The sequence below is a fragment of the Paenibacillus sp. LjRoot153 genome, from assembly GCF_964253085.1.
GTDB lineage: Bacteria > Bacillota > Bacilli > Paenibacillales > NBRC-103111 > Paenibacillus_E.
The window spans coordinates 565,858-623,528 of sequence record NZ_CAXUQH020000001.1 but is presented as its reverse complement, the minus strand read 5'-3'; the positions used below and the strand labels follow the sequence as shown (position 1 = coordinate 623,528).

The 57,671-nt window shown below is 45.2% G+C and carries 49 protein-coding genes (2 of these 49 only partly in view); 11 read left to right on the top strand and 38 right to left on the bottom strand.

Going from position 1 to position 57,671, the window contains the following annotated elements:
- Together sigZ and ACSQ8P_RS02890 are read left to right on the top strand one after the other, a co-directional pair.
- Nucleotides 1-370: the 3' portion of an RNA polymerase sigma factor SigZ gene (gene sigZ / locus ACSQ8P_RS02895; RefSeq protein WP_436233822.1), read on the top strand. It extends 203 nt beyond the left edge of the window; only the last 370 of its 573 coding nucleotides appear in the window; its start codon lies beyond the left edge, outside the window; the stop codon is at nt 368-370.
- An 85-nt stretch (nt 371-455) separates the two neighbouring features.
- Nucleotides 456-626 carry a hypothetical protein gene (locus ACSQ8P_RS02890; protein WP_436233821.1) on the top strand — a complete coding sequence of 57 codons (171 nt, stop codon included), beginning with the start codon at nt 456-458 and terminating at the stop codon, nt 624-626.
- A 128-nt stretch (nt 627-754) separates the two neighbouring features.
- On the opposite strand, the gene ACSQ8P_RS02885 is transcribed toward ACSQ8P_RS02890, so the two are convergent.
- Nucleotides 755-1,750 (bottom strand): DGQHR domain-containing protein, encoded by a 996-nt coding sequence (locus ACSQ8P_RS02885; protein ID WP_436233820.1) that lies wholly within the window; start codon nt 1,748-1,750, stop codon nt 755-757.
- Between the two features lie 135 nt (nt 1,751-1,885).
- On the opposite strand from ACSQ8P_RS02885, the gene ACSQ8P_RS02880 reads away from it, so the two are divergent.
- Nucleotides 1,886-2,221, top strand: a complete 336-nt coding sequence (locus ACSQ8P_RS02880; protein ID WP_436233819.1) for a helix-turn-helix domain-containing protein — start codon at nt 1,886-1,888, stop codon at nt 2,219-2,221.
- Between the two features lie 154 nt (nt 2,222-2,375).
- Here ACSQ8P_RS02880 and bcp read toward each other — a convergent pair whose 3' ends face one another.
- From bcp to ACSQ8P_RS02825, 11 genes are all read right to left on the bottom strand, one after another.
- A complete protein-coding gene (gene bcp / locus ACSQ8P_RS02875) occupies nt 2,376-2,861 on the bottom strand; it encodes a thioredoxin-dependent thiol peroxidase (RefSeq protein ID WP_436233818.1) in 486 nt (161 codons plus the stop codon).
- Nucleotides 2,861-3,472, bottom strand: a complete 612-nt coding sequence (locus tag ACSQ8P_RS02870) for a hypothetical protein (RefSeq protein WP_436233817.1) — start codon at nt 3,470-3,472, stop codon at nt 2,861-2,863. The genes bcp and ACSQ8P_RS02870 overlap by 1 nt, the downstream gene beginning before the upstream one ends.
- Nucleotides 3,459-5,105 (bottom strand): integrase, encoded by a 1,647-nt coding sequence (locus ACSQ8P_RS02865; RefSeq protein ID WP_436233816.1) that lies wholly within the window; start codon nt 5,103-5,105, stop codon nt 3,459-3,461. The genes ACSQ8P_RS02870 and ACSQ8P_RS02865 overlap by 14 nt, the downstream gene beginning before the upstream one ends.
- On the bottom strand, nt 5,095-7,401 hold the full coding sequence (locus ACSQ8P_RS02860; RefSeq protein ID WP_436233815.1) for a hypothetical protein: 2,307 nt from the start codon (nt 7,399-7,401) through the stop codon (nt 5,095-5,097). The genes ACSQ8P_RS02865 and ACSQ8P_RS02860 overlap by 11 nt, the downstream gene beginning before the upstream one ends.
- A 17-nt stretch (nt 7,402-7,418) precedes the next feature.
- Nucleotides 7,419-8,672 carry a hypothetical protein gene (locus ACSQ8P_RS02855; RefSeq protein ID WP_436233814.1) on the bottom strand — a complete coding sequence of 418 codons (1,254 nt, stop codon included), beginning with the start codon at nt 8,670-8,672 and terminating at the stop codon, nt 7,419-7,421.
- 171 nt (nt 8,673-8,843) lie between these two features.
- Entirely contained in the window at nt 8,844-9,092 is a 249-nt protein-coding gene (locus tag ACSQ8P_RS02850) for a peroxiredoxin (protein WP_436233813.1), read from the bottom strand.
- A gap of 145 nt (nt 9,093-9,237) precedes the next feature.
- Nucleotides 9,238-10,140, bottom strand: coding sequence for an RNA polymerase sigma-70 factor (locus tag ACSQ8P_RS02845; protein WP_436233812.1), 903 nt, complete (start codon nt 10,138-10,140; stop codon nt 9,238-9,240).
- Between the two features lie 37 nt (nt 10,141-10,177).
- Nucleotides 10,178-11,455, bottom strand: a complete 1,278-nt coding sequence (locus tag ACSQ8P_RS02840) for a phytoene desaturase family protein (RefSeq protein ID WP_436233811.1) — start codon at nt 11,453-11,455, stop codon at nt 10,178-10,180.
- 1,301 nt (nt 11,456-12,756) lie between these two features.
- Nucleotides 12,757-13,737: a 2,3-diaminopropionate biosynthesis protein SbnB gene (locus ACSQ8P_RS02835; protein ID WP_436233810.1), complete on the bottom strand. Its 981-nt coding sequence runs from the start codon at nt 13,735-13,737 to the stop codon at nt 12,757-12,759.
- 17 nt (nt 13,738-13,754) lie between these two features.
- Nucleotides 13,755-14,720 carry a 2,3-diaminopropionate biosynthesis protein SbnA gene (sbnA, locus tag ACSQ8P_RS02830; protein ID WP_436233809.1) on the bottom strand — a complete coding sequence of 322 codons (966 nt, stop codon included), beginning with the start codon at nt 14,718-14,720 and terminating at the stop codon, nt 13,755-13,757.
- A 14-nt stretch (nt 14,721-14,734) separates the two neighbouring features.
- Nucleotides 14,735-15,928, bottom strand: a complete 1,194-nt coding sequence (locus tag ACSQ8P_RS02825) for an AMP-binding protein (RefSeq protein ID WP_436233808.1) — start codon at nt 15,926-15,928, stop codon at nt 14,735-14,737.
- Between the two features lie 200 nt (nt 15,929-16,128).
- Here ACSQ8P_RS02825 and ACSQ8P_RS02820 point away from each other — a divergent pair, with 200 nt between their 5' ends.
- A complete protein-coding gene (locus ACSQ8P_RS02820) occupies nt 16,129-17,019 on the top strand; it encodes a YheC/YheD family protein (RefSeq protein ID WP_436233807.1) in 891 nt (296 codons plus the stop codon).
- A gap of 87 nt (nt 17,020-17,106) precedes the next feature.
- On the opposite strand, the gene ACSQ8P_RS02815 is transcribed toward ACSQ8P_RS02820, so the two are convergent.
- Genes ACSQ8P_RS02815 through ACSQ8P_RS02805 form a run of 3 tightly spaced genes read right to left on the bottom strand, consistent with a single transcriptional unit; the run spans nt 17,107 to nt 19,735 of the window.
- Complete coding sequence (locus tag ACSQ8P_RS02815; protein WP_171629444.1) at nt 17,107-17,892, bottom strand: ABC transporter permease; 786 nt, start codon at nt 17,890-17,892, stop codon at nt 17,107-17,109.
- 3 nt (nt 17,893-17,895) lie between these two features.
- Nucleotides 17,896-18,690 (bottom strand): ABC transporter permease, encoded by a 795-nt coding sequence (locus ACSQ8P_RS02810; protein ID WP_236288229.1) that lies wholly within the window; start codon nt 18,688-18,690, stop codon nt 17,896-17,898.
- The gene (locus tag ACSQ8P_RS02805; protein ID WP_436233806.1) at nt 18,683-19,735 is read right to left on the bottom strand and encodes an ABC transporter ATP-binding protein; all 1,053 of its coding nucleotides are present in this window, start codon (nt 19,733-19,735) and stop codon (nt 18,683-18,685) included. Before ACSQ8P_RS02805 ends, ACSQ8P_RS02810 begins: the two co-directional genes overlap by 8 nt.
- A gap of 232 nt (nt 19,736-19,967) precedes the next feature.
- On the opposite strand from ACSQ8P_RS02805, the gene ACSQ8P_RS02800 reads away from it, so the two are divergent.
- The 4 genes from ACSQ8P_RS02800 (at nt 19,968) to ACSQ8P_RS02785 (ending at nt 27,902) form a co-directional block, all read left to right on the top strand.
- Entirely contained in the window at nt 19,968-21,011 is a 1,044-nt protein-coding gene (locus ACSQ8P_RS02800; RefSeq protein ID WP_436233805.1) for an LCP family protein, read from the top strand.
- A gap of 212 nt (nt 21,012-21,223) precedes the next feature.
- Nucleotides 21,224-22,570 carry a glutamate-1-semialdehyde 2,1-aminomutase gene (locus ACSQ8P_RS02795; protein WP_436233804.1) on the top strand — a complete coding sequence of 449 codons (1,347 nt, stop codon included), beginning with the start codon at nt 21,224-21,226 and terminating at the stop codon, nt 22,568-22,570.
- Between the two features lie 517 nt (nt 22,571-23,087).
- Nucleotides 23,088-27,629 (top strand): glutamate synthase-related protein, encoded by a 4,542-nt coding sequence (locus ACSQ8P_RS02790; protein WP_436233803.1) that lies wholly within the window; start codon nt 23,088-23,090, stop codon nt 27,627-27,629.
- Nucleotides 27,630-27,776: 147 nt separating this feature from the next.
- Nucleotides 27,777-27,902: a DUF6254 family protein gene (locus tag ACSQ8P_RS02785; protein WP_235549887.1), complete on the top strand. Its 126-nt coding sequence runs from the start codon at nt 27,777-27,779 to the stop codon at nt 27,900-27,902.
- Between the two features lie 105 nt (nt 27,903-28,007).
- Here the strand turns inward: ACSQ8P_RS02785 and ACSQ8P_RS02780 are convergent, their stop codons facing one another.
- The 16 genes from ACSQ8P_RS02780 to ACSQ8P_RS02705 form a co-directional block, all read right to left on the bottom strand.
- Nucleotides 28,008-29,225 (bottom strand): response regulator transcription factor, encoded by a 1,218-nt coding sequence (locus ACSQ8P_RS02780; protein ID WP_436233802.1) that lies wholly within the window; start codon nt 29,223-29,225, stop codon nt 28,008-28,010.
- A complete protein-coding gene (locus ACSQ8P_RS02775; protein WP_436239442.1) occupies nt 29,222-31,084 on the bottom strand; it encodes a cache domain-containing sensor histidine kinase in 1,863 nt (620 codons plus the stop codon). Before ACSQ8P_RS02775 ends, ACSQ8P_RS02780 begins: the two co-directional genes overlap by 4 nt.
- Nucleotides 31,085-31,115: 31 nt before the next feature.
- The gene (locus ACSQ8P_RS02770; RefSeq protein ID WP_436233801.1) at nt 31,116-32,132 is read right to left on the bottom strand and encodes a substrate-binding domain-containing protein; all 1,017 of its coding nucleotides are present in this window, start codon (nt 32,130-32,132) and stop codon (nt 31,116-31,118) included.
- A 268-nt stretch (nt 32,133-32,400) separates the two neighbouring features.
- Nucleotides 32,401-33,564, bottom strand: coding sequence for a multiple monosaccharide ABC transporter permease (gene mmsB / locus ACSQ8P_RS02765; RefSeq protein WP_436233800.1), 1,164 nt, complete (start codon nt 33,562-33,564; stop codon nt 32,401-32,403).
- Nucleotides 33,548-35,098 (bottom strand): multiple monosaccharide ABC transporter ATP-binding protein, encoded by a 1,551-nt coding sequence (mmsA, locus tag ACSQ8P_RS02760; protein ID WP_436233799.1) that lies wholly within the window; start codon nt 35,096-35,098, stop codon nt 33,548-33,550. Before mmsA ends, mmsB begins: the two co-directional genes overlap by 17 nt.
- Before the next feature lie 90 nt (nt 35,099-35,188).
- Nucleotides 35,189-36,322: a multiple monosaccharide ABC transporter substrate-binding protein gene (chvE, locus tag ACSQ8P_RS02755; protein WP_436233798.1), complete on the bottom strand. Its 1,134-nt coding sequence runs from the start codon at nt 36,320-36,322 to the stop codon at nt 35,189-35,191.
- 234 nt (nt 36,323-36,556) lie between these two features.
- On the bottom strand, nt 36,557-37,423 hold the full coding sequence (locus ACSQ8P_RS02750) for a DinB family protein (RefSeq protein WP_436233797.1): 867 nt from the start codon (nt 37,421-37,423) through the stop codon (nt 36,557-36,559).
- Between the two features lie 69 nt (nt 37,424-37,492).
- The gene (locus tag ACSQ8P_RS02745; protein ID WP_436233796.1) at nt 37,493-38,155 is read right to left on the bottom strand and encodes a bifunctional 2-keto-4-hydroxyglutarate aldolase/2-keto-3-deoxy-6-phosphogluconate aldolase; all 663 of its coding nucleotides are present in this window, start codon (nt 38,153-38,155) and stop codon (nt 37,493-37,495) included.
- Nucleotides 38,156-38,217: 62 nt separating this feature from the next.
- Entirely contained in the window at nt 38,218-39,183 is a 966-nt protein-coding gene (locus ACSQ8P_RS02740; RefSeq protein ID WP_436233795.1) for a sugar kinase, read from the bottom strand.
- A gap of 200 nt (nt 39,184-39,383) precedes the next feature.
- Nucleotides 39,384-40,244 (bottom strand): inositol monophosphatase family protein, encoded by an 861-nt coding sequence (locus tag ACSQ8P_RS02735; protein ID WP_436233794.1) that lies wholly within the window; start codon nt 40,242-40,244, stop codon nt 39,384-39,386.
- Between the two features lie 192 nt (nt 40,245-40,436).
- Nucleotides 40,437-41,207 carry an enoyl-ACP reductase FabI gene (gene fabI, locus ACSQ8P_RS02730; RefSeq protein WP_028555353.1) on the bottom strand — a complete coding sequence of 257 codons (771 nt, stop codon included), beginning with the start codon at nt 41,205-41,207 and terminating at the stop codon, nt 40,437-40,439.
- 92 nt (nt 41,208-41,299) lie between these two features.
- A complete protein-coding gene (gene uvsE / locus ACSQ8P_RS02725; RefSeq protein ID WP_436233793.1) occupies nt 41,300-42,289 on the bottom strand; it encodes a UV DNA damage repair endonuclease UvsE in 990 nt (329 codons plus the stop codon).
- Nucleotides 42,290-42,463: 174 nt separating this feature from the next.
- Complete coding sequence (locus ACSQ8P_RS02720) at nt 42,464-42,898, bottom strand: hypothetical protein (protein WP_436233792.1); 435 nt, start codon at nt 42,896-42,898, stop codon at nt 42,464-42,466.
- 205 nt (nt 42,899-43,103) lie between these two features.
- Nucleotides 43,104-43,421, bottom strand: coding sequence for a hypothetical protein (locus ACSQ8P_RS02715; protein ID WP_436233791.1), 318 nt, complete (start codon nt 43,419-43,421; stop codon nt 43,104-43,106).
- Nucleotides 43,422-43,428: 7 nt separating this feature from the next.
- On the bottom strand, nt 43,429-44,571 hold the full coding sequence (locus tag ACSQ8P_RS02710) for a D-alanine--D-alanine ligase (protein ID WP_436233790.1): 1,143 nt from the start codon (nt 44,569-44,571) through the stop codon (nt 43,429-43,431).
- A 40-nt stretch (nt 44,572-44,611) separates the two neighbouring features.
- Nucleotides 44,612-45,634 (bottom strand): amidase domain-containing protein, encoded by a 1,023-nt coding sequence (locus tag ACSQ8P_RS02705; RefSeq protein WP_436233789.1) that lies wholly within the window; start codon nt 45,632-45,634, stop codon nt 44,612-44,614.
- Nucleotides 45,635-45,870: 236 nt separating this feature from the next.
- On the opposite strand from ACSQ8P_RS02705, the gene acnA reads away from it, so the two are divergent.
- Nucleotides 45,871-48,588, top strand: a complete 2,718-nt coding sequence (gene acnA / locus ACSQ8P_RS02700) for an aconitate hydratase AcnA (RefSeq protein WP_436233788.1) — start codon at nt 45,871-45,873, stop codon at nt 48,586-48,588.
- A gap of 251 nt (nt 48,589-48,839) precedes the next feature.
- On the top strand, nt 48,840-49,508 hold the full coding sequence (gene sleB, locus ACSQ8P_RS02695; protein ID WP_436233787.1) for a spore cortex-lytic enzyme: 669 nt from the start codon (nt 48,840-48,842) through the stop codon (nt 49,506-49,508).
- A gap of 112 nt (nt 49,509-49,620) precedes the next feature.
- On the opposite strand, the gene ACSQ8P_RS02690 is transcribed toward sleB, so the two are convergent.
- The 3 genes from ACSQ8P_RS02690 to ACSQ8P_RS02680 all read right to left on the bottom strand — a co-directional run bounded on the left by ACSQ8P_RS02690 (nt 49,621) and on the right by ACSQ8P_RS02680 (nt 52,644).
- Entirely contained in the window at nt 49,621-50,538 is a 918-nt protein-coding gene (locus ACSQ8P_RS02690) for a hypothetical protein (protein WP_436233786.1), read from the bottom strand.
- 123 nt (nt 50,539-50,661) lie between these two features.
- Nucleotides 50,662-51,558, bottom strand: coding sequence for a cation diffusion facilitator family transporter (locus ACSQ8P_RS02685; RefSeq protein ID WP_436233785.1), 897 nt, complete (start codon nt 51,556-51,558; stop codon nt 50,662-50,664).
- A 342-nt stretch (nt 51,559-51,900) separates the two neighbouring features.
- Nucleotides 51,901-52,644: an IclR family transcriptional regulator gene (locus ACSQ8P_RS02680; RefSeq protein WP_436233784.1), complete on the bottom strand. Its 744-nt coding sequence runs from the start codon at nt 52,642-52,644 to the stop codon at nt 51,901-51,903.
- Between the two features lie 297 nt (nt 52,645-52,941).
- On the opposite strand from ACSQ8P_RS02680, the gene ACSQ8P_RS02675 reads away from it, so the two are divergent.
- Complete coding sequence (locus ACSQ8P_RS02675) at nt 52,942-53,970, top strand: alpha/beta hydrolase (RefSeq protein ID WP_436233783.1); 1,029 nt, start codon at nt 52,942-52,944, stop codon at nt 53,968-53,970.
- A 541-nt stretch (nt 53,971-54,511) separates the two neighbouring features.
- Here the strand turns inward: ACSQ8P_RS02675 and ACSQ8P_RS02670 are convergent.
- The 4 genes from ACSQ8P_RS02670 to ACSQ8P_RS02655 form a co-directional block, all read right to left on the bottom strand.
- Nucleotides 54,512-55,837, bottom strand: coding sequence for a deoxyguanosinetriphosphate triphosphohydrolase family protein (locus tag ACSQ8P_RS02670; RefSeq protein WP_436233782.1), 1,326 nt, complete (start codon nt 55,835-55,837; stop codon nt 54,512-54,514).
- Nucleotides 55,838-56,098: 261 nt separating this feature from the next.
- Nucleotides 56,099-56,686, bottom strand: a complete 588-nt coding sequence (gene folE, locus ACSQ8P_RS02665; RefSeq protein ID WP_436233781.1) for a GTP cyclohydrolase I FolE — start codon at nt 56,684-56,686, stop codon at nt 56,099-56,101.
- 25 nt (nt 56,687-56,711) lie between these two features.
- Nucleotides 56,712-56,933, bottom strand: a complete 222-nt coding sequence (locus ACSQ8P_RS02660; RefSeq protein WP_028555371.1) for a YneF family protein — start codon at nt 56,931-56,933, stop codon at nt 56,712-56,714.
- Between the two features lie 78 nt (nt 56,934-57,011).
- Nucleotides 57,012-57,671, bottom strand: the 3' portion of a protein-coding gene (locus tag ACSQ8P_RS02655) for an HD-GYP domain-containing protein (protein WP_436233780.1). Its footprint extends 372 nt past the window's final position; the window shows 660 of its 1,032 coding nt (coding positions 373-1,032); its start codon lies beyond the right edge, outside the window; it ends in the stop codon at nt 57,012-57,014.

The following is a 57,671-nucleotide window of genomic DNA, read 5'->3' as shown; positions in this document are numbered from 1 at the left end:
CAGAAAAGAGAAACTCCAACTGAAGGTTGAATTGCCAACAGATTTACCTTTAGAGGATACAGAGGATCTAAATGAGGCTATTAAGGAAATAGCCTCTTGTATCAGACCAATGGTTCAGCAACTCTCCGATAATTATAAGCATGCTCTTGAACTAACCGAATTAGGTAACTACACTCAAAAACAACTAAGTGAGCAACTAGGTATTTCTTTTTCCGGTGCAAAATCTAGAGTACAGCGCGGCAGGGAGAAGCTAAAAGAGCTCTTGCTTAGTTGTTGCAATTTTGAATTTGACCGGTTAGGTAATATCATTGACTACACGACTCGAAATTCTAACCAAACGAAATGCAGCACATCCGATTGTTGCAATTAGGGAACCTAGAGTATATTGCGTCCTTACGTGTTATCGTGCGTCTACAGATATGTAACACACTTTAATCAATAGGGAGGAAAAGAATATGAGTAAAAAAAATAATATCAATGATCAAGGCTGTTGTGGGGGACCTGCACCAACTGAAACAAATGCGTGTTGTGTAGAAGATGCAAATGCAAAAGCCAATGGACAGGATGGTTGTGGATGCGCATCAGATTCTGCGATAACAAAGACTGCTCCTAGTTCTTGTTGTTAGCAACCTCCACTCTTTATGTTTATACACAAAGCGCCCTCCTGCATCTTAGCTGGGGCGCTTTTGTTGTTCGCTTCTTTTAATTTAGATAAAATAACCCGAAATTAAGGCCTCTTCACTAATCCTCTTAGTTATTCCGATAACATCTGTGAAACCAATTCTGCCGCTAATGTTCGAGATCCACTTATACCTTTAATATACTTAAATGGACCATAACTGGACCAATCTATAGCTTTAAGCTTCTTTACATAACTCGCCATACGTTTATAATCAATTTGGTTCTTTTCTTCAGAAACACACTTTGCAAAAATAACAGCCCCTGCCATTGCAAGGGCATTTAAGCAAACGATATGAGTAATTCTATACTCCTTATAATCCAACCATTCCATATTAAAATGTTCTTTAAAAGCATTAAAGTACACCAAAACAATCATGAGTTTCTCATCCTTAGATAAACTTGCTACATGGTTAGCCTTGAGAATAAATTCTAATATTTTATACAAATTCTGTAAGGTAACGTGCCGGCCTGAACTTCTTTTACCGGTAATGGTCCCAATGTAATGAAAAGGACTATCACTTCGAACGATGAGTTCGGTAGCTATCCAACTGAAATCATCAGAGTATCTACGTAGGTATCTACTTAAAGAAATACCGATTCCTTTAGCCTTTGTATTTATTGTATCAAATAATTGAATTTCCTCATCCTCATCGAGGAAATGAAACGCCAGGAAGGGGACATTGATTTCTGAATTGGTATCCTGTGCATAACGTTTGATTCCACCTAATCTATGTTGTCCATCCATTAGTGAAGCCTTTTCCTTGCAAATTAACCTACCATAGGATGGCCTGCTTTTATCATAAGTCGTAAACTCCCACTTCGATTCTGCATTTAACAAAATCGGAGTAAATAAGGCATTGTCTCCTTTTGAAAGATACATCGCAAAATCATTACATCTTTTAATATCAACAGGACGTTGATATCCTTTGCCTGAAGGATGATCATATGGCTTCACATAAGTGAGTTGTAACGCAGATGTCGTAGATAAGTTACCCAGGTAAGCAACTTTCCCTCGCATTTTATATTGAATTACGTTTTCTATAACGTGATGTCTTGTCAAATTGCTCATGGTGTTATTCTCCTTATAGGTTAGTATATCCCTATTTTAGGTTATATAACACCTATTTTCAAATGGAATTAAGTAGTATATTATACTTCATACTTTCTATAGACTTACCTACTCTGTTAATAGAGAGGTGAGTATATGTCGAAGTTCTTTGCTATTGTTGGAAAAAAAGTTAGATTCTACAGAAAAGCTGCAAAATTATCTCAGGAGGAACTTGGGGCTCTCCTAAACATTGATCAATCCTATTTAGGTAAAATAGAACGAGGAGAAATAAATATAACGCTTGAAACGATACAAAAAATATCGGAAGTCTTGAATATATATCCCCATCAATTATTTGAGGTAGTGGAAGAAAAAACAAATAAAGAAAAAAGTGAAATCCTTAATAAAATAGATCTACTCTTGGTTAATCTAAAAATAGATGAGTTGAAAACTATTTACAGAATTATTAAGGATATTTTGTTGTTTAAATAAGTCATGAATATTCATCTTATTTATATTCTCACGCTAATCATTTGAGGAGCTTGTGTGCGAGAAATTACCAGAGGCAATTGCTTCATTAGGTTATAAGGAGAATTGTTCAACAAGACTTAAAAAAAGCGAAACTTTGCACAGAGATAGGATTACATTAAGAATAGTTTGAATTTGAATGTGTAGTTAGAATATATGTCAGAACATTAGATATATGGTTAGCAACTTTAACCTTACGCCATTCTTTAATTAGTTTACCTTCCTTATCAATTAAAAAACTCGATCGTTCAATACCCATAAATTGTTTGCCATACATACTTTTTTGTTTCCAAACGCCATATAGTTCGGACACAGAATGATCTTCGTCCGATAAAAGAATGAAAGGAATGCTGTATTTTTCTTTAAATTTTGCATGTCTTTTTACTGGATCTGTGCTTATTCCAATAATAACTGTATTTAAGTCTGTAAACTCTTCGTGTCGATCACGAAAATCGCACGCTTGAGTTGTACAAGCTGGTGTAAGGTCTTTTGGGTAAAAATAAAGAACGACATTTTTGCCTATATAATCAGTAAGCCTTACTTTCATTCCATAACTGTCAGCTAGACTGAAATCAGGTGCAAACTCCCCCACTACAGTGGCCATTAAATAGTGTCCTCCTCTTCTTGGTCCTCATCGTCAAATAACTCAGCAAAATGAGTTGCGAGGTCTGTACTAAGACTTTTATTCTTATTTTTATTTATAGAGATTACATTATTTAAGCCCTCTTCTTCTTGGAAGGCATTATAAGTACTTTTCACTGCAGTTTTATAATATAGATCCTTATAGTATTTTGATTCTTTCTTCAGCTCCTTATTCTTCCTTTGCTGGTCTAAAATCTCTTTCGTTAAGTGCTCAACTTTCTGGTTGAGCTCGAAATATTGTTTTGCTTGCTCGTACAAAGAATCTAAAGTTTCCTGAAAATGTTGTAAATCCCGAATCATAGCCGTCTTATTATTCCAATTTTTTTCAACCAATTCAACTATATTAGGCATTGGTAATGTATTCTTACCAGAGCCAGTTACTTTAATGGGTTCATTTAATTCATTCAGTACAGATTGCATTCTTCTTAGCCAAACATGTCGTTTAATCCCCGTATCTTTTTCCAACTGTGAGGGATTGACCTTCCTTCCTTGATGCTTGGTTGCATATTTTACTAGTATATCTTTAAGATCATTATCTGAGTATTTTATAGGTCTACCTCTATTTTGACTCATTCTCAAATTCCCCCAATAATATAGAATCTACCATTGCTTTCTGATCCATAAGTCTCCTTAACTCATTTGCGCTTCCTGAAAGTTGCTCTTGTTTGTGAATAGGGTATTCTAAGGTTTTCAAGCTGTATTCCATTTGACTGCTGATCGAAATCATGAATTGAACTTGTTCACGTACCCTCCTCGATAACACTTCCGAAAAGTCCTTTAACCATAAATAACCTTCTTGCTTATTTTCAGTGGAAAATAAATAATGTTCACAAAGACGGCAATCACCAACTTTACACCGAGAAGGATGGTCCGTACAATAACCAAAATCCACTTCATATAACTGCTTATAATCAGACTTATTAAAGACCTTTGATCTGATAATGATTTCTTTGTCCAAAGAGAGTTTCGCAAATGACTTTTTGCTCTTATAGTAGGATTGAGCTAATATTTGAACAGCAGATTCTGCGAAATGATCTAAATGAGCGTGATAGTGCATCTGTACAGAAAGTGTTTTGTGTCCCCCCATTCGGGCGATACTTAACATGTTAAACCCCTGAAGCATCATATTACAAAAAGCGAAATGCCTATTATCACCCGCCGTTAATTGATCACTTACCTCATAACCATATCGACCTTTAATAACTTCCAAATAAAATTTTCGAATGGTCTTATGAAATCGTATGCTATCAATTGCTCTTTTCTTGGTAAGTTTGGAAGTAGTAAAATCGCAAAAGCTTCTATATATGTCATATGATAATAAAAGATTGGGATTACCCACATTCATATAGGACTCGCTCAAATCACGATATTTTCTTATTATCTCATACAACTCATAATTGATTTGTAATGTATCCGTCACTGCAATCTCTTCGCTTTTGCGAGGTGATTGTTTAGCCCTTGGAAGGACTAACCAGTAGGTGTCCTCTTCATGCCTAATACAATCCCTGGTTAAGCCATAAAACTCAACAGGCCTCATTGGAATTATCTTCGTTAGATTCCACCAAAAATAAACAAGTGAGAACTTAACACTATCCTCTAGCGTGCACTCTGAAAAATACCGCATAATCAGTTCGTCAAACATCAGTACATCGTGAAACGGCGGTAAATCACGAGTGTTACTTTTGGAATTAGCAAATTGAGTAGCTATCTCTGTATAAATCTCACTTTCATTAAGTGGGTAAAACTTTAAGAACTCTATAATGGCATAACACATTTTAGCCCGTTTTCTGTGTCCAAGTTCAGAAATATATTCCTCTAGCACATTGGCTTTATCTTTGCTAAACCCAAAAGACTGTATTATTGCTAATTTCAAGTAATTGATGTTGGTTTGTATGTTTATAATGTTAATGTTGTTAGTGATTTTTTGAAGGGCATAACATTTAAGCGATAAGTTTATTTTTTCATAGACTTCTAAATCAAAATTAATAATAGCTCTATTTCCGGAATCAGTCACATTTAAAATCCAGCGACACTCTTCAAAACTACAATCAACAATGATCTTTTTTTGCAGCAGGCCTTGAAATATATTTTTGTATGTATCAATCCTCATTTCGCTAAAAACAACCTTTTTAACTGCTTCTAAACTATAATGATCGGAGAGGTGTCGCAAGGTCTCCCTACTGACCAGTGCATCTTTATTTGTCACTCTTTAATTCCCCCATAGCTTTGAATCTTTCATCGACTGTAAACAGTTCTCGTTTTAATTGTCTTAAATCAATAAACGTCCCCACATATTCTTTGCCAAATTGTTGCACAGCCTGTTTAAGAAGCTCTAGAACTAATATTAAAATATTATAGTCCCTAACAATTACCCCATTGTATTTAGTGTTTCTAATAGAACTTACCAATTTCCATATTTCCTCCTTAATGGAGAAAAGTAAATAATTTTTAGGAATAATATTTTCACAAGAAAGACAGGAAGCTGCCTTTGGTTGACTACATTGAGGATGAATGACACACTGAGAATGTGGCATCTTTGCCGGCATCTCTCCTCGACTGATCTTATACAATAATCGCTCCAATTCTTCCATTGGCAAATTTGCAATCCTTAACGCCAATGATTCTTTCTCTTGTTGTCTCTTCACCATGAAATTCGATATATTTTCGAGTTGTATTGGGGTAAAGTCACCTTTTAATGCCACTATTGACTGAGTTCTCTCTTCTAAACTTTGATTGTTAGTGGGATCTAGATATGTTTGAATAATAAAATTATATAACCAGCCAAAATGACCTCTATTAACAAGATTTAAGCTTACTCTATTTATACTTCCATCATTATTTGTAGATTCTATGTAAGTTTTCGTCGAATCTATTTCTGTATGTCCGCGTAGTCTCTGGGAGAGTTCGTATGCAATATCTGAGTGTTTTTTTCCTTCAACTACACTATAAAAAAAGTAGGTCAGCAAACTTTTGTTCATTTTCCTGCTCTTAAAGCTCAATAAATCTTCTCGCTCTCCAAAAAAAAGACGAAGATGCATATCTCTGTCCACTTTTGTCCCATTGGAAGTATCGTACAATCGAAGCAATGTATTATCGTTATTTTTACGTCGATGCATCTCTGCTATAGCTAATGCTGTTGCAGTTGGCACTATCATATCACCGTGAACAAGGAAGTGCCCCAATGCTCCTGTTTTAGATATTGTCATTTTTTCAATTCTATTAAATACATGATTAATTAAAATCTGCGCCTGTTCCTCAGATAATGGACTAAAATCGTCAAAACTGTGCATTCCAATGACTTCTATTGGAATATGTGGCAGCTTTGTAAGAATATCAGTATGTCTCCATGCGTCTATTAAATGCATTATTATATAAACCCACGTGACACAATATTTTCTTTTCTCAATCGCTGCCTGAATATGTTGCTCAATATCATCTTTTACATATAGATAAAACGAATAGAATTCCTTAGGGGAATAAATTTCTTGCTCACTGGTTTTCGTTTTCACTATAGTGTATGTGTTTTTAAACAAACAATTTTCGCTACCTTGACAATACGTAAGAAAATGCGCAATAACTTCTATATCTGATGACAATAAAAGTTTATTTTTTAATATAAGTTCAACTTCTTTATCAGTATGATGAATAAGTTCCTTGGTTAATGGCAAAAGGAACAATTCAGCTATCTTCAAATATTTAAAAATAAAAACTTTCATTTTTTCATATGATTGTTTACGAGAATTAAAATTGATAATGGCATATTCCTCAAACATAAAAAAAGATTTTTGCAAATATATAGGGATCGCCATTTTTTTATATTTATATAAAAAAATATCTTGTGGCCTAGTCAAAATCCGAAAATTCTCATAGTCTTCAATGGATTCTATAGGTATGTAATATAGAGTCTTATATATCACATGTTCAAGAGATCCATTTTTAATGAGACTTTTAATTTGATTAGATGTACTCGATAGTCGGCTCCCCGTTTCTTCTATTGTTAAGTACCTATCCCGATCTAAAATAGTACTTTGATATCGCTCATACTCTTCCTCAGTTGTATACCATTTTTTTTGATGTTTAATATCAGGGACAATCTTATTTTTCACAATTAATTGATTAATATATCTAACACTTGTACCAAGCCTCTTTGCCATATCTGCATTGGTCAACATTGTTTCGAGTCTTTTTAATAAGATTTTATATCTATTAAGATCTTCTCTCGAAATCAAGGTCTTTCCCGCGGTGCCTTTCATACCAATAATTTCTTTATTCCTTACCAAATAGTACACTTGTCTTGTCGGCATGCCTAACGTAGTCGCCGCCTCTTCCATGCTGATATAATTCAATCCTGCTGCTTTTACCAATTCTTCTTCAGAAAATACTAATGATGATTTATTCTTCACTGCACTAGGAATTTTATTTTCTTTAATGAGCTTTAAGATTGAATACTTTGAAAGCCCATATCTAATACATGCCTCTTTCACACTAATTTCATTACTCATAAGCAACTCCTGTTAACTTAATTAATAATTAGTTTGGGTAGATAACCTGTATATAAATTATTCATTCTATCTTCAAGATTTTCTTTCATACGAAGAGTATTACCTTGATAAACCATCGAAGAAGATAGGTTCTCATCACCTCTGGGAAGTGCGATATCATAAGGATTCTGCGCTTCCTCGGCAAGTAGGTTTGTGAAGATACCACGGCCAATATGAGTGGACCATTTATACTCCCTTAGCTTTAGAGCGGCTATCTTATCACTTGGGTCTTTTGATAAAGAGAGTGCATCTAAGAAATGTTCCTTTGCTTTTTCAAAAAAGTAACGATACCCTCGTCCAGACATTGCTTTACCATCTCTGTTCACGAATAATGCGTTACTCCCATCGTTAGCTTTATACTGTTCAAGATGATACTTATATAACGTTGGAAGCCAATCACTAATAGGAAACACGATTTGAGTTCTTTCCTTCTTAACTCCCGCAGCCCCAGAGCTATCGATCAGATCTGCTCTTAGAATTTTCTTTCGAAGATTGATAACTAGCCCCTCCGCACCATACGAACCAATGGATGAAACGTCACTTCGTACCACATTAACTTGTTCACCTTGCCTTATTCCCCCGAACATTTGAAGATAGACCCCTAGTGCTATCGGGTTAGCGACTTGTACCACTGTCTCTAAGAAAGGTAGTATGTATTTTTCAGGTATCATGTGTGCAATATGCTGTGTTCCTTTGCTAGGTTTAATAACCCCCGTAAAAGGTGGGATAATATATTTCTTATTTGGTGTTTGAGGTATACGTTTCATTTCAAACTCTTGTTCTGTTACATATTTTAATAGCTCTTTCTTAGAGAGATAATGGTATAAATGTGTAAGTGTCCTCTCTGCACTGTCTACAGTTATCCTTGACTTCCCTTGCTTAGTAAGATGATTTAAAAATGCAGATGCATGTATTAACTTTAATTCCTCAAGTGACTTCAACCTCATCCGCCCTCCTTGAGTAATTACCCAATTTAAAAAGCTAGACAGATTATTCGCATGAGTTTTTTGAGTATTGTATTCCTTGTACTTCCATTTTTCAAAAACAAATTGAGTTATTGGATGTATGATTTCTCTTTTATTTTTCGAATTGCATAATGCTACAACCGCATGTTGCCTTATGTATGGTTTACTATCACGTACCTTCATGAATAGTTCAACTTTGACACTTCTAACCCTAAAATATATGTCATTGTTATTACCAACAATATGAACTACTTTTTTTTGCCCCATAATCACTACTTCCTCCATATATATGCACAATATAATAGATTTAATTTTATCAATATATCCAGTTTTCGACAAGTTTTTTTGCATTCAAATTAAGAACATTGTAGAAAACCAAAAAAAAGAAGGAATCCTTATTTATAAAGGGTTCCTTCTCTGCTTTATGCACACATTTATTTATGTACTATTTTCGGTAGATAAACTGATGCCAATCACTTCTACACCTAACTCCGCGAATTTTCCGTTGTAGTCTCGAAAGTCACAGGATTGCTGGGTACAGGTTGGTGTATTATCTTGCGGGTAAAAATAAATAACAACTTTACGTCCTTTATAATCGGCTAAAGAAACTTTCTCTCCGCTCGAGGCAGGCAGCGAAAAGGCTGGCGCCTTACGCTTGGTTACTGCCGTTTCACTTCCTTTTTTCAATACGACTCTCTCCTCTTTCTCGTCTTACTAGGTAAATCTTGACTTCATCCCATTATGCGACATTCACCGGATGACATCAAACGAAAAAAGCTGCTACGAATCGCAATGACTCATGAGCAGCTTTCTATGATGGGAGGTTAAGACCTCATGGTTTCGTTTGCCTCGTATCGATGTGCTTCAATTTATCAGGATTCATGACGAGATAGAATGCTTTGATCTGCCCATCCTCTAATTGGAAAGTCATCACATTATGGGGCTGATCATTCACATACGCAACAATACCTAGTTGTTCGTTCACAGTCGTTAAGGTAGAGCGATAGCCCTCGGGTAATTTGGCTAAAACCCCAGACAAGAACATAGCAATTCGCTCTGCCCCCATGATAGGGTTAGTCGCTGCTTTCACCTTACCTCCGCCATCGGAGTACAGAATGGCATCGGATTTCACGATGGATAACAGTTGAGCGATATTCCCCGACACTAACGCATGTACGAATTGTTCCACGATTGCTGTCGTTTGTTTCGTTTCCCCAGTCCGCTCTGGCGGGAGGCTTATCGCATTCTTCGCTCGACGAAAAATTTGACGGCAATTCGTGCTGCTTTTGCCCACAATCTCTGCTATTTCATCGTATTCATACTGCAGGACCTCGCGAAGCAGGAATACCGCCCGCTCCACCCAGGACAGCTGCTGCAGGAGCAACAGGTATGCGGTGGATAGCGATTCTTTGTGCGTATACGCGAGATCTGGTGCGATCTGATGATCTGCGCTCGTCGTCATCAGTGGCTCCGGCAGCCAAGGCCCGACGTAGACCTCTCGTTTTTTGCTGGCAGAGCGCAGGCTATCGATGCAGCGGTTGGTCACGATTTTGCATAGATAAGCCTTAGGATTATGAACATGGTCCAGATTCGTCTCATTGGCATACAGAAATGCCTCCTGCACCACATCCTCCGCATCCATTACACTTCCTAGCATGCGATACGCTAGTGAAAACATTAACGGTCTATAGCTCAGATAGATCTGCTCGGAAGCTCCTGCTCCTGTGATCTCCATCTTGTCACACCTCCCGATTTACTGTTATAGGACAATTCTATGCGAACTGAGGCATTTTTAAAATAGCTTGAGCCGCACGTCTAGCACTTGCAGCTGAGGCATCCGCGAGCATTTCGCCATGACTTGCCCAGTCACCCGCTACATAGAGTCCTCGAATGTCTCCAACGGCTGGACCTGTTTGCAGATTGGATTTACCTACATGTAAAGTGTCATGGACGACCGTCATGTTCGGCAGAAACTGTTTTGTTACGACTTCTTTTTCCCACCCTGGATGTAGGGTATTCATGGCAGCAGTGAGGGCTTCCTCATCATCTTTCGGATTACTTTCCCCAGGCCCGTTATATTTGACCATATGCACGACTAGTGTGCCGTCCTCACTAAGCTTGGCATTTAACGTATGATGCGAGAAAAAGATCGGTTGGTCCAACGCAATCGCCACATCTCGACCTGGAACGGAGAGCCTTTTCAAGGCTAAGTCTAGGCAAGCAGCCTTCGAAGGGCGCGCTTCGTCCTTCCACTGTTTCAATATCGTGCGATCTGCATTCGGGACTAGCTTGTAGGTCTCCGATGGAGACGCGGTGCTGATGACATGCGATACTTCTACCATTTCTTCATCAGCAAGTTTGATACCCTTCACCTGACCATTCGCATGTACAATTTCTTTCACGTCGGAACCACTTATGATGTGGACACCTGCATGAATCGCTTTCTGATGAAGCTGATCAATGATCGTTTGCCAGCCTCCGTGGATGTAAAGAACTCCTTTTAATGAGCGCTGTACCTGCCCTAGTACCGGGCCAGCAAGCTGATTATCTGGATCATACGTGTAGGATGCCGTTCGGCACAAAGAGTAAAAAATATGACGAACCATCGGATCCGCAATCTCTTGCTCCGCCCACTGTCTGAGCGGTTCGTTTCCAACCTTGCTCGCGTCCATTTGTGTTAACCGTATGACGAGTCGCAGAAGTCCCAGTTTCCCGGACCACGAAAGCAGCTTAGATGTAAGCATGCTTAGCGGTGTTGCCGGCATCGGCACTACCCCTTGGTTCCACAATGCATTGACCTTCGCAGAAGGTGGACCTCCCTCGATGCGAACACCAAGCTCTTGCAAAATTCGAAAAGCATCTCCTGCACGGTATAACGCATGTCCTCCAAGGTTGAAAAGTACACCATTTTTCTTATTCGTCATTGCTCTGCCACCCATTCGTCCCGAACGTTCCAACAGCACAACGCTTCTGCCACCTTTGGCTACCTCAAGTGCAGCAATGAATCCAGCTAAGCCTCCGCCAATGACGGCTGTATCGTATTTTGTCATGTTCATCATCCTCCAGTTTCGCTTTATATCTATAAGGCGAATTAGGAGTGTTTTTTGTGACAAAAGAAGAGAGGATTATGTGAATGTTGGGTTCAGTCGTGGAATTGATGTGGCTTAAGTGAGGAATTAAGGTACTGAGATGGCTTGTTCTGCTGGCGGGCACGGGTGGAAGTGGGAGAGGTGACTTGTTCTGATATCGGCACGGGTTAAGGTGGTTAAAGTAGCTTGTCCACGTGTTTAGCTGTATAACATACAGTTAATTCTCGCGGATTCGATGGTTTTCCAGCATTAGCTGTAAAAACTCCAGTTAATTTAATGAAGATTTAAAGAAACGGGACAATAGTTGAAAATTAACTGTAGGAAATCCAGTTAACCCCTCAGAAACGTGAAATACAGTTCGAATAGATGTAGAAAATCCAGTTAGTTAGATAAGTAACACCTAAGACTAACGTGGTTGGGGTTAGGGTTGCGTGCAGCACTCCAACTAAATAATAATCCACAGGCGATTTTTTGTGGATAACTCAGTCTGTGGATATGTTAATACCTGTCGATTGAGTTATGCACAACAGGGACTTTAGGCCCTGTGGACTTGTGGGTAACTCTGTGGATAGATGTGTATAAGACTAAAAAGTGGCTGCTTTTGTTTCGGCGACAACCTCTGAGACGCCCCCTGTTTACTTTTGTAACCATTCCACTCAGCGCTGCAGTTGCGCTCCTCTGTTCATCCAACTCACTACAAACTAATTTCCAATTGCACCGCTGTTGAGCTACAGCTATACTTACTCACAATTGCAGTTACATCTATATTTACACATTCAACCACGCGCACTCGTATCCGCACTTACAGCTAAACTTACTCACACCAACATTAACATTCACATTCAACATTCACATTCACATTTACATTTACGCACCTTCACACACTAGCACCTACACCCGCACCATCCATTCACAGTAGCACCTGATCCAAACTTACCGATGCTGATGTCGATACCCAAAGCTATGCCTATACTTTTGCTTTTGCTTTTGCTTTTGTTTCTACCTCTACCTCTACCTCTACCTATCCCCCACCATCTGCAGCACTCCCCCAATGTAACGGAACGTCATTCCGCTATTCGAGCGAATATCTGCCAATTTCAATATTTACGGAACGAGGATCCGCTATTTCATAGAATTGCGCACACAAAGCTTCAATTCCAGCGAAATAGCGCCCTCACGTTCCGTTTCGTTTGAAGAATGGCTGTTCTAGGCGAGATAGCGGAACCTCATTCCGCATCTCCAGCAATATTAGCTCCCCGTGGCTATTTATATTTACTGCCCTCTAGCATAACTCCCTTCCGCAGCCTCAACGCTTCCCTCCAATAGTAACCTGCAATGGCAATATCGAAGATACCTAGGCCCATCGGATTGAAATACACAGGTTCATCTGCTTCCACACGAGCTAGCTGGTCGCGAAGCACTACATCGGCTAATGTGTGTACATCCCTTTCCTGTAAGTTATACAGGAGATGCAGCTGCTCGATATCCGTCTGCTCACGACATACCTCGCGCCAATCATCCACAATGATCGCTTTCACACCAGCAACACTTTCCGGTTTATAATCTCGTAGCGAGACATTGAGAAGAAGCGCCCCCCGAGGTGGGGCTTCATCAATGTATCTCTCCGCCGACACTGTGCATGTCATAATGACATTAGCTTCGCGATAGCCAGTGCGCCAATCACTAATAATCTGTGTCTTGCTCTGAATGGCAGCAGGAATCGTTTCCAAGCCCACACCATTCAGATCATAAATCCGAACCTCTTCAATCCATTCGCCAAATAAAGCGACACACATATCTAGATGCAGCCGGCCAATGGGTCCCCACCCGATTAAGTGAAAGCGCAAACGATCAGGCTGTCTGGCTTTCACAAATTGACTCAACATCACACCGCTAACTGCTGCGGTCCGAAGACCATTTAACAGACCGCTGTGGATAAATGCTATTGGCTCACCCGTCGAGGGTTTATTCAGAATCAGCGTATTATGGGCCCGGGGAAGTCCCAAAAGACGATTGTTTGGAAAACTCGCAATCCATTTGATGCCCGATATATCGATGTTACCACCTACATAGGCAGGCATCGCAATAATCCGGTTTTTCGGATCACGAAAACGTAAGTATGGCTTCAAAGGGTGAGCACAATCCCCGCTATCTTGTATCGCAACAACATCCTGAATGATGTTGGTTAGTTTCGTCCAATCGATTCCGATTTCTCGGATATGGTCATCCTGTAAGTACAGCATCCCGCAAGTCTCCCATGCTAGTTACTCGGTGTATACCCTATTTCACGCCCTACCCATTCATCGCTATACACCGTATTCAAATACCGTTCACCACGGTCCGGCAAAATCGCCGCAACAACGGCTCCTGAGGGAATCATTCCGCTCATTCGTCGTATTGCCGAAATAACGCCTCCGGAAGAAGCACCCGCTAGTATGGCTTCTTCACGCACTAAGGCACGACAGCCCTCCACACACTCCTTGTCGGATACGTAAATAACCTTATCCGCAACATCATGCCGGTGTAAGCCTGGTGTGATACCTGCGCCTAGTCCAGGGAATTTTCTCGAACCTTTTTCCCCGCCAAAAATAACACTGCCTTCGGCATCTACCGCCACGATCTGTGTCGACCATCCGCGACTGCGAATGTACTCCATGCAGCCTCGAATCGTTCCACATGAGCTGACGCCGCAAAATAAATAGTCAACCGCACCTAACTGCTCGCCAATTTCCCGCATCGTTGTCTCGCTATGAGCCAACGCATTGTCTGGACTTCCATACTGATTCGTCCAGTAGGCATTCGGGATTTGACTCACCAGCTCCGCTACTCGCTTAATGCGAGCTGGTAGAAACTCCCCCGTCGCCTCATCCGGTACGGAAACGAGGTCGATTTCCCCGTGGAAGCTGCGGATGATTTGCAAATGCTGCTGCGTCGTACGAGGATCAACAACACAGATGAATCGCAGCCCGAGATATCGACAGAGCTGAGCCAGACTGATCGCGAGGTTGCCTGAGCTAGACTCCACGATGACACTCTCGCTCGTAACCTCACCACGGCGGATCGCCTCCCGCAGCATGAACAATGCTGGCCGATCCTTCGCGCTGCCGCCAGGGTTCATCCACTCCATTTTGCCATAAACCTCAAAGGGTTGATCCTTAAACAAACGCGACAGCCGAATCAGGGGCGTATGTCCGATCGCACGGACAATTCCTCCTTCAAGCTCCATTCGCTTCCCCTCCTTTACGTGTAAAAAATCTTTTTATTTTTCACGGAGGTGCGGTTTTGTGAATCCTCAAAGGTGCCCCCGATAACTTGGATTCCATCCAAAAGTTTAGCCTTAATCATCATGCCGATAGCTGGAATCCAGCTCTCCACATCCGTACGAATACTGTTCAGAACAGCTGGTGTTGCCAGCGCACTGTAGACATAGACCGTTAATGCATTGCCACTCACCTGTACACGCACGCTTGCTTCACGCAGATGACGATAGACGACATCCTCGATGTCATAGATACTGATTTTCTCCCCGTGCTTCAGGTCGGGTCCAATGCGCTTTACAATACTCTGAAAGCTCTGCGTGGGAACGCCGTCCACATCAATAACTTTCAAATCACGTACGACATCGTAAGTGACATAGCGCAGCGCTGGGAAGGAGTCCCTTACGGTTGAGGTGAGGACCAACACTTGCTCTAGCTCATCTGGCAGCGGCTCCATATCGGCATCTAACAGCTCCGCTTTGACACCCTCTGCCATGATGCCCTCTGCAAACAAATACCTACCATGATCGTGTGAAAAGTAGGCAATGGTCCCAATCTCGATAGATCCGTACGTATCGGTGACCTGCGTTTCAGCTATCCCCAGTCTTTCGGCTATGCGTTGTCTCCAGCCTGGCGAAGCAATCTCCCCAACTAGAATGACATGCTGGATGCCATAGTGGGCAGGATCCTCCGACGCCTGCAAAATCCGATCCAAAATGGACGGCATCGTATACAGCACTTCAGGTCTAAAGCTTTGAAGCCGTTCAATATGCTGCTCGATCGGAAGTCGAAAGGATACCGATTCCACCGCCATTCCGAGCTCGCGAAATACCTCGACGGCCGTTGCCTCCGCATGCCCTGTACCCATGTCTGCCATCGCAGTTCGGTAACAAGTGCCTTTCAGAATGGTTCGGAAAACGTCCAGTTTAATTCGCAGATAAGCTTCTTCGTCGGATCGGGAATAAAAAATGGTCTTACGCCGCTTCGAACTCGTACCTGATGTTTGATAACGATTCATTTCCTCATGTTGTAGAAACGGGTTGGTATCCGTGTAGTAATGCGATTCCAACATTCCAGCTGACACTAGCGGTAGTGCAGCGAGCTCTTCCAGCTCGTGTCCTGGCAGCAGCCAGGGAAATTGCCGCTTCATCCTTTGTGTAACTTCCTCTATGCGCATAGACGTGCGGCTCCTCCTCTCAGCTCTATAACTGAACCTGTTCACCAAATCCACCTGACTACATATTCTATGCGCCCTTCCTGCCCATCGTTCTATTTTCCTAATTTCCTAAATCATTTCCCTGTTCACCCGCCTTCCGTGTCGCTCATATCATATTGAAATAATGATACGCCGTACTCGGTAGAGAGAGGATCGTCACCATGACAAGTTCACTAAAGGCCGTTTCAAGCAAATGGATTAAAACACGCGTCATGCTTCGGAATGTAAAGCTGCGCCAGCACATGCCCACTACGCATCCTTTTAATCGCAATAGACTATCTGCCATGCTCGCCCAGCACGGTATGCTCTATGTTAAACCCGACATCGGTTCGCTCGGAATAGGCGTTATTCGCGTTGAGAAACGTGGTCGAACTTACCGCTATCAGAGTGGGGTAAACATCTACCGTTTTCCGACATTTGAGAAAATGTATCAATCCCTTAAACACCGCTGCGGAACCAAACGTTATCTCATTCAGAAAGGTATTCATGTACTGACGCACGAGGGCAATCCCTACGACTTCCGTGTCATGATTCAGCGCAGCCCTTCGGGGAAATGGGTATGTACGGGTACGGCAGCCCGAGTTGCCCATCCACAGAAGGCCGTTACTAATGGCAGTCAAGGAGGCACCATCTACAGTCCCTGTGACCTCTTGGAACCCCGATTCGGCGTTGAAGCCACATCTATTCTTATGTTTAAAATGGATAAAATTGCCTATTTGACCTCAGCTCAATTAGGACGCACCTATCCTGCCATGAATGAGCTCGGCATCGATATTGCCGTCGATCATCGGCTGAAGCCATGGATCCTCGAGGTCAACACGCGACCCGATCCCTGCCCCTTTACCAAGCTGGCGGACAAAACAATCATCCGCAAAATCGTCCAATTCGGCAGAGCCAATGGTCGAAAATATGACCTGACCTGCTCTAAGGCGAAGAAGGCGCCTAAGCGGCACTTTTCGACCGCTTCTATTGAGCAGCCTATCGAGCAGTCGCTCCCGAACGCAGAACCTCCTTCCGAACCTATTTCAGAACTTCCTTCTGAGAATGAATGATGTTTTGTTCAAGGTTCATACTCAGATTAATGAAATAAGGCCGTCCCACAAGGTTATTCACCTTGTAGGACGGCCTTTTGATTTGAGTTATGAACCTGCGCCGCGATAACGCTTCACGCCAATATTCCACACCGTGATGCCCAGCGCACTAAACGCGATGCCCACCACAGGGGTTAGAAGAGCGAACCACTTCCAGTTCTCCGGATCAATGAAATAGGCAGCCGGATAGAAGCCAACGAACGCAAACGGGAGTATCCACGTCAGAATACTTCTGAGCAGTTTATTATAAATCGTCGCTGGATAACGGCCATAGTTCTGAATGTTCCAAATCAACGGCAAGATGCCTGTTGGCGCATCGGAGAAGAAGGCTAATGAAGTCAGCGAGATGTACACTCCTGCATAAATGAGGATCGAGCCCACCACCATGACGATGAAGATCAGCGGATCATGCCAGTGGAACGGCAGATCCAGCTGCACCCAGGAGTAGATCATAACGACCAAACCTGCCAATGCACTGAACATGGAAGCCGGATCGAGATTTTCGAGCATAAGCTGCCATAGATTATAAGCTGGCCGCGTTAGGATACGATCCATTTCCCCTTTGACAATGTAGCGCTCGCTAAAGCCCCACAGATTAAAAAAGGAAATAAATATGCCATATGGGATCATAAAATAACCGTAGATGAACAAAATTTGTTCTTGATTCCAGCCGCCAAGCGATTGCGTTTGCAGAAAGACGACAAGAATGAAGAATAGATTCAACCCATTGAACAACAAGTCGGACAGCACTTCAATCCAAAAATCGGATCGGTAGGTGAGCCTTGTTTTCATGTAGTTTTTGAAATAGTCGAAAACGAGGGTGATATAGAACATGCGTTACCCTCCCTGTACGAATAGACGTGTTTTGGATTTTACCCACAGCACATAGATCGGAATAATAAGGAGCAGGAACCAGAGTACTTGTACGCCAAAGTTTTGGAGTATGGCGTTGCCCGTAATTTTCCCGGTAAACACTGCGCTGGGTAAATAAGTGATCGCCTGAAAGGGCAGCCACTCGAGAATCGACTTGGACCATCCCGGGAAAAAGGAAATCGGAATAATGAGTCCTGAAAAAAGATCAACCGCTACGCGCTTCATGCGCATAAGGCCTTCATTATTTTCGAGGAAAAAGGCAAACAAACCCGTAATGATATTCAACTGCGTATTAATCAGAAAGCTGAAGAACAGCATCACTAAGTAGATGACCCACAAGCTCGGATCCGTTGGGAACTGAATCGGGAGTAGCAGCCAGATCAAGATCATACCGGGTGTCGTGAAAAGTAGAAGACGGAATACCCCTTCGCCCAAACCTTGCATCATTTTCACAAAAATATAATTGTAGGGCCGGATGAATTGAATCGCGACACTGCCATCCCGAATCTCGTTAGCAATCTCACGATCTAGGTTATTAAAATAGAAAGCGCGGCCCATCCAGGAAATCGCCACATAGGTTGTCATTTGACCCAGGGTAAGACCACCGATGACAGCTTGGTCGCCGTAAATCGCTTTGTAGACGAAGTAGTACGAGCCAATATTAAGCGCATAGATCAGGATTCCGCTGTAATAATTCACCCGATAAGCGAGCATCATGAGAAACCGCATGCGTATAACTTCTATATAAGCTCTATGCATGGGTCGTAACTCCCTCTGGCTGATCAATCTCCAAACGTTTCACTTCGGCCGATCCTGATTTATAAATTTCACGCACAATATCATCCGTATTCGTTTCATTAATCTTGATATCTTGGATTTGCAGGACGCCAACAACGCGGCTTAACACCTCCGAGATATTCGCTCTTTCGTAAGGGATGAACACTTTAGCGGATAGTTCATTCTCAAGCTGCCAAGCTACATCTAAACCAAGGGTCAGCTCTTGAAGTCGCGCTAATGTTGTTGGCTGCTCGAACTGCAGCACAACTTCTTTTCCTTTGCCCCATCTCGCTTTCAATTCTTCCAGACCGCCATCATAAATAATTCGGCCGTCATCTAGCATAATAACACGGGAGCACAGCGCTTCGATGTCCTGCAGATCATGCGTTGTCAGCAGAATTGTCGTCTCATACCGCTGATTGAGAGACTTCAGAAATTCGCGGATCTCTGTTTTAACGACAATATCAAGGCCTATGGTTGGCTCATCCAGAAATAAGATTTCAGGATTATGCAGCAATGAAGCCGCTAATTCACAACGCATCCGCTGACCCAAACTTAGCTTACGGACAGGTCGTGATAGAAGGTCCGATAGCTGCAAACGGTCGACGAGCTCGTCGAGGCGTTTCTTGTAATCGGCTTCGGACACACGGTACACCTTTTTCAACAGTTGGAATGACTCCACCACGCCAATGTCCCACCAGAGCTGGCTGCGCTGACCGAAAACAACACCGATACCAGCGACGAATTTCTCCCGCTCTTTGAATGGCACATAGCCATTCACTTTGATGTGACCAGACGTAGGTACGAGAATACCCGTCAACATTTTGATCGTCGTCGATTTCCCAGCCCCATTTTCACCGATATATCCACAAATTTCGCCTTTCGGAATCTGAAAACTTATGTCCTTCACGGCTGTAATTTGCTTATACTCACGTTTAAACAAATCTTGCACGGCACCCTTGAGGCCACCGCGGCTTTGCTGAACTTGAAATTCTTTGCGCAGCATTTGAACATCTATGGCTAACATGCATCTTCCCCCCTGACTTCGTCGTCTCGGTTACATATTACGGCAACATTCGTCATAACTTGCTATCGAAGTTTCGTAGCATCTATAATATGGATCATAATGACGTTTCATACAAAAGTACAACAAGCTCATGATACCCCAATTCTGTAAGAAAAAAAAGTACAGATTAGCAGGCATCGTATTTGCCTTTAAATCAACGCTAAATTTTACCTTGGAGAGGAGCTTACATAGTATGAAAATCTTTAAACGGACCATGCTCCTAATCGTTATGCTTCTTTTGGTGGTCGCCGGCTATTATTCTTACGCCTTCTACAGTTTCGCTAATAATATCTCTCATAAATCAGACAGTAATGATGGGAAAGGCAGTGCGGGCACAAGCTTAATTCCTAACAACTTGAAGGATCCAGATAAATACACACCACCAAAATGGGAAAGCAAGCAGCGGGTGAATATTTTGCTGTTAGGCGGCGATTCTCGTGGCATGGTGAAGAATGAGTTACCAAGATCAGACAGTATTATGCTAGCCTCCATCGATCCAGTCACGAAGAAGGCTCATCTATTCTCAATTCTACGGGACACCTACGTGAAAATCCCCGGCGAAGGCGAAGATCGGATTAATACAGCGATTACGACAGGCGGTCCTAATTTGGCCATGAAAACCGTCAGTGATCTGCTTGGCATTCCCGTTCAATATTATGTGTACACCGATTTCAAAGGCTTCATCGCGCTTATTGATGCTGTCGGCGGGATAGACATTGATGTCGAGAAGGATATGAAATATTCCGACTCCGAAGATGATCATGTGTATGACATTAATTTGAAAAAAGGGCAGCAGCATCTAGATGGCAAAACAGCCTTGCAATATGTGCGATTCCGCCATGATGCGTTGTCCGACTTCTCCCGAACGGAGAGGCAAAGAAAGTTCCTGACAGCTGTTGCGGCGAAAATGCAATCCACTTCATCGCTGATCAAGCTCCCGCGCATTCTGAATGCGATTGATCCGTATATTGATACGAATCTTAGCGTAACGGACATGCTCAAGCTCGGAAGCCTTGGCTATGAAGCCAAAGCTGACGGTATAGTCACTTCGCAGCTCCCACCTTCGGACTTACTGATGGAGAAAACGATCCGCGGCGCTTCCGTTATCACTGCGGATAAAGTGAAGCTTCAAAAGTATATGAAAGACCTTTTTGCGGGTACGGCTGAAGCGGATACAGGGCCAACCAAGCCATCACCTTCCCCAACGCCGAAGGTGACTGGGAAAACCGTGAAATAGAAACATGAACAGGATGCACATTACAGCATGCATAGCATGAAAAACGGATAATAAGAGTGGGTATCCACTCTTATTTTTTGTATGAGCGATCATTCGCATCGAGTTGCGCTCATGAATTTCCCGACGAAGCGTACCCTCGTACCCCTTCACTTCGCGCAAGTTTGCTACTTAATGAATACAACAACTACTACATATAAAGGAATGATATCGTCATGGAACGCAAGCAATCCGAGCTCCTCTATCAAGAAGCACTGCAACACATCGTCGGCGGAGTCAACTCCCCTTCCCGCTCATTCAAAGCCGTTGGCGGCGGCGCGCCCGTCTTCATGAAGCGTGCGCAAGGCGCACACTTCTGGGACGTAGACGGGAATCGCTTCATTGACTACCTCGCCGCCTATGGCCCGATCATTACCGGTCACGCGCATCCGCACGTGACGGAAGCGATTATACGCGCCGCACAGAACGGCACGCTGTACGGCACCCCGACCGAACTCGAGATCGAGTTCGCCAAGATGCTGAAGTCGGCGATTCCCTCGCTCGACAAAGTGCGCTTCGTCAACTCCGGCACCGAGGCCGTGATGACGACGATTCGCGTGGCGCGCGCGTTCACGAAGCGCACCAAGATCATTAAGTTCGCCGGGTGCTACCACGGCCACTCGGATCTCGTGCTGGTGGCGGCCGGTTCCGGGCCGTCCACCCTAGGCACACCGGACAGCGCTGGCGTGCCAGCGAGCATCGCGCAAGAGGTCATCACCGTGCCGTTCAATGACATACCGGCACTCGAAGCCGCGCTTGCGCGCTGGGGTGAAGACATTGCCGCGGTGATGGTCGAGCCCATCGTCGGCAACTTCGGCATGGTCATGCCCCATGCCGGTTACCTTGAGAAGCTCTGCGCAGCTGCTCGCAAGCACGGCGCCCTCGTCATCTACGACGAGGTCATCACAGCGTTCCGATTCCATTACGGATCGGCACAGACCTATGATGGCCTCCCTATTCTAGAGGGGGGCCCTACCGAGGCGGCGGCGCGCTTCGCCGCCGTCGAGCCGGACCTGACGGCCCTAGGCAAAGTGATCGGCGGCGGGCTGCCGATCGGGGCCTACGGGGGCCGCAAGGAAGTGATGGAGCAGGTCGCGCCGCTCGGACCTGCTTATCAAGCCGGCACGATGGCGGGGAACCCCGCCTCCATCTCGGCCGGTATCGCCTGCTTGGAGGTGCTCCAGCAGCCAGGTGTTTACACCAAGCTCGAACAGCTTGGTACACGCCTTGCACAAGGCATCGCCGAATCCGCCGCCCGCCATGGCATCGCCTTGACGCTGAACCGCATCGGCGGCGCCTTCTCAACCCATTTTTGTAATCATCCCATCACCAACTATGAAGAAGCGCAAGATACCGATGGCGAACGCTTTGCTGATTTCTTCCGACTTATGCTCGAGCAAGGCATCAATCTTGCCCCTTCAAAATACGAAGCTTGGTTCATGACCATCGCTCACACCGATGACGATATTGCCCAAACGCTAGAGTCGGCAGATCGCGCTTTCAAAGTCATGAAAACCCGCTAATTGCTCCAAAAACGAACTATGATCCTATCAGGATTATAGTTCGTTCGTCTTTCTACATGTGCTAGAGTCATATATAATATGGTTTTATTCACCAATATACAAAAAAGGTAACGCTTACATTTGGTATTTACGTCTGCAAGTATTGTCGGATGAAGTTTTTCATGCTATTCTAAGATTACTTTTACCCTTTTAGCGAAACGGCTTGAATACACAGTATTTTCCTAGAAAGTTAGGGCATGATTTACAAATACTACACGGATTTTTGTGTGCGATGCCTTACTTTCCTACGAGTCGATTTATGCCGCATTTCGAGAGTTATATCTCCTGCAAATTGGCATGATATTCAGTTATATTGCATTTTTATACACAATCGTGCATATTTCGGATTTAAGCAAAATGTAGCTTTTCTCCCTAAATGTAAGAGCTGGCAGGCTCATCGACGCCAGAATGCAAGAAGCGAAAGCAAGAGGATTTTAATTATGTATGGGAGGTGACGGTCAGGCGACTGACCAGAGCAATGAATGAAATTATGCGTAATGAAGGCCGTTTTCAAGATCTACTAGGAACCGAACACGACAGCTGCGGTATTATTTGTATTATTGAAAAGAATGGTCACCCTTCCCGTGATAACATCCAAAAAACGATTGATGCCCTTGTTAAAATGGAACATCGTTCAGGATTTATCAATGGTGAAGGCGATGGTTGCGGTATTTTAACAGACATTCCACGTAGTCTCTGGGAAAAGAAATTAACAGATGCGGGTCTGGATGGCAAGCTTGCTTATGACAACCGTTTTTCTGTTGGACATATCTTTGTTCCACGTAAGTTGGATTTGACTGTTACTGAGATTCAAAACGGCATTCGTGAGCTTTTTGCCTCCCATGATGTATCCATTATTCTTGAGCAAGAAAACCTTGTTGACAGCAGTTCGCTTGGTGCCAACGGTTTGCTCGATGAGCCTACGTTTTGGCAAATTGCAGCGATTAGCAATAAGACAGAGGGTCAAGTTGCCGATCATCTTTATGAGCTGCATATTGCGATTGAAGATCGTTACAACGTTCATGTTGCAACACTTAGCAATGTGACATCTGCCTACAAAGTATTAGGTGCAGCAAGCATCCTTCCTAAATATTTTAACGACTTGCGTGATCCTTTGTTTGCGTCCCAAGTAACCATTGGTCATAACCGTTATTCAACGAACACATTGTCCAGCTTCTTCCGTGTTCAACCGTTCTCCCTTCTTGGACACAACGGTGAAATTAATACGGTGAAGAAACTTCGTCTTGAAGCTGACATGGTTGGCGTTCCGCTTGTAAGCGGCGGGTCTGACTCCCAAGACATGAACAGAACGATTGAAACGTTCATTCACCGTTTTGGATTGTCCCTTTTCGAAGCGATGGAAATGGTGTTCCCTCCTATTATTAATGAAATGAAACAGTTCCGTCCGGAACTTCAAGATCTATATGTGTACTACCGTCAAGTATGGGGCCACTTTGCACAAGGTCCAGCAGGTATCGTTTCTCGTTACGGTAACGAGTGTATTTTCAGCGTAGATGCGTTAGGTCTTCGTCCAGTTTGGATGGTTGAAAGTGACACGTCCCTGTACTTCTCATCCGAGCAAGGTGTTATTACTGTTGGCGAAATGGTTGCTGATCCGAAGCCGATCGCACCAGGCGAGAAAGTCGGTGTTGTTCTAACACCAGGCGAGCATATTCAAGTGATTCCTTATCATGAAGTTCAAACCTTAGTGTATGACCGTGTAAGCAAGCGTGTAAATATTAGCGGTCTCCGCTCTTATTTGAACCCTGCTCAAACGAATACAGAAGCTGAGCTGAATGAGAATATTATTACAACTGATCAAGTGTACAGTGCATTTGGTTGGGATCGTGACGGTATTTCACACATCGAGTCCATGTCCGAAACTGGCGCTGAGCCGATTCGTTCATTGGGTCATGATTCACCTCACGCAGCGCTTGCTTGGGAACGCCAGAACGTGCCTGACTTCATTAAAGAAAGTGTTGCCGTTGTAACGAATCCGGCTATTGACCGTGACCGTGAAATGGAGCATTTCTCCACGCGTGTTATTGCTGGAGCTCGTCTTCCGGTATTTGCACAGGTGGATAGCAACCTTCGTCTTGAGCTTCTTACTCCGCTTGTTCTTGAAGGAACGAATGGTGTAGGCAGTGAAGAGAACTTATCCCAGCCATCTTTGGAGCAATTGCTTGCACAATTCCGTGCACAAGGCGATAACAAAGTAGCCGTTCTATCCACAACATTCGGTAGAGGAACGTCTCTGAAGGATGGTTTGGCTGCACTTGCTGCTGATGCCATCTCTGCTGTTCGTAATGGCGCGGTGCTGCTCGTCTTGGACGATTCTGCAGCTCACCAAAACGACCGTTTGTGGCTGGATCCGCACCTTGCTGTTTCCAAAATCGATATCGCTCTTCGTGCAGAGAAACTCGGTTTCGGCGACAACCTGCGCCGTCAAGTTACATTGATCCTTCGTTCAGCTGCTATTCGCAGTCTGCATGATATCGCGGTAGCTTGTGGTCTTGGTGCAGACGTTATCTCACCTTACTTGCTGTTCTCCACGGCTTCTGACAAAGAAGGCAACGCAGCAGCAGCACGTAAAGTGTACGCGGCACTTACGAAAGGACTTGAAAAAGTCATTTCAACAATCGGTACGCATGAACTTCGTGGATATACACGTTTCTTCTCCTCCATCGGCTTCCATCCGGAAGTTTCCGAGGTGCTGGATATCGTGAACTATCTCGGCAGTGAAAAAGCAGGAACTGGCTTTGCTCAGCTTGAAGCTGAAGCTGAAGCTCGTTATGCGGATTACATCAATCCGAAAGCGAAAGCGGCGAAAAACTTCCGTTTCTTCCAACGTATGTGGAAAGCGCTAGGCGATGCTGCATCAGGAGCTGCTCCTTACAGCGACTACCGCGACAAGCTGCGTGAAGAAGAGAAGAAGAATCCGATTTCCATTCGTCACATTGCGGGCTTCAAAGCAATCAGCGATGGTCGTCAACCACTTGATCCGTCGCAAGTTGATATTTCCATTGGCGGTCATTCCTTGCCGATGTTGATCTCTTCTATGTCCTTCGGTTCACAAAATGAAACAGCTTTCCGCGCCTATGCTGAAGCCGGCGAACGTCTGAACATGGTAACCATGAACGGCGAGGGCGGAGAGATTAAAGATATGCTTGGCCGTTACAAAAGAACGCGCGGAGCGCAAGTCGCTTCCGGACGTTTCGGTGTTAACATTGAGCTTGCTAACGCAGTAGCTTTCCTTGAGATCAAAATCGGTCAAGGGGCAAAGCCAGGTGAAGGCGGTCACTTACCAGGCTCCAAAGTAACAGCGAAAATCGCTGAAGCACGTAACGCTACAATCGGTTCCGACTTGATCTCGCCATCCAACAACCACGATATCTATTCCATCGAGGACTTGGCGCAAATCATTTCCGAGCTTAAAGAAGGCAGCGGACGTAAAGCCAAAATCATCGTAAAAATCCCAGTTGTTCCTGGTATCGGCACGATTGCGGTTGGTGTTGCCAAAGCTGGCGCTGACGTTATTACCCTTTCTGGTTTTGACGGCGGTACAGGTGCGGCTCGTATTCACTCCTTGACGCACGTTGGTCTTCCTACGGAGATTGGTACGAAGCTTGCTCACGTTGCTTTGATTGAAGCTGGTCTTCGTCACCGCGTTGAGCTATGGTCCGATGGCGGTCTGAAATCAGGCGCTGACGTTGTTAAAATGGTTATGCTCGGTGCGAACCGTGCTGGTTTCGGTAGTATCGCAATGCAATCCATTGGTTGTACAACATGTCGTGGTTGTCACTTAGACACTTGTCACGTTGGTATCGCAACACAAATCGATTCCATGGAAGAAGCTGAAGAAAAAGGTCTTCGCCGTTTCGTACCGCGTCAATTCGATCTAGCTGTAGACAGCTTGGTTCGTTTGTTCGGTTCGATGGGTGAAGAAGTACGTGAAGTCGTTGCTTCCCTTGGTTTCAAGAGCTTACAAGAACTCGTTGGCCGTTCCGATCTTTTGGAGCAAATCAGTCACATCGAACGCATTGACTTGTCCGACATTCTTCGTCCAGCTCCATTACAGTTCATCTCTGAAGAGACTAGAGCGGCTGAAGAAGCAGCAGTTTCGTCCGATATTCGTATCGCGGCTGGTGCAGAAGGTTTGGAATTCTTCCCAGATTCCGTATCGTTCGATGCTCCTGTCGTTCGCAACTGGTCCAAAGTGGATGCCGAGTCCCGTATCCTTGGAACTCGTTATTCCAGCCATCGTGTAAGAGACCGTTTCAACGGCAGCTACGATGAGCTTCCAACTGTTGCGCTGAACCTTATTGACGGTTCCGTTCCTGGTAATGGTCTGGCTGCATTCAACGCACGTGGCGTAGACATTACTGTACACGGCGGTGCTGAAGACGGTCTTGGTAAAATGGCGTTCGGTGGTAAAGTAGCCATCGTTAAGTCACTTGGCCACAACAATACCTTCATCAACGGCAGCGTTGGTAAATCGTTCGGTTACGGTGCTCAAAAAGGGTTGTTCTTGATTCAAGGCAGTGCAGATACTCGTGCATGTATCCGTTTCTCGGGTGCTGACGTTGTCTTCGGCGGCGAAATCACGACACCTCTGCAAGATGAGCTTGGCGGTCTAGCAGCTCGTGCGAACCTCAAAGGCTTCGCTTTCGAGTACATGACAAACGGCCGTGCCGTTGTTATGGGCGATCCAGGTCCATGGATCTGTGCAGGTATGACAGGTGGGGTTATCTACCAACGTCTAGTGCCAGAAATGGGTCTTGATCAAGCGGCTATCGAACGTCGTATCGCTAAAGGCGCTAAAGTTAAACTTGAGCCTATCGGCCTTCAAAGTAAAAAAGATCTTACTGAATTGCTAACAGCTTACCACGCTGAGCTTGCGAACTCCGGTCAATCCGAAGCCGCGGCGAAAATCGAAGGTTTGCTGAGCAATCTTGAAGCTAACTTTATCCGTATTTCCCCGGTCAACATGCAAGCTGACCAATCCGTTGCTACGGAATAGTATCGGTTGCAAAAAACTCCACCAGACCTTCGTCGGTCTGGTGGAGTTTTTCTCGTAAAGAGATCGTATCTGCTTTGCATAAAATAGCCTCATGTATCACATTTTATTAGTGCAACACCATCCGCATGCCACAGGAGGTTTTCAGCGATGAGCCACTCGAAGCGCCGCCAAGAAGCAGCATGGAAGGGTCGTAAACAAGCTCAACATCCACCACATGGTAAGGTGAAAGCCCTGGCCGAATTTGCCAGCGAGTATGATGCGGAAAACAAGTAGTACGGATTCCCCCTCTCCTCCCACATGTTAGAGGGACCAACACAAAGAGCCCGTTCGACCTATTTCTAAGGAAATAAGGTCTTCGGGTTCTTTGTGTTAGGCGACTCACACTTGAGGCGCGCTTTCTTTCCGATATTGAATCGGCGCAATGCCGACTACTTTTTTAAATGCTGTGCTAAAGTAATGTTGAGAATCGTAGCCTACTTTTTCCGAAATCTCAATAATCGTCATATCGGTTGTATTCAGATAATGCGTAGCGTGTTTGATACGCGTATGGGTTAGTACATTCACAAATGGGATACCTACTTCCTGTTTAAATATACGACCTAAATAAACAGGAGATACCTTCATTTCATTCGCTAGCTGTTCTAATGTGATATCAGGGTCACGGTATCTTTGAGCAATTGCTTCCTTGGCCAAACGAACAAAAGGGGATAAATGGACTTCTTTATACAAAGATGCTCTCCCTTGCTGATACACATCTGCAACGCCTGTAACCCCTTCCGTGACGGACAGGAATTGAGAGGCGATCGTGATTTTCAAATACGTCTGCACGGCTTCGTCCAATTTCTGAAGCTTTTCCACAGGGACTGATTCCCATAGCAATACAACCAGCATGCCCAAATGGTCTCGAAATTTAATAAGGGTGTAAGGCGTTAGCAACTCTTCAACAATATTCTCAATCGCAAATAAGTAAAGCTGTCGATCCCTTTCTGATAAAAGCTCTTTGCCCCTAGAATTACCTGACCATTGAATGACGCCCAGCGTGCTCGGTGCCCGTTCAGGCATTTTGAGAAACATCAGCTGCTCCTTGATCTCAACCTCGCTAAGTCCTCCATCCATCCACTCTAAACAAAAACGCTCTCGCAACAGCGAAAAGTTCCTTTCGATCTGTTTGGAGGCCATCTGCAAATGTTCTTCTTTTTCCATAGAAATTGTCATTTGTTTCGTGATTTTTGTTAATACCTCCGTAAGCTGAGCAGGATTCACTGGTTTAAGGATATAATCATCCACATCCAGACGAATTGCTGCTTGTGCATAAGCGAACTCATCATGTCCGGTTATGATGATGATTTTGCAATCGGGCAGTTCCTCACGCATATGCTTAATTAATGTCATACCACTCATAATTGGCATATTCAGATCAACAAGCAGGATATGAATGTTATGTTTATGCGCCAGTTCCAAGGCTTCTTCACCGTCTTCCGCTTCCGCCACAACCTCCAAGCCCAGCTGCTGCCAATCGATGGCGCTTTGTATGCCTTCACGAATAATCGATTCATCATCAGCGATCAATACTCGCCAGAACGGATTTGCACTCACATGGGCACCTCTCTCTTTAGCACTGGATGTGTAATTGTCACCGTTGTCCCTTCTCCCCTTATACTATCGATGGATACCCCATATACCTCTCCGAAGCTGATCACAATCCGCTCTTGAACATTCGTTAGGCCATAACCTCCTCCTGATTGAGGAGAAGCTATGTGATAAGACAATTCCTGCTTGTTATCCATTGCCTTTTCTTGTTCAACTTCACTTTGGATGGGATTCGATTTCGAAGCTGCCGCTTCTAAGATTCGTCTTAATTGCGCAAGCTTCTCCTCTGACATACCCGCTCCATTATCACGAATGATAATTACAACTCGTTCGTTCTCATGACGCGCCTGTATATCAATGATACCGGGACCCCGGCGTTCTTTAATGCCATGATAGATCGCATTCTCAACAATCGGCTGAAGAATTAACTTCAGTACATAGAACTGATGCAGCGATGGTTCAATGGCAATCGTGTAATTCAGCTTTTCTTTGTATCTCGTTTTTTGAATGATGAGATAACTCTTTACATGCTCGAATTCTTCCATGAGTGAAATGACTTCATTGCCTTTGCTAAGCCCTATGCGAAACAGCCGTGAAAGCGATTCGACGACCTCTGTCACTTCATGAGCCCCACTCTTGCGAGCTAACCATTGTATCGTATCTAACGTATTATACAAAAAATGCGGTTTAATTTGAGCTTGCAGGCTCCTTAACTCTGCTTCCCTCTTCTGTTTCTGTTCCTTTTCAACCAATCCGATCAACTTCGTTATTTGCATCAGCATAGTGTTGAAGCTTCTACCGAGCATACCTACTTCGTCGGTTCGCTTATCCTTAAAGCGGATGGATAGATTGCCATCTTCTGCCCGCCTCATGAAAGACGTTAACTGCCAAATAGGTAAGGAAATCGTATAGGATAAATAATAAGAAGCTGCAATACCGAGCAAACAGACGACGAAAACAAAACTGACTAAATATAATCGGATTTCTCGGACCTCTCTAACCGACTCCTGCGTTGAGAAAACACCCACGGTCGTCCAATTTGTAAAGGATGATTTTCGATATATAAATTGCATATTTCTCCCGTCGATCTTTTTGGAAAAAGTGCCCGAAGGGTTTTCATCAATCCAGTTCCGTTGAAACTTACCCACTAAAGGATGCTGCGGCGTGTAGATGCTCTCCCCCTTATTGTCAAGAACCATTAAATAACCGGATTTCCCTAGATTCACATCCTGGACCGTTTCCGCGATAACTCTAAGCTTTAAATCAATGAGAATAACCCCTTGGACCGCTTGGGTTTCCGGATCCAGAATGGCCCTCACCACAGATACGATATCTTCATCCTTATAGTCAACATGCGTAGTGACATTACGGCCAGAAGGGTGTCCTACGATACTGAATATACCTTTCTCATCGACAGCTTCCTTATACCAGCTTTCTTCGGTAAGGCTACGACTCGTTCGGGCGTACATTTCGTTACTCACGTAATCGCCTTTGGCATTCACGACCAGAATACCCGCCACTTCTGGATATAAAGTTGTAAAGCCTTTAAGGAAAATCCGCATATCATAAGCTTCCGACGCCTGAATAGCCGTCTCACCAATTAGAAATCGCTTCACTTGCGGATTGAAGGAAGTAAAATAAGTGATATTTTGTAAATTCCCCGCGTAAGCCTCGAGTGATTTATTGACAGTCCCGATTAATTGCGAGGTATGTTCATTCACTTGTTTCTCGATAATGCGATCTGTTGCTAAGCCAATAAGTATCCCTAGACAAATGGCAGGCAAGATGCTGATTAATAAGAAGTGCATGATCAGTTTATAACGGATCGGCCAGTTATTGAGTGTAATCCATTTGAACATTTTCATGCGCATCACCTCATCCTTAACCTCTACGCTGTCATTTGGCATAATAGATATCGACATTTTCCTTGGTTACAATCGTAATCCCGGTATCCACATAGGTAGGTACAAGCGCCTCTTTGCTATTCTGCAAAGGTAAAGGGGATTGCTGTGCCTCCTTCTGCAAATGAAGCAGATGCATCAGCGACCAATACCCCATATTCCAGGTTCCTTGCGCTAGCGTTGCCGAAATCGTTTCGTTCTTCACCATGTCCAACGTCCCTTTATCCGTATCAAATCCGATGATTTTCACCTGTGATAGCCGATCCAGACTTCTCACGGCATTACCTACCCCCACGCCGCCATTCGCCTCAGTCGCAAATATCCCCTTCAAGTCAGGATGGTCCTTAAGTACCTTAGCTGCAATCCGTTCGGATGCCAATTGATCTCCCTTGCCGTCTTCGATAGCTATAATTTGTAAATTGGGATATGTGCTTTTGATCGTATCTTGAAATCCCGCCATCCGATCCTGATGGTTTAATTGATTAGGCAAGGTAATGATAGCTAGCTTGCCGCTGCTCCCCGTCAATTCAGCCATTTTGTGAGCTGCGCTGACCCCAGCGTTATAATTATTCGTGCCAAGGAACGAGTACGCCTTGCTTTTCGGCGCACCGGAATCGAATAACACAACAGGAATGCCCGCTTCGACGGCTTTATTAATCGTCACAACCAAGGCATCTGGATTAATAGCTGAAACTGCAATCCCTGCCGGCTTTTTCGCAATAACCTGCTCCAATACCGTCACTTCTTCATTCACATCGTACTGTGTGGCACCTCGATACTCGACGGACACATTCAGCGTCTTCGCGGCGTCCTCAAACCCCTTCAAACAGCTTTTCCAGTAATCAATACCCGACTGAAAGTTAACCATCACATATTTCTCTTCTATATCCCCCTTTAAACCGCCATTCATTTGCTTGAGCGAATTATCCGTAGAATCGCTGTACTGATACACATACAGGAAAAGCAAAAAAGTTGCGATCAGTATCGCATACACTAACAACAGCTTTTTCATTTTATCCCCCCCTCATGCACAATCTGATCTTTGTCTCTCTATGTGAATGATTTGAATTGGAATTTACTAATTAACTCCTCTATTCTTCCGAAAGCACTTTCATTTTATTATAAATGGCATTCATTTGGCTAATGGATAATTCGATAGAGGCTCTCCCCTTACTGACAGAAAGCGTCATTATTGATTCCCTCCATATCTATAGGACCAAATAAGACCCTTCCCTTCAGGAAAAGTCTCATTTGGTCCATACGGCCCTTATAAAATTTAACTAAGCTGTTTTCGATTTATTGTAGATATCAAATCCGACTGCCAGTAACAGCACCAGACCTTTAATCCCTTGCTGCCAGTCGATACCTAGGCCTACAAGCGACATCCCATTGTTCATCACACCCATGACAAGTCCGCCAATAATAGCGCCGATAACCGTTCCGATTCCACCTGTTGCAGATGCCCCGCCGATAAAACAAGCAGCAATGGCATCTAATTCAAAGTTCACACCGGCTTTTGGTGTAGCAGCATTCAATCTTGCAGCAAATACCAGACCGGATAGCGCAGCCAGCACGCCCATGTTGACAAAAACCCAGAAGGTGACATGCTTCGTTTTGATGCCTGATAATTTAGCTGCCTTTTCACTTCCGCCCAGTGCATAAATATGGCGCCCCATAACCGTTTTATTCATAACAAATGTGTAAATCACCACGAGGACAAATAACAGAATCAGAATATTTGGAATACCTGCATACGTAGCCAAAACATAGGTGAATACGTTAATGATCGCAACCATAACCACGATTTTGGCAATCAGCAAGCCGAGCGGCAGCACTTCAAACTCGTATTTTAATTGATTCTTTCTTTTCTTCAACTCACTCCAAATCAAAATGAGCGATAACACAGCTCCGATAATAATCGTCGTATTATGCAGCGTGCCGCCGCCAATGGCATCAGGAATAAATCCTGAACTTATTTTCTGAAAAGTCTTCGGAAACGGTGCAATCGACATCCCTTTCAGCACAATCATGGTTAGTCCCCGGAAGATCAGCATCCCTGCTAACGTTACGATAAACGATGGAATTCGTACATAAGCGACCCAGAAGCCTTGCCACGCCCCGACAAGTGCCCCGATTACCAATGAAATAATAACAGCCGCTACAAACGGAACCTTCATATCGACCATCATCACGGCAGATAGAGCCCCTACAAATGCCGCCACAGAACCTACAGATAAGTCGATATTACCAGTGATAATAACCAGCAACATCCCGATTGCCAGTACCAGAATGTAGCTGTTTTGCAGTATCAAATTCGTTACATTCAGTGATTTTAACAGAACACCGTCTGTCATGATTTGAAAAAATATCGTAATTAAAACGAGTGCCATAATCATGCCATATTGCCGGATATTGCTCTTAAACAGCTTAATCAGTGTTTCCATGCATGTGCCCTCCTGCTCTCGTAATACATTTCATTATCGCTTCCTGTGAAGCGTCTTCTTTCCTTAATTCACCCACCATTTTCCCTTCATTCATCACATAGACACGATCGCACATGCCTAGAATTTCAGGAAGCTCTGAGGAGATAAGCAGAATGCCTTTGCCCTCCATCGCCAGCTGGTTAATGATTGTATAGATCTCATATTTGGCTCCTACATCGATCCCCCTAGTAGGTTCATCGAGAATGAGAATATCCGGCTCAGAGAAAATCCACTTGCTTAATACAACCTTCTGTTGATTGCCTCCGCTTAAATTCCCAGTTTTCTGTAAAACACTCGGCGTTTTGATATTCATTTTTTGGCGGAAGCTCTCCGCATGTATAATTTCTTGATATTCGTTAACGACCTTATTCTTCGAAATCTTATTCAGCCGCGCTAAGGTAATGTTCCGCTTAATATCATCCATCAGAATCAATCCATAGTTCTTCCGGTCTTCGGTCACATAAGCGATACCTTGATTAATTGCTTTATCAATCGTTGGAAGATGGATTTCCTTGCCCTCTTTATATAAATGACCGCTAATTTTCTTCCCATAGGATTTGCCGAAAATGCTCATCGCCAGCTCGGTTCTACCTGCGCCCATCAGACCGGCAATCCCGACAATTTCACCTTTACGTATGTTTAAGTTCACTTGATCAATGACTTTGCGATTGTCTTGCAGTGGATGAAAGACGTTCCAATCCTTGACTTCAAACAACATATCGCCGATTTGCGGCTCTCGAGTTGGATAGCGATGCGTTAAATCTCGCCCAACCATACCTTTAATAATGCGGTCTTCCGTGATTTGATCTTTTCTCATATCTAACGTTTCAATGGTTTGACCATCTCTGAGTATGGTTATGGAATCGGCTACTTTGGATATTTCGTTTAACTTGTGAGAAATGAGAATGGAGGAGATTCCCTGTTTCTTGAATTCCAGCAGCAGCTTCAGCAAGTTATCACTATCTTCTTCATTCAAAGCAGCCGTAGGTTCATCCAAGATGAGCAGCTTCACTTTTTTGGATAATGCTTTGGCAATTTCAACTAACTGCTGCTTACCGACGCCAATATTAAGCGTGAGCGTCGTAGGCTGCTCGTTTAATCCAACCTTTTGAAGAAGCTCCCTTGTTTTAACAATGGTATCGTTCCAATTGATGATTCCTCGTGTAGCTTGTTCATTGCCCAAGAAGATATTTTCTGCAATAGATAAATAGGGAATAAGCGCCAGCTCTTGATGAATGATAACAATGCCCAAATTCTCGCTTTGCTTGATATCCTTGAACTCACACACTTGACCTTTAAAAAGAATATCCCCTTCGTAGGAACCGTGCGGATAGACACCACTCAATACTTTCATAAGTGTTGATTTACCTGCTCCGTTCTCGCCAAGCAAAGCGTGAATCTCACCTTCGTGAACTTTGAGGTTTACATTACTGAGCGCTTTCACACCTGGGAATGTCTTCGTTATTTGTTTCATTTCTAATATGGCATCCGACATGCGATCACCAAGCCTTCCATGTAATAAATGATCTAGCGATAGTCACACTCGGCTATCACTAGATCATTTAGGCAGTTCCTAGAGCGACAATTATTTACCTAATTTATCTTTTGTGTAATATCCGCTGGTAACCAAGGCTGCTTCATAGTTGCTTGCATCTACGGATACTGGCTCTAGCAAGTAGGCAGGAACTACTTTAATCCCATTGTTATAGGTTTTCGTATCATTTACTTCCGCTTTACTTCCTTTGAGAATGCTGTCTGCCATTGCTACCGCTTTTTTAGCAAGCTCGCGGGTATCTTTAAATACAGTTTGTGTTTGCTCCCCAGCAATGATGGATTTCACAGATGCCAACTCAGCATCTTGCCCTGTGATCACCGGCAGTGCTTTGCTAGCTGTTCCATAACCAACACCTTTTAAGGAAGAAAGGATTCCGATACTAATGCCATCATAAGGAGACAACACCGCATCGACTTTCTCAGAGGCATAGTTTTTGCTGAGCAGATTGTCCATTCTGGATTGAGCGACTGAACCATCCCAACGCAATGTAGCTACTTGATCGAATTGCGTTTGTTTACTTTTTACAACTAATTTACCTGAATCTAAGTAAGGCTTAAGTACCGACAACGCTCCGTCAAAGAAGAAATGCGCATTGTTATCATCAGGCGACCCCGCGAAAAGCTCAATGTTGAAAGGACCTTTGCCGTCTTTCAAACCAAGCTTCTTCTCAATGTAGGAAGCTTGTAGTACGCCTACTTTGAAATTATCGAAAGTCGCATAGTAGCTGACAAACTCGCTCTTTTTAATCAAACGATCATAAGCGATAACCTCAACCTTTGCATCGTGCGCTTTCTTTAGAACGTCCGTCAAAGACTCTCCGTCAATAGGAGCAATAACAAGAATGCTAACGCCTTTTGTAAGCATATTTTCAATTTGAGATACTTGGTTCTCAACAACGTCTTCCGCATATTGCAAATCCGTTTTATAACCTAATTTCTCGAATTCTTTAACCATGTTAGCCCCGTCGCTCACCCATCTTTCGGATGATTTCGTCGGCATCGAGATTCCTACTTTACCGCCAGCTTTTGCATCCGTTTTGGCTGCTGCAGATGGCGCCGTTGTGCCTGCTGCATCCTTTTGATCCGTTGTCACGGTTTTGGCTCCGCATGCGGCAAGCATTAGAATCAGGGACATTAAAACAAATACAGATAACATCTTTTTCAACTGAACTACCCCTCTCGATTACATCAGGTTTGTGTTTCATACCCTAAGTATAGGGCCGGGGGCAGACAGCGTCTTTTCGAAAATACAACTAGTTTTTATAAATTTTATACTTTTCTTAAACGCTTTCACGAGCTCAAAAGGATACAAAAAAAACAACCTCAAGGTAATCCGAAGGTTGTTTTTTCGTTTCTACTATTCAGGTATTGAAGCGTGTTGGCAGAGCGAGCAACGCTGCTAGCAGCCATGTTTTTCACGGATACGCAATACAGCACGTATGTGATGCTTCGCGTGGCCGGCCATCATTTTCAGTAATTGAGCAACGCTTTCTTCTCTATTTGAGGTACGGATGGTTCTGAACAAAGCGTCTGGCAGATGCTTGCATAGGCCAAGAATATGCCCTCTAGCCGCTCGGAATAATTGGACTTCGTTCCTGATCGGTCTCTCTGCATACGCTAATCCTTGCTGCCAATCATCTGGCTGAAAATAATTGCCTTGATACATCCGTCCAGGCTCGGCGAGTGCAAATTTCACCTTGTGCATGGTGACCAGCTCTAGGTCAATCAGATGCAGCACGTGCTCACGAATGGACCACTTGTCTGGATGTTCCTTGAGGCTGAGTTGTGCCTCTGACAGTTCTGTGATCGCGCACTCCAGTTCAGTGGCACCCACTTCAAACATGCCCAGTATCTCAGCATCGGTTGGAAATAGCTCCTCCCAGTAGACCAGTGTATGTCCGTCAATGGTCGGAACATGGCGTTCACGAATATGTTCTGACTCCTGACTCCCTATTGCCTGCTGGAAGCCTCTGGCGATCAAGTTCGACTCCACGTCAGCTACAGAAGCTACACCGATGTAAACAAGGCTTCCAGCTTCTGCTACGCTGTAATTCGGTCTTAACCAGCGGTTCAGAGCCCCATTCGCTTCACAACCCTCCACAACCAGAACAGCCTCATCTGCTGTATCACCCATGTGCAGCAAGGCCGCACAGCACACCTCGTCCCGCTCAAGTAACTCCCAGCCTAGCTGACTCCTATAAAAAGCTATCGACGCCTCCAAATTGCTAATACGGAGCAATACTCTAGCCCGGCCACTCTGCTCCATCTACCCAACCTCCATTTCCGCACAAAAAAATACGCTCCGTCTTAACTTCGACGGAGCGATCTTAAATGCCTACTTCTTGGCCGCTTGGTAGGCCTCGATATATTGCGCAGCCTTCTTAGCAACAAGGCTGTAGTTTCCTGTTTTGACCGCTTCGCTGGTCAAATCGGAGCCGATGCCGACGGCAACTGCGCCGGCCTGGATCCATTCGCCGAGGTTGCTTAGCGAAACCCCGCCAGTAGGCATAATGTTCGCCTGTGGCAGCGGACCTTTAATGGCCTTAATCATCGCCGGGGAATAGAGATTACCCGGGAAGAGCTTCACGATATCCACACCTAGCTCCAAGGCGGTTTGGATATCCGCAATCGTCATGCACCCTGGCATGATCGGCACACGATATCGGTTACACAGCGTAACCGTGTTCGGGTTTAAGGACGGGCCGACAACGAACTCGGCCCCGCTTAGGATCGCGGCACGCGCTGTTTCCGGGTCTAGGGCTGTGCCCACCCCGATGATCGCGTACTTGGACGCGTCCTTCGCTGTGCTCGAGTAGCGCTTGGCAAGCTCCTCGATCGCGCGCAGCGCGAAAGGCACGGTCATCGTGACTTCGATGACTTTGATACCGCCGGCGATCGCTTGATCCGCCATTTCAACGACTTCTTCTGGTGTATCTCCACGTAGGACGGCAACGACGCCCTCATTTGTAATTTGTTGAAGTAATTGAAGTTTCTTCACAATCATCTTCCCTTCTATGTGTACGCATGTATAATTTAGGTTCCGTATCTTCGTCCAAACAATTAACGTTCAATATGTTTAATGTTGTTAAGTACTGCTTCCACTTGCTCCCACGTTGGAGCGCCTTCCCAGTCGCCTTCCGTCTGCACGATCATGGAGCCCACCAAATTCCCGATGCGAACAGCCTCAGGGTACTCATACGCTTTCAGCACGCCAACCAAAAAGCCCGCACAGAACCCATCGCCCGCACCAACGGTATCAATGACTTGCTCTGCTTTGAAGTAAGGCACTGTTGTAATCGTATCCGCTGTCACGACATACGTCACATCTTCTCCACCTTTAACAATCGAAACTGCCGACAATTCGCGCAGCTTGCTCACGATGACATCCCAGTCTTCTGTTTGGTACAGCAGCTTCAGCTCATCTAGGCCTGGCAGGAAAATATCGGACAGCTTCGCAAGCTCGAGCAGAACAGGACGCGCCTCTTCGATGCTCCACAGCTTCAAGCGCAAATTCGGATCAAAGCTTACCTTCACGCCATGCTTACGAGCCAAACGAACGGCTTCGAAAGCTGCTTCTCTACACGACTCACTTAACGCCGGTGTGATACCGGTAATATGCAATACTTTAGCCCCAGCAATGTACGCCTCATCCAAATGTTTCGGGCTCATCTGACTTGCTGCTGAGTTTTTACGATAGTAGTAAACAGACGTTTTGCCCATTAGAACTTCACGCATCATGAGTCCTGTTGGCGCGTCGGTAGTCAATTCCGCACGGGAAACATCGACACCTTCACCACGGATTTTTTTGAAAATCATACGGCCTAACGGGTCCTTACCTAGTCTACCGAACCAACCTACATGACCGCCAAGACGTGAAATGCCGATCGCCACATTACTCTCTGCACCACCAAACAGGCTATGCAGCTCCGAAGAGTACTCTAAGCCCTTACCACCTGAAGGCATGAGCAGTGCCATTGTTTCTCCAAACGTAATAATATCTGGTCCTGATCCTGTATTTACCGACATAGAAGCACTCCATCCATTCCGATCACGACTCGCGTGTCCCGTTAATTGAAACGTTTAAATAAATGAGATATCTCATATTATAGTGGATTTGAACGAATTTCACCAGACTTTTACGACGGACTGCCTTAGTTCCAAATAGAGGAAAAAACCTCTTGCCGGGTCATTCCTCATGGAACGACCTTGCAAGAGGTTAATTTATTTTATATTTTTGTCGCCTCTGCTAAGGCTAGCTCGTGCTGAAACTCCTCGTGAATGCGTCCATTCGATGCCATCACATTACGAACGCCTAAGTGATAAGGCTTGCCTTCCGTATCCGTCACACGGCCGCCTGACTCTGTAATGAGCAAGGCACCCGCTGCAATGTCCCAGGCATTGAGACCGATTTCCCAAAAGCCGCTAAGACGCCCAGCAGCCACATAGGCCAAATGCAGCGCGGCAGAGCCTGCCACACGGATATTACGAACTTTCGGCGAAAGCGCCTGAACGCCCTTCAGGTTAATAGGCAGCGCCCCATCACGATCAGCTGGGAAGCCTGTGGCGATTAAGCTGGTGAGCAACGTCTCATCTTCGGAGACCTCAGTCTTTTTACCGTGCATATAGGCGCCTTTCCCTTTCTCAGCAACGAATAATTCGTCGCGTGAAGGGTCGTATACGACACCTACGATGACTTCACCTTTGTGCGCCAGTGCGATCGATACGGAGAAGAAAGGAAAACCATGAACGAAGTTCGTTGTGCCATCAATCGGATCCACGATCCAAAGGTACTCTTCGTCACTCATTTCTTGCAGCGCTTTGGCCGATGCCTCCGGACCTGGTTCAACCCCTTCCTCTCCAAGGATGGAATGATTCGGGAAATGCGTCATAATCAGATTACGAATCAGCTTCTCAGAACCTTTATCGACCTCTGTCACCAAGTCTTGGGCAGAGTGCTTCGTCCCCACATGATTAATGTCCCCAAGTTTAGTCTTGATCCATTGTCCCGCTTTGGCTGCCGTATTAATGGCTACTGCTGTAAAGCTTTTACTCCCAACCACGAAGGTTTCCGTCTCACCATGTACCATATATATCAACTCTTTCTTTTCATTAATTTAGATAATACGTTAAGTATAGTAAATTATACGTTTCTAATACTAGTGCGTTTCATCCTAAATTATTCGTACATTTTCACATTGGCGCGAAATTCAAACGAAAAAAAACCGTAACGGCCAAGACCGCACGGATTTCCTTCTTAATATCTATGAAAATAAAGCCTTCTAAATTCCAACAATGTGGTACCCGCCGTCTACATAAATAACTTCGCCCGTGATGCCGCGGGACAAGTTGCTCATGAGGAACATAGCCGTGTCGCCAACTTCAGCTGTATCTGTTGTTTTACGAAGCGGAGCTTTCTCTTCAACTTGACGCAGGATGGAGTTGAAATCCTTGATCCCTTTAGCAGCCAACGTACGGATCGGACCTGCCGAGATGCCGTTTACACGGATACCGAATTGGCCAAGATCTGCCGCGAGGTAACGAACGCTAGCTTCAAGCGCAGCTTTGGCAACGCCCATCACGTTGTAGTTCTTCATAGCGCGCTCTGCGCCAAGGTATGTCATGGTCATGATGCTTCCGCCTTCTGTCATCAGCGGGTAAATGCGTTTGGATACTGCCACTAGAGAGTAAGCACTGATGTCATGCGCAAGCGCAAAACCATCGCGTGATGTATCAACGAACAGCCCGTCCAGCTCTTCTGTTTTAGCAAAAGCAATACTATGTACAAGACCGTGCACGACACCGAACTTCTCTTTGAGCGCGGAAGCCAAGGTATCAATCTCTGCATCTACGGTTACATTACAAGGCATTAACGTGGAGCCTGGAATTGTGTCAGCCAACTTGCGTACGCGTTCCTCCACGCGCTCGTTTTCGAACGTGAACACCAGATTAGCGCCTTGTGCGGCTAAAGATTGTGCAATGGCCCAAGCGATACTGCGATCATTGGCAACACCCATTACAAGTATATTTTTTCCGTTTAATAATTGACTCATGGTTCGTAGAAGCCCCTCTCACAATGGCATGGTTAGTCGTTCATTTAACCAAAGTACCCCATTTTGTCCAACAATTCAAGAAAAATATGGGATTATAGCTGAAGCGACGCTTCATCTAAGGCTGTGACACCTTCTTGTCCCTTGAGGTCCTCCATGAGCTTGAACAGGGCGCTATCCTTCATCTTTGCTTCAATCATGATATCAAGCTTCGGTGTGATGGGCGCTATCGCTTTGAGAAACGTAAATAAAGGCCCCACCTCCACATAATCGGCGTGACTTCTTGGCTCCGTTTCGCCTTTGGGACTGGAAACGTGAATTTTGGGAGGCAGCGAGGCTGATGCTTCATCTAGATGCAGGCGCGCGCGTGTGAGCCAGGTTTCTTGGATGCGCGGCCATAACTCCAAGATGTCCTCCCCGTTGTTATTGACCGCATGATGATGCACATCCAGCACCATAGGCGCACCGACTTCCTCGGCAATCTCGAGTGTTTCTAATGCATTGAAGGTTTTGTCGTCATTTTCGAGGGTGATTCGCTGTTGAATTGGCTTGCGCAGCGCGCTGAAATTCTGAACAAATCGCTTCGCTGCCTTCGTTTTATCCCCATAAGAGCCGCCAACATGGATGTTGCACATGGCCTCCATGCCAAGACCCATGGCGTTCAGCATGGCGGAATGTCGCTCTAAATCCTGAACAGACTTCTCTAATACGTCCTTCCGTGGCGTGCTAAGCACGGTGAAGTGATCGGGATGGAAGCTGACGCGCATGTTATTCTGCTTGGCATAGCTGCCAAGCTCCTCAAACTCCGCCGATAGGGATGGGATTGGATCCCAGTCACCTAGCATTTCATGGCCAATCAGCGGAATAAACCGAGAAGAAAACCGAAACACCATGATGTCATGAGCACGATTATGTTTGAGCAGGCGGAGCGTGTTATGTAAATTTTCAGCGCCAATTCGCTCGAGCTTGCGGATCGCTGCCTCGCGATCGAGCAGCTTACTGAAGTTCGTCGCCGTCATCGTCTTGGACGGGGAAGCATTCTTTACCACGGTGGACATGGCTACGTATCCTAGGTGAATGAGCATGTTCGTTAACCTCCAGGTTCGTTTCCCAATGGATTATATGGCTGCTTGGTGCATGTTACTGCAAACCCGAATTTTCTCACAATTAGATTACCCTAGCGAATTGATGCACATACAAACAGGCCCTTCGACGTTCAAGAACGTCATAAGGGTCTTTTGTACTATTTGGAGATCCGATTAATGTTCGTATTTAATCTCGATACGAGCAAGTATGCCAGCTGGATTGCCTTGGCTTCGGTTTGCATTGGATGGGGAATTAAAACCAGCAATCACAATATCATTTTCACCTTGGTTAAGGAAAGGCTCGATGTGGAACGTTCTTCCCGGATTGAAAAAGGCAAAGGTATCCTGCGGTCGGTCGATAACTACGGGCACTCCGTTAATTAGCACGATGGCATAGTTGTCAACGGACAAGAATAACGTAGCTTTCTTAATTTTTTTCCAGTCCACCTTGAATGTTTTGGCTACCACTGCTGCTGGCCCATACGGATCATTCGCCCCCCAAACGTAATATTCACCTGCTCGAGGTTGCACCCATGTCGGAAATGGCGCAATTTCAATCGCGTTTACCCAACTGCTGTCTGTACTAATGATTTTTGTGTGTTTTTTCATGTATGATCACTTCCTTTCGATTAGGATAAGTTATTCTATGAAGCTAGCAATCTATTCGAAAGGGACAATAGAAACCCTATAATCATACAAAATGAAAGATAGACTGTTACTAGGAAGAATAGCGGAAACATGTTTCGCCACCCGAGCAAAAAAAAAGAAACACCGCCCCCGAAAGGTCGGTGTTTCTCTATGCTTTTAACATCCTCTAGGCTTGCTCCCCGAAAAACATTTCGTACGCAAGCGAGGTCTGAATGCGAGCTTCTTCCTCGGTTAACCGCCGAATGAGCTCCATTTCCACCTGTGTAACCTCTTCACCTTGGAAATTGATTTCCGCGATGGAGGCCACGATGCGCACGATAGCGATCGCTTGATTCTCAGGTGTATACGCGATAACCTTCTGGCCCGTAGGGAAAACGCGGAAGCCGCTTTTCACCATTTTGCCGCGGCCATACTCCAGCAGCTCATAGAGCTCTTGCTCGGACTTAAACTTGCAAACTGAATTAAATTCCGTTTGAAAACCCATGGCTTATCTACTCCGCATCGAAAGAATATTGGATATTTTGCTTAGCTGCGTGTCGCTCAAGCGCCAAACGAATGAGATCATCCAGCAGCTCTTTATAAGGTTTACCTGTCTCTTGCCATAGCAATGGGTACATGCTGAATGGGGTGAAGCCAGGCATCGTATTGATTTCATTGATGTAGATTTTTTGATCTATTTTGCCTAGGAAGAAGTCCACACGTGACAACCCGCTGCCATCCACCGCCAAGAACGCGCGAAGCGCCAACACTCTAACCTCATCCGATACCTCTTGGGAGATCTCGGCAGGAATAATCATGGCTGATTTACCATCCAGATATTTGGCTTTGTAATCGTAGAATTCATTAGAAGATACGATCTCACCTACTACCGAAGCGATAGGCTCATCATTCCCCAGAACGGCAACTTCGATTTCACGGGCATCGATATTTTCTTCAATAATAACTTTGCGATCATATTGGAAAGCAAAAGCAACTGCCGCGATCAGCTCTTCTTGATTTCTAGCTTTGGAAATCCCAACGCTTGAACCTAAGTTAGCCGGCTTCACGAAGCATGGGTAGCCAATCGCTGTCTCCAGCTCCATGAGGTGGTAAGCGCGGTTCTTTTCCCACTCGGTACGGGTAAAATGACGGAAAATGCACTGCGGAAGTCCTTCCTGTGCAAAAACTTTCTTCATCATGACTTTATCCATGCCGACAGCAGAAGCCAGTACACCAGCACCTACATAGGGGATGTTCGCCATTTCCAAAAGTCCTTGAATCGTCCCATCTTCCCCGAACGTTCCGTGTAATAGCGGGAACACGACATCTAATCCGAGATCCTCCGCTCCAGCGGATGTAATAGAAGAAACAGCTACGTCACCCTTCGTTTGAATACCACCGAAAATCGGTGCCAATGCATTGGAAGCCGGAGCTCCAGCATCTCCCGTACTGAAGGTCAGCACTTCCTTGGACTCAGCAGGACCTAGAAGCGGCGCACCGCTTCTCCATTCCCCTTTTTTGGATATATAAAACGGTGTTATCTCATATTTCGTGAAGTCCACAGCTTTCATAACCGCCAATGCTGTTTGCAAAGACACATCATGCTCGCCGGATTTCCCTCCATAAATTAAACCAATTCGTATTTTGCGGCTCATTACGTACCTCCGTCTAGTATTTACAAATCTCTATGCCATCTTACATTTCATCAGCAACATGAATGAACATGTATTTTGTCCGTTCTGACCAAGCAGGTGAATCCTTGTATGCCCAGTACCGATTACGGCTATTAAAGGTATGCGCATTAACGAGCGGCATCCCATTGGCATCTTTACCTATAACGATCGTGTTGTGCTGGAAGCGACCATCGCCATCCCAATCATAGCTGATGGTGTCTCCTGGCTGCAGCTCCCAAGCGTTCTTGACGGCTGTACCTGTCAAACCATGCTTATGAGGATGTTCTAAATAATGATGCAAACTGTTGGCTACTGCCCAACTATAGCTCCAGAGCTCTTGATGCCCTTTTTTTCCAGCATACCACCAGCCTGATTCCCTTTTCCCAGTATAGTCCATTGGAGCCCCGCCTGCAAAGAGGCATTGCGAGACATAATTCGTGCAATCTACTTCGAAATACTCATAACTCGGATTCGGTGTTTGCCACCACTTTTCCGCATATTGGACGGCTTTGGGACGATTATAAATGATTTTACGGTGAGCGGATTCCAGACCACTCGTATTGCGTATACTAGGATTGATATAAGGAAGAGATGGCGAGCTTCGCTTGGTGTTTAGGAATGTTTCATTCTCTGACAAATGGAAGCTGCGTCCGCGGCTGGGCTGGGACTTTTCGCTTTGTAAAAGTTCCGCACTTTGAACCTTCCAACCAAGAGCATTTTGCTCAATAATCACACGTTCTGACTCTATACGCTCTTCCTGATGTTCTATCAAACCAATTTGATAGGTCAAAAACCGATGCAGCTGGATATCAGCAATAATACCATAAGGCAATTCCTTAATACCTTGCATACGGAGCTTCGTCTCTCCACGCAGCAGCTTAGCATCACGTTCTCGGTAACTGTTCAGGAGCCTTCGCACCTTGACATCCTGTTTCCGTACATAAGCGCTGTCCGAGACAAATGCTTCCAAGGGTGCAGATGAGCCCTCAAGCTCAGCCTGATTTTTCGCATGAACGTAATTGTAGAGCGCTGTTTTCCAGGACATCTTGGTATCCCTCCTTAGCTTTTATTAAGGTTTTTATCCGTTTCGTTAGGACAAGCCCGAATTGCTTTGAATTGATTCAATATATGACATTTTGACGGTAAAAATGATTGAAATTAATCTTTACTCACACGTGGCGAAGCGCTATACTTGAGGTAGAGGGAATTATGAAATCGAGTTTCACTAGATGAAATTCGATGGCATGGTTAGATATTATATTATTAGAGGAGGAACTACCTATGTCCAATAAGGACTCTTTTTCTGTGCGCAAGCAGTTAACTGTCGGCACGAAATCGTTCCAGTATTACAGCCTTCCTGACTTTGAAAGCCAAGGTCACGGCACGATCAACAATCTTCCAGTTTCCATCCGCGTTTTGCTTGAAGCTGCTATTCGTCAATTTGACGGTCGCGCTATTACAAGTGAGCACGTAAAACAAATCGCTGGCTGGGCTGAAGGCCGCGATGAGAACAAAGAAATCCCTTTCATCCCTGCTCGTATCGTTCTTCAAGATTTCACAGGCGTTCCAGTCGTCGTTGACCTTGCGGCAATGCGTGCGACTATGGCTCGTGAAGGCGGAGATCCTAAACGTATTAACCCGCTTGTTCCTGTTGACCTTGTAATTGACCACTCTGTCATGGTTGATGCTTTCGGTTCCCCGGATGCACTCGAAATGAACATTAACTTAGAATTCGAAAGAAACGAAGAGCGTTACCGCTTCTTGCGTTGGGCACAAACCGCATTCGATAATTTCCGTGCAGTGCCACCTTCAACAGGTATCGTTCACCAAGTTAACTTGGAGTACTTGGCATCTGTTGCAGCTACGAAAACAATCGACGGCGAAACTGTCGTGTATCCAGATTCCCTCGTAGGTACTGACTCCCATACAACAATGATCAATGGTCTTGGTGTTGTAGGTTGGGGCGTTGGCGGTATCGAAGCGGAAGCTGGTATGCTTGGTCAACCTCTATACTTCGTCGCTCCAGACGTTGTTGGTTTCAAATTAACTGGTCAACTGGCAGAAGGCGCTACAGCGACTGACTTGGCGTTGACTGTTACTCAAATTTTGCGTAAAAAAGGCGTTGTTGGTAAATTCGTTGAGTTCTTCGGTCCTGGACTAAGCAACATTTCCTTGGCTGACCGCGCAACGGTTGCGAACATGGCTCCTGAGTACGGCGCAACAATCGGTTTCTTCCCTGTTGATAACGAAACATTGAACTACTTGCGTGCTACTGGCCGTGAAGAAGAGCAAATTGCCCTTGTAGAAGCTTACTACAAAGCACAAGGCATGTTCCGTACTGACAGCACACCAGATCCAGTGTTCACAGATGTTCTTGAGCTTGATCTTAGCACGGTCGTTCCAAGCTTAGCTGGTCCTAAACGTCCGCAAGATCGTGTAGAACTTACGAACATGAAAGAATCTTTCAACGCTATCATCCGTACACCGATCGAAAAAGGCGGTTACGGTTTGACAGAAGAGAAAGTGGCTGAAGTTGTTGATGTTGTTTATCCAGGTGGCGAAACTGTCAAAATGGGTACTGGCGCAGTTGTTATCGCGGCTATTACTTCCTGTACGAACACTTCCAACCCAAGCGTTATGATCGGTGCTGGTCTCGTAGCGAAAAAAGCGGTAGCTCTTGGTTTGAAAAAGCCAGCTTTCGTAAAAAGCTCTTTGACGCCAGGTTCCCTAGTTGTTACTGAGTACCTGATTAAAGCAGGCCTTCTTGAGTCCCTAGAAGCTCTTGGCTTCCACGTTGCGGGTTACGGCTGTGCGACTTGTATTGGTAACTCCGGTCCGCTTCCAGACGAAGTTAGCAAAGCGATTATCGACAACGATATGACAGTAGCTGCTGTTATCTCCGGTAACCGTAACTTTGAAGGCCGCGTACATGCACAAGTAAAAGCGAACTACCTTGGATCACCTCCATTAGTTGTTGCTTATGCTCTTGCAGGTACTGTAAATATCGATTTGGCAACTGATCCAATTGGTTATGGCGAGAACGATCAACCTGTCTACTTGAAAGACATCTGGCCTACAAACCAAGAGATTCAAGATGCTCTTAACATTGCTATGAGCCCTGACATGTTCCGCGACAAATACAGCAATGTATTCCGCGCGAACGAGCGTTTCAACCAAATTCAAATTCCTGAAGGCGATCTGTACGAGTTCGACACGAACTCCACATACATCCAAGAGCCTCCGTTCTTCACAGACCTTGGCACAGTTCTTGATGATATCGCAGATATTCGCAGCGCAAAAACACTAGCACTTATGGGCGATTCCGTTACAACGGATCACATCTCCCCTGCTGGTAACATCAAAGTAGACAGCCCAGGGGGCCAATACTTGATCAACCATGGTGTAAAAAGAGAAGATTTCAACTCCTACGGTTCCCGTCGTGGTAACCACGAAGTGATGATGCGCGGTACGTTCGCGAACATTCGTATTCGTAACCAAGTCGCTCCAGGAACTGAAGGCGGCGTAACAACTTACTTGCCAACTGGCGAAGTGGAGTCCATCTATGATGCTTCCATGAAGTATCAAGCTGAAGGCCAAAACCTTGTCGTTATCGCAGGTAAAGAGTACGGAACTGGATCTTCCCGTGACTGGGCAGCAAAAGGTACTTTCTTGCTAGGCGTTAAAGCTGTTATCGCTGAAAGCTTCGAGCGTATTCACCGTAGTAACCTTGTTGGTATGGGTGTTCTTCCACTTCAATTCGTTAACGGCGAAAGCTGGAAAACGCTAGGTATTACGGGTCGCGAGACTTTCGATATCACAGGCCTTAGCAATGACGTTCAACCAGGTTCATCCGTAAAAGTAACAGCTACACGTGAAGACGGCACTAGCTTCGAATTCACAGCACTTGTACGTTTGGATAGCTTGGTAGATGTAGACTACTACCGTAATGGTGGTATCCTTCAAACCGTTCTTCGTTCCATTCTTGCTGAGAAGAACTAAGTTATCGGTTTAAGCAACAGCAAACACACACATTCAAGATCATCATATAACCAAAAAAAGCTCGGGATTGCCATTGTGGCGGTCTCGGGCTTTTACCTATTTATGGGAAAATCCGCACTTAATTTGCTCGTTTTGATCAAAAATTGAGCCTACTCAACTCTTACTGCCCCAAGGGATTGACTTACATTTCCAAAAACTGCGGGTTGAGACGATGTATATCGGCACCTATACTTAGGAAAGCGAAAGGGGAGATGAAGATGATGTTGATTAAAAAACTAGTCGTAGTCGCACTCGTAGCTTCCTTTGGATTAGGAATGAATGCAGGATCGTGGAGCCCGACGGTATCCGCAGCAGCAGCTACGACTTTAAAGCAAGGCACACAAAATGGTGACGTGTGGGACGCACAATTCCGACTAAAAACTTTAGGCTTATATGAGCCTTCTATAGATGGAAAATATGGTCCGATTACAGCCGCGGCAGTTCGTAACTTCCAAACGAATTATGGACTTAGCGTGGATGGGATCGTTGGTGCGAAAACGTGGGAGTACTTGCGTAAATTCACGGTGAATCAAGCTGAGCTGGAAATGCTAGCTAAAGTTATTTACAGTGAAGCACGCGGTGAATCCTATGAGGGTCAAGTGGCTGTAGGAGCCGTCGTTATGAACCGGTTAAAATCCAGTCAGTTCGAGAATACCATTCAAGGTATCGTATTCGAGGTTGGTGCTTTTACGGCAGTCAGCGATGGCCAATATAATTTAACACCGGATAGTGAAGCCTATAAAGCTGCATTAGAGGCAGTTCGCGGCTGGGACCCAACGGGTGGCGCGCTTTACTATTTCAATCCGAAAACTGCGACAAGCTCTTGGATCTGGACACGTCAACAGACAGTACAGATTGGGAATCATATTTTTGCAAAATAAAATATGCGAATCGTGTGAAGAGCACGATGTAAAAGTAGAAAACACCTCTAGACGAAGCCGCTGCTGAAGCGAGCTCGTGTTGAGGTGTTTTTTTGTCACAGAAGAATGCTGCCTACGCTTGTTCCGCTAACTCTTTCATGTGCTCCATAACTTCGAGATGCACATTGCGAATAATGCTTTTCGTCCATATATCAAAATAGAGGGATGGTTTTACCTTCAGATCATACCAGCTTGTGCCTATTAATGTCGTAGTCCCGTCACCATTGTCTTCTAGGATGAATTGCCCTTTGGACAAACTCAAGTGCCCTAGTATTTCCGGATCATCAGGCAGTTTTGTAATGGCGAAGGTTAGCTTCCTGTTTTCTTCATACTCTACGATCTTTTCATCGAAAATGATACCGTTGCTGAAAATGCACTTTCGTTCTGCGCCGACGTAATGGCCTTCTGCCGTGGATTGTACGGGGCTTGGCAAGCCGATTTTAAATAACCAATAGTCAGGTTCTGACTCAATGGGTGAAAATGCAGTGACATTTTGCCATACGACTTCTGGCTTAGCATGAATTAAGATTCGATCGGTGACCTGGCTTTCGCCAGGCTGAGCTGTGATGATATTTACAAATATGAGAACGGTCATCGCCGCGAGAATACTGACGTTTAACGTTGTTTGGTTCCATTTGAACATGAGTTTGCCCGCCAGAACACCAAGTAAAATAAAGAAATAAATCAGTGGAGCTACGATGATAAGGCAAATATACCCCTCGCTCATCATGAAATAACTATAAATTAAACCTACAACTAGATTAAGAAATGCGTATCCAAAACACGGACCAACCGTGACGCGGTGTTTTCGCCAGAAAAAAGCATTAATGATACCCATGATAAATGGAAGCAAGACGAAATCGGACAAAATCAATATGCCTTCCATGCCTGTTGCTAACTTGATAATATAAGCTGTTACAAGCATAAAGAAGATTCCACATCCGTTTGCCACTGCGATACCTAACCAAATGTCTTTGGCTCTTCGACTCAAAGTTTTCACTCCCTTGTACTGTAACGTAGACGTTGCCGATAAGATGCTATGACTAATCTAACGTGAATTGGAGTGATTGTAAATAATAACCAAAAAATATGAAAAAAAAGCCAACGCACTTACTCATGCGTCAGCTTGCTCTTCATACCAAGGATTCAAATGGACGAGTACCTCATCCACATCACTATGGGCATCTTTAATTTTCCGCTTAATGCTGCGACTGATATCATGACCTTCTTGGATCGTCAGCTTACCCGACACGCCAAGTCTCGCATCTACTAATATGTAATGACCATGCTCCCTGGCACGGAGTCGATCAATCCGCTTAACCTCTGGTACATCTCGGATCAACGTGGCATATTGCTCGATATACGATTGGCTGACGCTGCGCTCCATCAGAATGTCGAAGGATTCGCTGCCCATTTCGTATGCCAGCTTTAATACAAGGAATGACACGATAATCCCTGCTACCGGATCTCCGTATGCTAAGTAGCTAATGTTGTAGTGATCTCCGATCAATGCCAAGCCAATCCCCACAGAAGCCGCGATAGAGGCGTAGACGTCTGCTAAATGGTCGTAGGCTGTAGCAATCAGCCCTTTGCTATTGAGCTTACGACCGATCCGCATGGTGTAAATGTAGAGGACTTGTTTCCAAATGAGAGAAACGACAGCTGCACAAAGGGCAATGATATGCGCCTCGCCCGCTGGCTCGAAAAGGGCATGTATGGAGTGATAGCCCATATAAATCGCGGCTCCGCCCAATATAATCGCAACGATAAATGCGCCGAGCACCTCTGCTTTTCCATGCCCATAAGGATGATCTGCATCTGCTGGTTTAGAGGATACGCGCATGGAGCTGTAAGCCGTTGCCGTCGCAATAACATCTCCAGCGTTATGAATACCGTCGGCGATCAGTACTTGGCTTTGGAACATGAGGCCGACGATGATTTTGATGGCGGTCAGCACGATATTACTGGCCAAACTAATCCAGATCGCCAGCATCGAGGCTGTCTTCTTCATGGTTTGCCCACTCCCCTTCCCACGTTTAGTATGGCTTATCGGCGGCAAAGCATCCGTCTATGTTGGGGGATTCGTGAGAATGAATAAGCAGTAATAGGCAAGTTTAGCTTGCTTATTACTGCTTATGTCGGAGTAGATCAAGGGAAACCGTAGGTGCTTATGAGCGGCAAGATGGCCGATTTCGGGTGTATGCCCTGGCGTTAAGCACTCATACCTTGCTTATTACTGCTTTTGTCGGGGGAAATCAAGGGATAAGACCGCCGTAGATGCTTATGAGCGACAAGATGGCCAAATAGGCATATGTGCGAGTCATAAGCATTGTCCTGTGCATGGGACATGCCGCTAGCGCAGCATTGTGCCCATCCGTCGCGCCGCCTCCATAATCGTCGGCGCCTGCTCTTGCATCAGCTCCAGCGTGAGCCTATTCGCTGGACCCGAGACCGCGAGGGCGGCCACTAGACGGCCGCCTCGGTCGAGAATCGGCGCGGCCACAGCCGCCGCGCCGGGCTCGCGCTCTTCGACGCTCGTGGCGAAGCCTGAGCGCCTTGTGTCGCTGAGCTGCTGCAGGTATGCCTGCGTGTCTAACCCTGTCGGCCAATCGGCCGAGGTTAGCAGCTGCTCCAGCAGCCCTGGCTCAGCGAAGGCGACGAGCACCTTGCTCGAGGCGCCGACGTAAAGCGGCATTCGCGCCCCGACAGGGGCAACACGGCGAATAGCATGGTTGCTCTGCACGGCTTGGATGCGCACGCGCACCAGGCCGTCCTGCACGTACAGCGAGATCGTCTCGCCGAGTTGATCGCGCAGCCGTTCCATCTCCGGCAGCAGAATGATGCCGGGGTCTCCCTCTTTGGACAAGTTAGCCGAAAGCTCCCAGAGCCGGTAGCCCAGTCTGTACTTATCTGTCGCTTCATCACGCATGATGAAGCCCTTGCCTTCTAGGGATGCTAGAAGGCGGTGTACGGTGCTTTTATGAAGCTGCACACGTGTAGCAATTTCGGTTAACGTCAACTCGGACGCCCCCGTGAAACAAAGCATAATATCTAAAGCGCGCTCAACAGCACGCACGGTCAGCTTGCCATCTTCCATTGAAGAGTCACCACCCTCATGAACCAAACTGTTTCACTATATGAAACCTTGTTATGTTCAGTATAACGAAACTACAAGGAACCGTAAAGGTCAAACACCTCTTTTTCCCATTATTACAGAACCGTTACAATAGGCTTACAAATGCCGCATTTACATTGACTTGAAAGCGTATTCAGAATACTATGAAAGTACAGTAATACTTATCAGAATATTTAAACAATTAACTCTCCCTTCCCATTCTACACCTCTAACTAGCAGCATTTCACATACACATCTTCACGGAGGGAGGCTTCATCGATGTCTACAACTACTCTAAATCCTGTAGCAGGATCGCTTCAACCTACACTTGATCAGGTCATTACGCAACCTTTTTTACGCAGAAGAAGGCTTATCGCCACAACTCTATTGGCCTTATTAATTGCATGTACTTCTATCCTTCTCATCTTCCACGCTTACATTGCTTGGACTTTGGCTAGGCCACATATTGAGCCTCTACATTCGAATCCGATGAAGGCTGTCCGACTTCCTTATACAAGCGTTTCCTTCCCGAGTCAAAACGGTAAATCCAATCTAGATGGCTGGTTCATCCCAGCTGTTGGCTCGAGTAAAACTGTCATTTTCTCACATGGCTATGGCGGTAATCGCGAAGAAGAATGGGTTCCGTTGTACACCTTGGCCCGCGAACTTCATAAAAAGCAGTACAACGTTCTCATGTTTGACTATGGCTACGTGAATCCAGGCAGTAGTCGCCTCATGACTGGCGGTGTTCAGGAATCCCAAGAGCTGCTTGGGGCTATAGATTACATCAAACAGTCCACTGGCGGTTCGATCTTTATTTGGGGCTTTTCCATGGGGGCAGGTACTGCCTTACAAACTGCTCTGCAGCAAAACGGAGATATTTCAGGGATGATCCTGGACAGTACATTTCTACTGAACTCGGACACCCTTTATCAAAATATGAATCAAGTCGTGCGCCTGCCTAAATACCCTTCTCTACCGCTTGTTCGTCTATTCTTTCCTTTACTTAATGGCGTGAGTTTGCATGACGTACCCTTCACTCAAGTAACCACAACGTCATATGAGATGCCGATCTTCATGATTCATGGCACAAATGACAACAAGGCTCCTCATGTTTTAGTCGAGGCCATGTTCAAGCAGCAACACAACACCGCCTCAAAGCTATGGATTCTCCCTAACGCACAGCATGAACTTCTGTACCGCGCTGAGCCTAAAACGTATGTGAGCCGCACGATAGACTTCCTTGGCAGCATTGAACCATCGGTCACATCCGAGCATGTTAACGCTGGTATTCCCTCCTCCCTATAAAATCGACCTCTGATGAGGTCGGTATTTTTTTGCCGTTTACCAGCTTACGTGCCTATACGAAAAAGAGTTAAGCATCGCTTAACCCCTCATAAAAATCGGCCAACCTCTTAACCGAATGCTCCCACGCCGGGAACTTAACTGGAAAACCTACAGCTAATTCTGGCTTATTTCATTGATTATTGAATTTAAATGGAAAAAGTACATCTAAATGTTGCGGTTTCCGCCAATTCCCCTTAAAACCACTTAATTAACTACAGGAAATCCATCTAATCATTTTAAACTTGAAAAACTAGCTAAATTAGCTGTAGAAAATCCATCTATTCGCACGCGAGGCGGCGGCGGGGAGGTCACGGTGGGGTGGCTTGTAAGGTGCTTGTAGGTGCTTCTATCTTCTTGTAGGTGCTTCTATCTTCTTGTAGGTGCTGTAGCGTCTTGTATCTACGTTGTAGTTGGATTAGCTTCTTGTATCTGCTTCAAGTTGTTTCTATTTGCTTGTATCCACGTGTAGTTACCAAGTACTGTTGTGGGGGCATACCCCCACTCAATCCATCTCATAAATCGAGCCCGATTTACTCGCAAACAGCTCAGCGTAGACCTTCTCCGCGTACGCGTCGGTCATGCCCGAGATGTAGTCCGCCACGAAGCGCGGCCAGCTCCAATTACTATTGATGCTGCGCCGCTCGTAGCTATCGATCCAGTCGGGCGGGATGATCCACTGCCCTTTGTCCTTTTCGATGAAGCTGTCCCAGAGACGCTCGACGATGATCTCGCTGCGCTTTTGCAGGCGCAGGACGCGGAAATCCTTGATCAGCGTGACCCACGCCAGCTTCTTGAGGATCTCCATCGTCCGAAGCAAATCCATATCCTCAACGCCGTCTTTGACGAGGGCGACCTTCTTCCAGCCGCGTTCCGTGTCATCGATAATATCGAGACGGCTCGCGAATGAGCTGACCCAGCGCGCTTTCATCTCTCTGCGCGTCCGTGATTCCTCACGGTTGCACTCAGCAAAAATAAGCTGCCATTGCTCCAAATAATCATGCAGAACCCGGCGCACCATCTGCTCAATATCAACTTGCTCCCAGCCAAATTTATGCTGATTGGGATCGTTCAATATCTCCATCACGAGATGTCGAATCAATCGTTGATCCTCAAAAAAGGTGGCGTTCATTTGAATTTTTCCTGCCCGAATGCCATCCTCAATATCGTGCGTCGAATACGCAATATCATCGCATAGGTCCATCAATTGCGCTTCCAATGTGGAGCAGCCCACAGGCATTTTCCAAATGTCGCGCAGCTCACGAATGACGTCCCACTCTGCCCCGTATACGCCCTTCAATCGCCCCTCTTCCTCGATGAGGAAGGGATATTTATTGATACCGAGGAGCACAGCTGCCGTCAGATCTAGACCACTCTCGCTGCCCGCTCGTTTTTCCAGGAACATAAGGATTCGGAAGTTTTGTGCATTGCCCTCATATTTTAAGCCGTGATCCTTCATGAGGATATGATTGAGCACCTCTTCGCCCTTATGTCCAAAAGGCGGGTGACCGAAGTCATGCGCAATGGATGCACACTCGACGACGGTCGGATCGATGATCAGGCCTGGATGCTCTCTTTTGCTCAAAAAGGGATTCGTCCGCTCTAAACGCTTCGCTACTTCACGCGCAATCTGTGCAACTTCCAAGGAATGCGTCAGACGAGTCCGATAGTAATCTCCCGAGCCGGCTCCGAACACCTGAGACTTCCCTTGCAGACGCCGAAAAGTCGGCGATTGAATCAATCTTGCATAATCCCGCTCAAATTCATCTCGTTCTTCACTCCATTTTGAGGAAGCCGCCTCACCAGGCCGATATTTCCGTATGTTATTCATATGCTTGCCTCCTCTAGCCCTCTAGCGCTGTAGGGCGCCGATCTCACCTGTATCCTGCTGCTGGGGCGATTCCTCACACTGCTATCAGTTTATGCGAGAGCATGTACGATAGTCACAATTCGACCCATTGATGAAGAAGGATTATATTTTTAAAAGAATACTATATTCTCCATGCCCCAACAAGCCTAACATGATGCACAAGTGAAAAAAGGGAATGATGCACAAGACCATTGTCTTCATGCACATTCCCTGGTGCTCTAATTATTTTAATAAGGATAGAAATTCCGAACGCAGTGTTGAATCCTTCCGGAAGGAGCCGCGCACAGCGGATGTTACGGTTTGACTGCCGTATTTCTTCACACCTCTTGCGCACATGCACATATGCTCGCCTTCAACGACAACCATAACGCCATGCGGCTTAAGCACATCGAAAAGGATGTCAGCAATTTCAGAGGTAATCCGTTCTTGTACCTGCAGCTTGCGTGTAACGACATCAACCAAACGAGCAAATTTGCTGAGACCAGCCACTTTACCGCTTGGTAAGTAACCAACATGGACTTTGCCAAAGAAAGGCGCCATATGGTGCTCACACTGGCTGTAGTAAATGATATCCTTGATAATAACCAGCTCTTCATGCTGTTCATCAAAGGTTACACCAAGTACTTCGCGAGGATCCGCAGCATACCCTGCAAAAATTTCTTCATACATACGCGTTACACGAGCTGGCGTATCTAGAAGGCCTTCCCGATCTACATCTTCACCAATCAGTCGCAAAATTTCACGAACATGACTTTCAATCTGCTCGCGATTTTCAGCGACTAATGCATTTTTATAATCGATGGATGCCATCTTCTCTACCACTCCACCCTATTTCTTATTTCCGCTTTTGGTTAAAATTTTGGTTTTTCATCATTTGCTGCGCTTTATTCAATTGTTGTTTATTCATGTTGTAGCCCATTTGCTTGGCCATTTTGGCCAGCATTTCAGGATTGTTTTGCATGGATTCCAGCTGTCTCTTCAAATAGAATACACCAATAAAGAAACCGCCAACCAAACCAACAATCAATGTGAGAATGGGAATTAAATAACTCCACATAACCAGTGCCCCCTGCTTGTACAAATTTAGAATAGAATGCTTGTTCTATCATATCATTACTGTTCCACGGTTTACAAATTAAAGAACTTGCTCAATGAATACAGTCGTTTCTTTGGCCAGATCGATCTCTTTGATCTCCAGCAATTTATCTGTGGCATCCTGCTTCACAATCCGAATAATCGGACGGGTCGGAAGTCCTCTGTGCTGACCCACGACAACGCCAGTCTCCCGATTGGTCAACCGAACCGAAGTACCTGTCGGATAGATCGAGACAATTTTCAAAAATTGAATCAGCACATCCCGGTCCAGCTTCGTCTCCGCCAGTGCCAGCATATATTCGCATGCTTCATGCGGCAGCTTGCGGCGCCCTGCAGACATATCAAAGAGCAGGTTGTCGTACATGTTGGCGACGGCGGTTATTTTGGCATAGATATGAATGTCCTCGCTCATGAGCCCCCGAGGCACACCTTCCCCATTCAATGCCTCATGATGCTGGAAAGCGACATGCGCAATGAGCAGACTGAACTCACGCTTATTCTTCAAAAGCTCAAACCCACGCCACGTATGATGCCGCCTCGGATCGTCCGACGCATCGTCCGTTAGCAGCTCCACTTTCCCTATATCATGCAGCAAGGCCCCCATGGCCAATTCTTTCAATTGGGTCGCATTCATCCCCATATTCATCCCGATGAGCACAGACATCATACACACGTTCATCGCATGGATGTACATTTGATT

Excerpts from the sequence above, each read along its gene's own strand:
- ACSQ8P_RS02890 (WP_436233821.1), top strand. The coding sequence starts at position 456 with ATGAGTAAAAAAAATAATATCAATGATCAAGGCTGTTGTGGGGGACCT.
- ACSQ8P_RS02885 (WP_436233820.1), bottom strand. The coding sequence starts at position 1,750 with ATGAGCAATTTGACAAGACATCACGTTATAGAAAACGTAATTCAATAT.
- ACSQ8P_RS02880 (WP_436233819.1), top strand. The coding sequence starts at position 1,886 with ATGTCGAAGTTCTTTGCTATTGTTGGAAAAAAAGTTAGATTCTACAGA.
- bcp (WP_436233818.1), bottom strand. The coding sequence starts at position 2,861 with ATGGCCACTGTAGTGGGGGAGTTTGCACCTGATTTCAGTCTAGCTGAC.
- ACSQ8P_RS02870 (WP_436233817.1), bottom strand. The coding sequence starts at position 3,472 with ATGAGTCAAAATAGAGGTAGACCTATAAAATACTCAGATAATGATCTT.
- ACSQ8P_RS02860 (WP_436233815.1), bottom strand. The coding sequence starts at position 7,401 with ATGAGTAATGAAATTAGTGTGAAAGAGGCATGTATTAGATATGGGCTT.
- ACSQ8P_RS02855 (WP_436233814.1), bottom strand. The coding sequence starts at position 8,672 with ATGGGGCAAAAAAAAGTAGTTCATATTGTTGGTAATAACAATGACATA.
- ACSQ8P_RS02845 (WP_436233812.1), bottom strand. The coding sequence starts at position 10,140 with ATGGAGATCACAGGAGCAGGAGCTTCCGAGCAGATCTATCTGAGCTAT.
- ACSQ8P_RS02840 (WP_436233811.1), bottom strand. The coding sequence starts at position 11,455 with ATGACAAAATACGATACAGCCGTCATTGGCGGAGGCTTAGCTGGATTC.
- ACSQ8P_RS02835 (WP_436233810.1), bottom strand. The coding sequence starts at position 13,737 with ATGCTGTACTTACAGGATGACCATATCCGAGAAATCGGAATCGATTGG.
- sbnA (WP_436233809.1), bottom strand. The coding sequence starts at position 14,720 with ATGGAGCTTGAAGGAGGAATTGTCCGTGCGATCGGACATACGCCCCTG.
- ACSQ8P_RS02825 (WP_436233808.1), bottom strand. The coding sequence starts at position 15,928 with ATGCGCATAGAGGAAGTTACACAAAGGATGAAGCGGCAATTTCCCTGG.
- ACSQ8P_RS02820 (WP_436233807.1), top strand. The coding sequence starts at position 16,129 with ATGACAAGTTCACTAAAGGCCGTTTCAAGCAAATGGATTAAAACACGC.
- ACSQ8P_RS02815 (WP_171629444.1), bottom strand. The coding sequence starts at position 17,892 with ATGTTCTATATCACCCTCGTTTTCGACTATTTCAAAAACTACATGAAA.
- ACSQ8P_RS02810 (WP_236288229.1), bottom strand. The coding sequence starts at position 18,690 with ATGCATAGAGCTTATATAGAAGTTATACGCATGCGGTTTCTCATGATG.
- ACSQ8P_RS02805 (WP_436233806.1), bottom strand. The coding sequence starts at position 19,735 with ATGTTAGCCATAGATGTTCAAATGCTGCGCAAAGAATTTCAAGTTCAG.
- ACSQ8P_RS02800 (WP_436233805.1), top strand. The coding sequence starts at position 19,968 with ATGAAAATCTTTAAACGGACCATGCTCCTAATCGTTATGCTTCTTTTG.
- ACSQ8P_RS02795 (WP_436233804.1), top strand. The coding sequence starts at position 21,224 with ATGGAACGCAAGCAATCCGAGCTCCTCTATCAAGAAGCACTGCAACAC.
- ACSQ8P_RS02790 (WP_436233803.1), top strand. The coding sequence starts at position 23,088 with ATGAATGAAATTATGCGTAATGAAGGCCGTTTTCAAGATCTACTAGGA.
- ACSQ8P_RS02785 (WP_235549887.1), top strand. The coding sequence starts at position 27,777 with ATGAGCCACTCGAAGCGCCGCCAAGAAGCAGCATGGAAGGGTCGTAAA.
- ACSQ8P_RS02775 (WP_436239442.1), bottom strand. The coding sequence starts at position 31,084 with ATGAAAATGTTCAAATGGATTACACTCAATAACTGGCCGATCCGTTAT.
- ACSQ8P_RS02770 (WP_436233801.1), bottom strand. The coding sequence starts at position 32,132 with ATGAAAAAGCTGTTGTTAGTGTATGCGATACTGATCGCAACTTTTTTG.
- mmsB (WP_436233800.1), bottom strand. The coding sequence starts at position 33,564 with ATGGAAACACTGATTAAGCTGTTTAAGAGCAATATCCGGCAATATGGC.
- mmsA (WP_436233799.1), bottom strand. The coding sequence starts at position 35,098 with ATGTCGGATGCCATATTAGAAATGAAACAAATAACGAAGACATTCCCA.
- ACSQ8P_RS02750 (WP_436233797.1), bottom strand. The coding sequence starts at position 37,423 with ATGGAGCAGAGTGGCCGGGCTAGAGTATTGCTCCGTATTAGCAATTTG.
- ACSQ8P_RS02740 (WP_436233795.1), bottom strand. The coding sequence starts at position 39,183 with ATGTCGGTAAATACAGGATCAGGACCAGATATTATTACGTTTGGAGAA.
- ACSQ8P_RS02735 (WP_436233794.1), bottom strand. The coding sequence starts at position 40,244 with ATGGTACATGGTGAGACGGAAACCTTCGTGGTTGGGAGTAAAAGCTTT.
- fabI (WP_028555353.1), bottom strand. The coding sequence starts at position 41,207 with ATGAGTCAATTATTAAACGGAAAAAATATACTTGTAATGGGTGTTGCC.
- uvsE (WP_436233793.1), bottom strand. The coding sequence starts at position 42,289 with ATGCTCATTCACCTAGGATACGTAGCCATGTCCACCGTGGTAAAGAAT.
- ACSQ8P_RS02720 (WP_436233792.1), bottom strand. The coding sequence starts at position 42,898 with ATGAAAAAACACACAAAAATCATTAGTACAGACAGCAGTTGGGTAAAC.
- ACSQ8P_RS02715 (WP_436233791.1), bottom strand. The coding sequence starts at position 43,421 with ATGGGTTTTCAAACGGAATTTAATTCAGTTTGCAAGTTTAAGTCCGAG.
- ACSQ8P_RS02710 (WP_436233790.1), bottom strand. The coding sequence starts at position 44,571 with ATGAGCCGCAAAATACGAATTGGTTTAATTTATGGAGGGAAATCCGGC.
- ACSQ8P_RS02705 (WP_436233789.1), bottom strand. The coding sequence starts at position 45,634 with ATGTCCTGGAAAACAGCGCTCTACAATTACGTTCATGCGAAAAATCAG.
- acnA (WP_436233788.1), top strand. The coding sequence starts at position 45,871 with ATGTCCAATAAGGACTCTTTTTCTGTGCGCAAGCAGTTAACTGTCGGC.
- sleB (WP_436233787.1), top strand. The coding sequence starts at position 48,840 with ATGAAGATGATGTTGATTAAAAAACTAGTCGTAGTCGCACTCGTAGCT.
- ACSQ8P_RS02685 (WP_436233785.1), bottom strand. The coding sequence starts at position 51,558 with ATGAAGAAGACAGCCTCGATGCTGGCGATCTGGATTAGTTTGGCCAGT.
- ACSQ8P_RS02680 (WP_436233784.1), bottom strand. The coding sequence starts at position 52,644 with ATGGAAGATGGCAAGCTGACCGTGCGTGCTGTTGAGCGCGCTTTAGAT.
- ACSQ8P_RS02675 (WP_436233783.1), top strand. The coding sequence starts at position 52,942 with ATGTCTACAACTACTCTAAATCCTGTAGCAGGATCGCTTCAACCTACA.
- ACSQ8P_RS02670 (WP_436233782.1), bottom strand. The coding sequence starts at position 55,837 with ATGAATAACATACGGAAATATCGGCCTGGTGAGGCGGCTTCCTCAAAA.
- folE (WP_436233781.1), bottom strand. The coding sequence starts at position 56,686 with ATGGCATCCATCGATTATAAAAATGCATTAGTCGCTGAAAATCGCGAG.
- ACSQ8P_RS02660 (WP_028555371.1), bottom strand. The coding sequence starts at position 56,933 with ATGTGGAGTTATTTAATTCCCATTCTCACATTGATTGTTGGTTTGGTT.